The organism is Streptomyces sp. NPDC096046, from assembly GCF_040303285.1.
Lineage (GTDB): Bacteria > Actinomycetota > Actinomycetes > Streptomycetales > Streptomycetaceae > Streptomyces.
This window is the reverse complement of the sequence record NZ_JBEOSZ010000028.1, coordinates 6,334-64,004: the sequence shown is the minus strand read 5'-3', so window position 1 is coordinate 64,004 and position 57,671 is coordinate 6,334. Positions and strand designations below refer to the sequence as shown.

Here is a 57,671-nt window from a genome sequence, read left to right as displayed (position 1 = left end):
AGCACGCCGGCGAGCTGCTGCGGGCCCATGACGGCGGACTTGGCGCTGGGCCAGGCGAACAGGAAGCGGGGGTCGTAGGCCCTGCCGCACATGCCGTAGTGCCCGGCGCCGTAGGAGGCGCCCAGGAGGACCGAGAGGTGGGGGACGCGGCTGTTGCTCACCGCGTTGATCATCATCGCGCCGTGTTTGATGATGCCGCCCTGCTCGTACTCCTTGCCGACCATGTAGCCGGTGGTGTTGTGCAGGAACAGCAGCGGGATGTCGCGCTGGTTGGCGAGCTGGATGAACTGGGCGGCCTTCTGCGACTCCTCGCTGAACAGCACCCCCCGGGCGTTCGCGAGGATGCCGACCGGATAGCCGTGCAGGGCGGCCCAGCCGGTGGTCAGGCTCGTCCCGTACAGCGGCTTGAACTCGTCGAAGTCGGAGGCGTCGACGATCCGGGCGATGACCTCTCGCGGGTCGAAGGGGCTCTTCAGGTCGCCCGGGACGATGCCCAGCAGCTCCTCCGCGTCGTACTTCGGCGGCTCGGCGGGCCCTGGATCCTGGTACGCCTTGCGGTGGTTGAGGCGGGCGACCACGCACCGGGCCTGCCGCAGCGCGTCCGGCTCGTCGACGGCGAAGTAGTCTGCGAGGCCCGACACCCGCGCGTGCATCCCGGCGCCGCCCAGCGACTCGTCGTCGCTCTCCTCCCCGGTCGCCATCTTCACCAGCGGCGGACCGCCGAGGAATACCTTCGCCCGCTCCTTGACCATGATCACGTGGTCGGACATGCCGGGGATGTAGGCGCCGCCCGCGGTGGAGTTGCCGAAGACGACCGCGACGGTCGGGATCCCGGCGGCGGACAGCCGGGTGAGGTCCCGGAAGATGGCGCCGCCGGGGATGAAGATCTCCTTCTGGGACGGCAGATCGGCGCCGCCGGACTCCACCAGGCTGATGCAGGGCAGCCGGTTGGCCAGCGCGATGTCGTTGGCGCGCAGGGCCTTCTTCAGCGACCAGGGGTTGCTCGCTCCGCCGCGCACGGTCGGGTCGTTGGCGGTGATCAGGCACTCCACGCCCTCGACGACACCGATGCCGGTGACGAGGGACGCGCCGACGGTGTGGTCGCTGCCCCAGGCGGCCAGCGGCGACAGTTCCAGGAACGGCGTGTCGGGGTCGAGGAGCAGCTCGACGCGCTCGCGGGCGAGGAGCTTGCCGCGCCCCCGGTGCCGGGCGACGTACTTCTCGCCCCCGCCCGCGAGAGCCTTGGCGTGTTCGGTGCCGAGTGCGGCGAGCTTGTCCAGCATCGCCTCGCGGTTGGCCCGGTGTTCGGGGCCGGCGGGGTCGAGCGCGGAGGTCAGGACGGTCACAGCAGGGCCTCCGGTATCTCCAGGTGGCGGGAGCGCAGCCATTCCCCGAGGGCCTTGGCCTGCGGGTCGAAGCGATGCTGGGCGGCGACGCCGGCGCCGAGGATGCCCTCGACGACGAAGTTGAGGGCGCGCAGGTTCGGCAGGGCGTGCCGCACGACGGTCAGTTCGCGGCTCTCGGGGATCAGCTCCCGGAACCGGTCGACGGTCAGCTCGTGCGCGAGCCACCGCCAGGCGTCGTCCGTGCGCACCCACACGCCGACGTTGGCGTCGCCGCCCTTGTCCCCGCTGCGGGCGCCCGCGACCAGACCGAGGGGGGCGCGCCGGGTGGGCCCGGGCGTCGGCGGCTCCGGCGGGGGCGGCTCGGGCACGTCGTCGAGGACGGCCGTGTCGTGCGCCGGTGGCACGGGGATCCGGCGCCCGTCGTGGAGGACCGCCACATGACCGACGGCCTCCCGGGGGACGTACACCGCCTCGAAGACCCCGTAGGGCGAGCCCTTTCCGGGTGGGGCCGGCACATGGAAGCCCGGGTAACTGGCCAGCGCCAGCTCCACGGCCGCCCCGCTCAGCGCCCGCCCCACGGTGCCCTGGTCGGGGTCCCGCACGACGAGCCGCAGCAGCGCGCTCGCCGTCTCCTGGCTCGGGGCGTCGGAGCGGTCGGTGCGGGCCAGCTCCCAGCGCACGTCGGCGGCCTTGCCGAGGGCCGGTTCCATCTGGTCCCGCACCAGGGCGGCCTTGGCCTCCACGTCGAGGCCGGTGAGCACGAAGACGACCTCGTTGCGGAAGCCGCCGAGCTTGCTGAGCCCGACCTTGAGGGTGGGCGGCGGTGCCTCCCCGCGCACGCCCTCGATCCGCACCCGGTCCGTTCCGTCCCGGCTCAGCCGTACGGTGTCCAGCCGGGTGGTGACGTCCGGCCCCGCGTACCGGGCACCGGCCGTCTCGTACAGCAGTTGCGCGGTGACCGTGCCGACGTCGACGAAGCCGCCGGTGCCGGGGTGCTTGGTGATGACGCAGCCGCCGTCCTCGTGCAGTTCGGCGAGCGGAAACCCGGGGCGGCGGACGTCGCCGTCCCGGAAGAAGGCGTAGTTGCCGCCGGTCGCCTGCGTCCCGCACTCCAGGACGTGCCCGGCGACGACGGCCCCCGCGAGCCGGTCGTACTCCGCCGGTGTCCAGCCGAAGTGGGCGGCGGCGGGCCCGGTGACCAGGGCCGCGTCCGTCACGCGCCCGGTGACCACGATGTCGGCGCCCTCGCGCAGACAGGCCGCGATGCCGAAGCCGCCGAGGTAGGCGTGGGCGGCGAGGCTCCCCGGGTGTGCGGCGGTGAGGTCGTCGCCCTCGACATGGGCGACGCGCACGGGGATGCCGAGCCGGGCCGCCAACGCCCGTACGGCGTCGGCGAGTCCGGCCGGGTTGAGTCCGCCGGCGTTGGTGACGATCCGGACGCCCCGTGCGTGCGCGAGACCGAGGCAGTCCTCCAACTGCCGCAGGAACGTGCGGGCGTATCCGGCGGCGGGGTCCTTGAGGCGGTCCCGGCCGAGGATGAGCATGGTCAGCTCGGCGAGGTAGTCGCCGGTGAGGACGTCCAGTTCCCCGCCGGTGAGCATCTCGCGCATCGCGTCGAAGCGGTCGCCGTAGAAGCCGGAGGCGTTGCCGATGCGCAGCGTCGTCACGAGGCCGCCCCCTCGCCGCCGCGCACGGGCATCACACGCCCGGCCCCCTCGACGCCGCGCACGGGCATCACACGCCAGGCCCCCCCGACGCCGGACACGGGCATCACACGCCCGGCCCCCTCGACGCCGGACACGGGCATCACACGCCAGGCCCCCTCGACGCCGCGCACGGGCATCACGCGCCCGGCTCCTTCGGTGGGCGTCCGTTTCCCGGCGGTCCGGCGAAGGCCTGCGCGATGTCCAGCCAGCGATCGGCGTCGGGGCCGTCGGCCCGCAGGGCGAGGTCGGTGCGGTGGGCGCGCTGGGTGACCAGGAGACAGAAGTCGAGGGCGGCTCCGATGACGCGCTGCGGGGCGTCCTCGGGGCCGTAGGTCCACAGGTCGCCGGAGGGGGCGCGGAGTTCGACGCGGAAAGGGCCTGGGGGCGGGGTCAGTCCGTGCACGCCGTAGGCGAAGTCCCGGGTCCGCACCCCGAGCCAGGCGACATGCCGCAACCGGTCCGTGGGCGGGCGCACCGCACCCAGGGCGTCGGCCACGTCCTGCCCATGGGCCCAGGTCTCCATCAGGCGGGCCGTCGCCATAGAGGCGGCCGACATGGGCGGGCCGTACCAGGGGAAGCGCGCCTTGGGCCGGGACGCCCGGAGCGCCGTCTCCAGTGCCGCGCGGCCCTCATGCCACCGCGCGAGCAGTTCGGCGGGCGGGAGCGCGGCGCCCTCCTCGGCCCCCTCGTCGACGAACGAGCCCGGCGCGGCGAGGGCCTTCTCGACCAGCGCGTGGAAGCCGTCGGCATCCGTGACGGCGAGCAGGGCCGAGCGGTCCGTCCAGGCGAGGTGGGCGATCTGGTGGGCCACGGTCCAGCCGGGCGCGGGGGTGGCGAGCGACCAGTGCCGCGGGGGCAACCCGGCGACGAGGCGGTCGAGTTCCTCGCTCTCCTCGCGCAGATCGTCGATCACGGACGTCTGATCGGACACGGGGCGCTCCCCTCGGGGCACGGCGGTGTGCGGGGTGGTGCGGCGTGCTGAGGAGCATGGCAGCGGCCCCGGAAACAATCAAGCGTGCTTGCATGAAATGCTCGCGGCGGCCGCAAGCGTGCTCTGCGCACTCGGGGCCGCGCGCATGCACTCGGGGCCGCGCGCTCGTCCTGTCGGAGCGCCACTGACGGTGACGGTGGTGGGGCTGCGGGCGCACCACGGGATATCGGTGCGCGGGATGCCGGTGCGTCGGCGCCGGCCCCGCCCGCACAGAGTCGCGAAACTGGGGCGTGCGCGGGTGCCGCTATGGGCCGCCGGGCGCGTCGCCGTGGGCTCAGGCGTCCCTGTCCGCTTCGCGCGCCGCCTCCTCCACCCGGTGCCGATGGGCCTCCCACATGGCCCGGCCGCCCGGGGGCAGGTTGTCCTTGCCCGGCGTCAGGCCGACCGACCCGTCGATGAGCTCGCGCACGATGTCGGCGTGCCCGGCGTGACGGCTCGTGTCGGCGATCACGCGCACCAGGATGTGGTGCAGCGTGGTCTCGCGCCGCTCCTCGGGCCACCAGGGGACCCGGCCGACCGCGTCCAGCGGCAGCGCCCCGATGGTGCCGTCCGCGTGCTCCCACGCCCTGCGGTACAGCCCCGCGATGTCCTCGCGCGACTCGTCCGGCGTGGCCCACATGTCGGCGTGGGGATCGGCGTCCCGCGTGTACCACCAGGGTGGCGGGTTCTCGTCGAAGAACGGCCGGCCGAAGGTGTCGCCGAAGTAGCCCAGCTCCACACCGGCGGTGTGCTTGACCAGCCCCAGCAGGTTGGTGCCGGTCGGTGTCAGCGGGCGGCGGATGTCGTACTCCGAGAGCCCGTCGAGCTTCCACAGCAGGGCGTCACGCGCCTCTTGCAGATAGCGCAGGAGGTCGGCTTTCGGATCAGGTGGGGTCATGCGGGGCAGTCTCGCACCCGGCACTGACACCCCGGCCGGGCCGGAACGGCGGCCGCCCGCCTCGCCGGAGACGGACTGCATGGGGGCCGGTCGGTCCGGGGGACGCCCACCGCCGGAGGCCCCACCCCCGGGGACCGGTCAGCCCTCCAGGGCCGTGCCCTCCAGGGCCGCCTTCTTCCCCGCCCCCGGGGACCGGTCAGCCCTCCAGGGCCGTCCCCTCCAGGGCCGCCTTCTTCTTGCGTCCGCGGCTCACCTGGGTGCGCACCGCGCCCATGCTCGCCGCGACGACGAGGGCGATCGCGGCGGCCTGGGCGGCGGTGAGGGCTTGGTGGAGGATGAGGAAACCGGCCGTCGCGGCGATGGCCGGTTCGAGGCTCATCAGGATCGCGAACGTGGAGGCGGGCAGGCGGCGCAGGGCGAGGAGTTCGAGGGTGTAGGGCAGGACCGAGGAGAGCAGCGCGACCGCCGCACCGAGACCCAGCGTCACCGGGTCGAGCAGCTTCGTCCCCGACTCGGCGATGCCCAGCGGCAGGAACAGCACCGCCCCCACCGCCATCGCCAGGGCCAGTCCGTCCGCTTGCGGGAAGCGGCGACCCGTTCGGGCACTGAAGACGATGTAGGCCGCCCACATGGCGCCGGCCCCCAGGGCGAAGGCCGTTCCGGTGGGGTCGAGGCCGTTGAAGCCCCCTCCGCCCAGCAGGAAGACACCGGCGAGGGCGAGCGCCGCCCACACGACGTTGATCGCGCGGCGGGAGGCGAAGACCGAGAGGGCGAGCGGGCCGAGGACCTCCAGGGTGACCGCGGGGCCCAGCGGGATGCGGGCGAGGGCCTGGTAGAAGAGGCCGTTCATGGCGGCCATGGTGATACCGAAGACGACGACCGTGCCCCAGTCGGCGCGCGAGTGGCCGCGCAGCCGGGGGCGGCAGACCAGCAGCAGGACGACCGCCGCGACCAGCAGGCGCAGCGCCACCACTCCGAGGGCACCCGTCCTGGGCATCAGGGTCACCGCCAGCGCGCCGCCGAACTGCACGGAGATGCCGCCCGCGAGCACCAGGCCCACGGGCCCGAGGGAGCCGAGCCGGCCCGGGCCGGTGCCCGGCGCGGTGGCCGCGGTGGTCGCGGACGCGGGGGAGGTGGTGGTGTCCGGCGTGGTCACGGGCCAGTCCTGTGCTCGGGGTCGGTGTCCGGGTGCTGCGCGTGTGCGGTGCGTACACCCGGATGCACTCAACGTACAGCCCGATGCACTGCACGGTCCAGGGTAATGGACTCCGTCAGGTGCGTGAACCCTTTTTGCCTCTGTCTCGAGCTGTGAGATCTCAGCGGCGGGCGAGGTAGAGGTCGAACGCCTTGTAAAGCAGCCGGTTGAGCGGGTAGTCCCACTCGCCGAGGTACTCCACGGCCTCCCCGCCGGTGCCCACCTTGAAGCGGAGCAGGCCCAGCAGGTCGCTGGACTCCTCCAGGGTGTCGGTGATGCCGCGCAGGTCGTAGACGGCGGCGCCGAGTTCGTGCGCGTCGGTCATCATGCGCCACTGCACGGCGCTGCTCGGCTGGACCTCGCGGCGGCGGGCGGTGGAGGCGCCGTAGGAGTACCAGACGTGCTCGCCGACGGTCAGCATGGTGGCGGCGGCGAGCACCTCCCCGTCGTGATAGGCGAGGTAGAGCCGCATCCGGTCGGGGTGTTCGGCGTTCAGGGCGGTCCACATGCGCTGGAAGTACGGCAGCGGGCGCGGGAGGAAACCGTCCCGTTCGGCGGTCTCGCCGTACAGCTCGTGGAAGGCCGGCAGGTCCTCCAGGTCGCCGCGCACGACCTTCACCCCGGCCTTCTCCGCCTTCTTGATGTTGCGGCGCCACTGCTGGTTCAGGCCGCCGTGGATGTCCTCCAGCGACCGGCCGGCGAACGACACCTGGAAGACGTAGCGGGGCTGCCCGGCCGCGAAGCCGTTCTCGCCGGAGGCCTCGGACTGCCGCCAGCCCATCCGGCGCAGGCTGTCCGCGATCCGGCCGGCTCGCGGTTCGTACGACGTCGCCCGCACGTCGCGCAGCCGCCGCGCCGCCGGGTCCGCGATCGCCGCCTTGACCACGTCGGCGCTCCAGCGGCGGACCACGACCGGCGGGCCCATCCGCACCGCGAAGGCGCCCCGCCGTCTGAGGTGGGCGAGCATCGGCTCCAGCAGCCGTTCGAGACCGGGCTCGTGCCAGTCGAGGAGCGGCCCCTCGGGCAGATACGCGAGGTAGCGCGGCAGTCCGGGCACCCGGGGCCCGGGCAGCGGGCGCAGCAGCACCAGTCCCACGCCGACGAGCTGCCCGCCGGCGTCGAACCAGCCGAGGCTCTCCGCGCGCCAGTCGGGCTTCACCTCGCCCCAGGACGGGAGCTGGGTGTGGCTGGCGGAGGGGCGGGCCGTGACGAACCCGAGGTGCTCCTCACGGGTGATCGGCTGGACGCGGACGCTCATGCGGCGGCTCCTTCGAGCGGCGGGCGGTGTCTGGTCCCGCGAGCCTAGGAGCGGCCCCGGCCCTCCCCCGGCTCAGACACTCGAGTCCACCCGTCCGGTGGCCCGAACGCCCCACGCCAGCGCGCCACCGCTCGTCGCAGAGCCCACGCACCGCCGCCCCGCCGCTCGCCGCGGAACACCCCCCACCACCCGCCGCGAAACACCCCACACCCCACCGCGCCACCGCTCGCCGCAGAGCCCACGCACCGCCGCCCCGCCGCTCGCCGCAGAACAACCCCACCGCCGCCACCACCCGCCGCGAAACGCCCCACACCCCACCGCACCACCGCTCGCCGCAACCCACGCACCGCCGCCCCGCCGCTCGCCGCTCGCCGCTCGCCGCAGAACACCACACCGCCCCACCACCCGCCGCGAAACGCCCCACACCCCATCGCCCTGCCGCCCCACCACCCGTCACAGAACGCCTCACGCGCCGTCCCGCCCGCCGTTCTCGTCGAGCGCCTCGGCCAGGACCTCCGCCAGGTGCCTGCCCCGCACGCCCGCCAGCTGCTCCAGCTGCGTGCGGCAGGAGAAGCCGTCCGCCAGGACCACCGTGCCGTCCGGGGCGTCCCGTACGGAGGGCAGGAGCTGTTCCTCCGCGCAGGCGGTGGACACCTCGTAGTGGCCCTTCTCGAAGCCGAAGTTTCCGGCGAGGCCGCAGCAGCCGCCGCTCAGTTCGCCGGAGAGCAGGGCCGCCGCGCGCAGCCGACGGTCGGCGGCGTCGCCGAGCACCGCGTGCTGGTGGCAGTGGGTCTGCCCGGTCACCGGGCGATCCACACGCGGCGGGGCCCAGTCGGGGGCGTGCCGCTCCAGCGCCTCCGCGAAGGTGAGGACCCTCGCGGCGAGACGGGCCGCGCGCGGATCGTCGTGCAGCAGCTCGGGGACGTCCGTGCGCAGGGCCGCGGCGCAGCTCGGCTCCAGGACCACGACCGGGGCGCCGGTCTCCAGCACCGGTTCCATCAGATCGAGCGTGCGGCGCATGACGGCCCGGGCGCGGTCCAGCTGGCCCGTCGACACGTACGTCAGCCCGCAGCAGACCCGGCCCCGGCCGCGCAGCAGGGACAGCGGGTCGAGGGCGACCGTCCTGCCGTCGCCCACCGGCGGCTTCACCAGGTGCAGGGTGGGCGGCAGCGCCACCCGCAGCCCGGCCGCCTCCAGCACCCGTACGGCGGCCCGGCCCACGGACGGGGAGAGGTGCTCGGTGAAGGTGTCGGGCCACAGGACGATCAGATCGCCCCGCGCCGGGGGGCGGTGCGTCCTCCTCCGCTCCCACCAGCCGGTGAACGTCCGCCGCGCCACCCGCGGGATCTCCCGCTCCGGGGCGATGCCGCCCAGCCGTTTCGCCGCCCACGCGAGGGGCCCGATCCGCGACAGCGCGTTGACCAGCCACGCCGTGCGGGTACGGGACACCGCCCGCAGCCACACCGGCAGCCGGCCCATGGCGTGGTGGGCGGCCGGTCGGCGCCGCCCGGCGTAGTGCCGGTGGAGGAACTCGGCCTTGTACGTCGCCATGTCAACGCCCACCGGGCAGTCCGAGCGGCAGCCCTTGCAGGACAGGCACAGGTCGAGCGCGTCGCGGACCTCCCGCGAGCGCCAGCCGTCCGTCACCACCTCACCGGCGAGCATCTCGTGCAGCAGCCGGGCCCGTCCGCGTGTGGAGTGCTCCTCCGCGCCGGTCGCCCGGAAGGACGGGCACATGACCTCCGGGCCGTTCACCGACGTCGTACGGCACTTGGCGACGCCCACGCAGCGCCGCACCGCAGCCGAGAAGTCACCGCCGTCCAGGGGGTAGCCGAAGGCCACGTCGACCGGTTCGCGGGGCAGGACGGAGAAGCGCAGGCCGCTGTCCAGGGGTGCGGGGCGGACGAGCATCCCGGGGTTGAGCAGGTCGTCCGGGTCCCACACGCCCTTCGCCCGTTCGAACAGGGCCACCGTCTCGGCCCCGTACATCCTCGGCAGCAGCTCCGCACGCGCCTGCCCGTCCCCGTGCTCCCCGGACAGCGACCCGCCGTGCGCCACCACCAGCTCCGCGAGTTCCTCCGAGAAGCGGCGGAAACGGGCGACGCCGGCCTCCGTCAGCAGGTCGAAGTCGATCCGGACGTGGATGCAGCCGTCCCCGAAGTGCCCGTACGGCGTGCCGCGCAGCCGATGGGCGGTGAGCAGCCCCCGGAAGTCCCGCAGGTACGCGCCCAGCCGGGCGGGCGGCACCGCGCAGTCCTCCCAGCCCGGCCACGCCTCGGTGCCGTCCGGCATGCGCGTCGCCGTGCCGCTCGCGTCCTCCCGGATCCGCCACAGCGCCCGCTGTGCGGCCGGGTCCGTGACGACACGCGCGTCCACGACGTCGGCGGCCCGCACGATCGCCTCGGCACGCGCGCGTGCCTGCGCCGCCGACTCCCCGCCGGTCTCCACGAACAGCCAGGCCCCGCCCCGCGGCAGTGCGGCCGGGGACGGCACCAGGTCCGCCGCCATGCCCTCCACCGTCAGCGGCCGGAGCGGCAGCAGCCCTGCCGCCGCCTCCGCCGCCGCGCTCTCGTCGGCGTAGCCCAGCAGGGCCAGGGCACGCGCGCGGGGCGCCTCGACCAGGCGTACGACCGCCTCCGTCAGCACGCCGAGGGTGCCCTCGGAGCCGCAGAAGGAGCGGGCCACGTCGGCGCCGCGCTCGGGCAGCAGGGCGTCCAGCGCGTAACCGGAGATGCGGCGGGGCAGGTCCGGGAAGCCGGTGCGCAGACGCGCGCGTTCCCCCTCGGCCAGCTCCCGCAGCCCGTCCGGCGCCCCGGCCCAGTCCCGCCCGAGCCGCAGGCGCTCGCCGCGCGCGGTGACGACGTCCAGCTCCCGCACACTGTCCGCGGTCGTCCCCCACGCCACCGAGTGCGAGCCGCACGCGTTGTTGCCGATCATGCCGCCGAGCGTGCACCGGCTGTGGGTGGAGGGGTCGGGGCCGAACCGCAGGCCGTGCGGGGCGGCGGCCTCCTGGAGCCGGTCGAGCACCAGGCCCGGCTGCACGACGGCGGTGCGCTCCCCGGGATCCAAGGACACGAGCCGGTTCATGTACCGGGTGAAGTCCAGCACCACGCCCGTGCCCGTCGCCTGGCCCGCGATCGACGTACCGCCGCCTCTCGCCACGACCGGCACCCCCCGCTGCCGGCACACCTCCAGCACGGCCGCCACGTCGTCAGCGTCCTGGGGGGCGACCACGCCCAGCGGCACCCGCCGGTAGTTGGACGCGTCCATGGTGACCAGCGCCCGGGAGGTGACGTCGAAACCCACGTCACCCCGCACGACCCGGTTCAGCTCCGCCTCGAGGGCGGCCAGATCCTCGACATCCGTCATGCGTCCAGCATGCTCCCGGCAACTGACGGTGACGGGCCGGGGCGCCGCTCCCCCGGTGGCTCAGCCCTTGGCGGCGGAGCCGGCCACGCCCTCGACGAACCAGCGCTGGACATGGACGGCCACCATCGAGGACGGAGTCCGCCCCGTGGCCATCCGCCCCCTCCGGCTGCCGGACCCGCACCGCGACGACGCCTCGGCCGTCTGGCCCGGCCCGCCGCCGCACTGATCGGTCCACACCGCGTCTCACCCGACGGACGACGTTTCGCCCAGGTTTCTGGAAGCGGCTACGCTCCCCTTCGTGGCTGAGATCCAGATTCCTGCTGACATCAAGCCCGCCGACGGTCGATTCGGCGCGGGCCCCTCCAAGGTGCGGGTGGAGGCGCTGGACGCCCTGGCCGCCACCGGCACGTCCCTGCTCGGCACCTCCCACCGCCAGGCCCCCGTCAAGAACCTGGTCGGCCAGGTGCGCGAGGGCATCAGCGAGCTGTTCCGGCTCCCCGACGGCTACGAGGTGGTCCTCGGCAACGGCGGCTCCACCGCGTTCTGGGACATCGCGACGCACGGCCTGATCGAGAACAAGTCGCAGCACCTCAGCTTCGGCGAGTTCTCCTCCAAGTTCGCCAAGGCCGCGAAGCTCGCCCCGTGGCTGGCCGAGCCGGACGTCATCTCCGCCGACCCGGGCACGCACCCGGAGGCGGTCGCCGCGGCGGGTGTGGACGTCTACGCGTTCACCCACAACGAGACCTCGACCGGTGTCGCCATGCCGATCAAGCGCGTGGCGGGCGCCGACGAGGGCGCCCTGGTCCTGGTGGACGCCACCTCCGGCGCGGGCGGCCTCCCCGTCGACATCGCCGAGACGGACGTCTACTACTTCGCCCCGCAGAAGTCCTTCGCCTCCGACGGCGGCCTGTGGATCGGCGTCTTCTCCCCCGCCGCGATCGAGCGCGCCGAGCGCGTCCACGCGTCCGGCCGCCACGTCCCGGAGTTCTTCTCGCTGCCGACGGCGATCGACAACTCCCGCAAGAACCAGACGTACAACACCCCGGCGCTGGCCACCCTCTTCCTGCTGAACCAGCAGCTGGAGTGGATCAACGGCCAGGGCGGCCTGGACTGGTCGGTCCGGCGCACCGCCGCCTCCGCCCGTACGCTCTACGGCTGGGCCGAGGACATCAAGTACGCCAACCCGTTCGTCACCGACCCGGCCAAGCGCTCGCAGGTCATCGGCACGATCGACTTCACGGACGAGGTCGACGCCGCCGCCGTCGCCAAGGTGCTGCGCGCCAACGGCATCGTCGACACCGAGCCCTACCGCAAGCTCGGCCGCAACCAGCTGCGCGTCGCGATGTTCCCGGCGATCGACCCGGCGGACGTCGAGGCCCTCACCAAGTGCGTCGACTACGTGATCGAGAAGCTCTGACCTTCCCGCGTACGTGACCGAGGGGCGCCCCGCGTGTGCGGGGCGCCCCTCGCTCGTGCCCAGGCGACCGCGCCCAGGCCGAACACCTGTCCTCTCCAGCCGATGCTCAGCCGGTCGAACTCACCGACCGAACCCCAGAATCCCCCGCAGGCTGTCACCGACCGCCGCGACGGCGGGCTGCGGCGTGCTCGGCGCCTTCTGCGTCGCCGGCTGCGGCTTCGGGTCGGGGGTCCTCTTGCACACCGCGTCGGCCACGCCGTTGCCGTGGGGGACCTTGCCGTTGGTCAGGTACGTGGCGAGGTGCTTGTCGAGGCAGGCGTTGCCGCTCAGCGTGATGCCGTGGTTGCCGCCGCCCTGCTCCACCACCAGGCTGGAGCCCTTCAGCAGCCGGTGCATGGTGACACCGCCCTGGTAGGGCGTGGCCGCGTCGTCCGTCGCCTGGAACAGCAGCACCGGCGGGAGCTTGCTGTTGGCGACGTTCACCGGCTTCAGCGTCTTCGTCGGCCAGAACGCGCACGGTGCGTTGTACCAGGCGTTGTTCCAGGCCATGAACGGGGCCTTCTCGTGCACCGCCCAGTTGTCCTTGCGCCACTGCTTCCAGTCGCGCGGCCAGGACGCGTCACGGCACTGCACGGAGGTGTAGACGCTGTAGCCGTTGTCGCCGGAGGCGTCGATCGCCGCGATGTTGTCGTACGCCTTGACCAGCGCGGCCGTGTCATGGTTGTTGACGTAGGCCGCGAACGTCTGGGCGAGCGTGGGCCAGTAGCCGTTGTTGTACCCGCCGGGTATGAAGATGTCCTCCAGCTCGGCGGCGCCCACCTTGCCGCCCGCGGGCTTCTTGGCCAGGGCCGCCCGCATGGCGTACCACTTGGCCTCGATCTTCTTCGGGTCCCTGCCGAGCTTGTACGTGGAGTCGTACGTGGCTATCCACGCCATGAACGCCTTGTGACGCTTGTCGAAGGCGTAGTCCTGCTGGATGTTGTCGTCGTACCAGACGCCCGTCGGGTCGACGACCGAGTCCAGCACCAGGCGCCGCACGCGCTCGGGGTACAGCTTGGCGTAGACCGCGCCCAGGTAGGTGCCGTACGAGTAGCCGAAGTAGTTGATCTTCGGCGCGCCGAGGGCCTTGCGGATCGAGTCCATGTCCTTCACGGCGCTGACCGTGTCGATGTGCGGCAGGACGTCCTTGTACTTCGTGCCGCAGGCCCGGGCGAAGGACTTGGCGCGCGCGAGGTTGGCCTTCTCGATCGCCGGTGTGCTGGGTACGGAGTCGGGGCGGACCGGGTCGAAGTGGCCCGGCTTGCAGTCCAGGGTGGGCTGGCTCTCGCCCACTCCGCGCGGGTCGAAGCCGATGACGTCGTACTGGGCCGCGACCTCCTTGGGCAGGGACGACGCGACGAACGGGGCCAGCGACAGGCCGCTGCCACCGGGGCCGCCGGGGTTGACGAGCAACGGGCCCTGTGACTTCGGCGCGGTGTGCGGCACGCGGGACAGCGCCAGCGTGATCTGCCTCCCCCGCGGCTTCGCGTGGTCGAGCGGCACCTTCAACGACGCGCACTGGAGCGTCGGGGCGTCGTCCGTACCGCACTTCTTCCATGCGATCTTCGCCGCGGCGGTCGTCAGGGCCGCGGTGTTCGCGGGGTGGGACGCGCCGGCGTTGGCGGGGGCGGCGGCGAGCGTCCCGGCCAGGACGACCGTGACGCCGCACAGTACGGCTGCGCTTCTTCTCATGGAGTTCTCTCGCAACGGTGAGGGGGGTCGGGCCCGTGAGTGACACGGGCCGTGCCGCATCGTTTCGGAAGAGCGCGCCACACGTAGGGATTCGACCAAGACTTGACTGAATCGAGTCATAGTCTGCTCTCAGACTCCCCTCAGAAAAGGGGAGTTCCGGCAATCCGGACACGCCGCCCGGCATGGGTGCGCCCGGCGAGCACCGGGCGCCCCACTCACCCCGCGATCACGTCGCCGTGCAACTCACACCCGTCGCACCTCCGCCCCCGGGTGCACCGCCCAGGCCGAAGCTCGCCGAACCTCCCACCGGCACACTCCCGTTGTGCGCGGCGTTGACCGCGGCGACGGTCGCCCCGTTCTGGGTGTGCGACGCGTTCCACATGCTCGTGACCTTCTGCGAGCCGCTCCATGTCCACGTCACCTTCCAGGACTTCAGCGGCAGCGTGCCCGTGTTGGTCACCTTCACCTCGGAGTTGAAGCCGCCGCCCCAGTCGCTGCCGACCGTGTACGCGGCGGAGCACGTGGCGTTGCCGCCTCCGGGGTCGCCGGGACCGCCCGGGCCTGGGCCGGGACCGGGGTCGAAGCCCGGGGCCTTGATGGACGCCAGGTACCCGTCCTTCACCGTGTCGACCGTCTGCCAGTCGTCCTTGAGGATGCCGCCCGTGTCGCCGGAGTTGGGGTTCCAGGACCAGAACGTCCAGTGGAAGCCGTCGGCGCCGTACGCCGACGTCGAGCGCAGGTACTTCACCAGCTCGGACAGCCACACCCGGTCCACCGCCGGCTGGAGCGTCGTACCGAACTCGCCCAGCCACACCGGGGCGATGTTCTGCTTGAAGACGTAGCCCCAGTACTTGTCCCAGATCCCCGGCATGTTGGCCGGGAAGGACGGGTCGGAGAACCAGGGCTGCTGCGCCACCGACGTCGCGTAGTCGTGCGCCGAGTACACCAGCCGGTTCGGGACGTCCAGCCGGACCGGGTGCTCGGCCACGCCCATGAGGTTGCCGCCCCACCAGCCGTTCACGCCGTTGTACGACTGCACGCCCTCGACCATGATCAGCAGCTCGGGGTTGACCGACAGCACCGCGTTGCCCGCGCGCTGGGCGGCCAGGCGCCAGTCGCGGGAGGTGTCGCCGCAGCCCCAGCAGGCCGGGTCGCGGGGCTCGTTGTGCAGGTCGATGCCGACCACGGTGGAGTTGCCCTTGTAGCGCGCCGCCAGGGCCTTGAGATTGGCGATCCAGGTCGACTCGGGGACCGCCGAGGTGTACCAGAGGGCCGACTGGCCCGCCGCGTCCGGGCGGTGCCGGTCCAGGACGATCTTGAGGCCGGACTGGCCCGCGTAGGTCACGATCCTGTCCAGGACCTGGAGGGACGTCAGGCCGCGCAGGTCGGTGTTCTTGCCGTCGTGACTGATGCTGTCCGGCATGGTGCCGGGCTTGAGGATGTCGTCGCTGTAGGGCATGCGGAGGGTGTTGTAGCCCAGCGACTTCATCTGGTCGATCATGCTTTTGTAATCTCGGGCCCACAGGCCGTGGACGACGTGGTTGGCGGTCTCGAAGCCGAACCAGTTGACGCCGGCGATACGGACGGGCTGTCCGGCCGCGTCCAGGATCTGCCGGCCGCTGGTGTGCCAGTAGCCGGCGCCTGCCTGCGCGTCGACATCGGCGAATGCCGACGTCTGCGTACCGGCCAGGGGTAACAGGAGCGCCGCGGCGACGCACAGCGCTCTTCGCAGAGTGCGGAACATGGCTGCTTCCTCTCAGGGAGGCGCGGACCCGGAACGGTTGGGAGCGCTCCCATCCATGCCGCGCACTTCCCAGGAAACTGATACACCATGAGCACGTCAAGGAGGGTGGGTTCACTCATCGCGCCGCTCGGGCCTCCGCGGGGTGCGGACGCCGTCGACAAAGCCGCGGTCCGCTACCGCCACGTCCCGGACTCGGCCCGGCTCGCAGCCGACGAAGACGCATGCCGTCCGGTCCGCACGAGCGCGGTGATCCGCTCCACGGCCTCCTCGATCTGAACCAGGCACTCGCGCACTTGTGGCGGGGGCGCACCAAGAGGGTCTTTCACGTCCACGTCGCCCATGCGCGTCGACACGACACCACGGCGAGCGGCCGCGCCCTGTACGAGGGCAGCGAACCGTGCGGCCGGATCCGCCACGCCTGCGGCGTCCTCCGACCGCACCAGCCGGGCGAACTCCCGGAAGGTGAATGCACGGGACAACGCACGCACAGGGGACAGCCGCACAGCGGCCTCACGATGCTCCGTCGCAGCACCCAGCACCAAGTCCGCGTTTTCGACCATCTCCTCGGTCAGCCGGCGGGAACCCACCCCGCAGGGCCGCAGGCCGCGTCCGGCGAGGAAGGAGGTGACAGCAGCCGCCGCAGGCACACCCGCGACGGCCCGGGTGCCGGCACTGCTCACGTGGATCACTTGCCGATGCTCGACCAGTCGGTGCCTGAGCAGGCACTCGGCGAGCGGAGAGCGATAGATGTTGCCGGTGCACACCACAAGTACGCGGAACGGGGGCACACACCCTCCAGGAAGGGAAGAAGCGGAGACCAAGACGTGCGGCGCGATGTCAGTATTCATTGACACCGGCTCCATCCGGAAAGGCGCCACGTCGGCCGAGTGCGGCCTGTCGCACTCCAGCGCCTCTGAAGGGGCGACACGTGTCGCCCCTTCAGAGGCGGGCGACACGTGTCGGAACGCCGTGTTCGCCACTACACCGCCGGCCAGGGCGGTCACCACAGGACGACCAACCGAGTGGCACATATCAGGCGCTACGCCCCTCGCGTCCAGGGGACTGACGGCCGGTCCGGTGAACCGCATACGCCATAAGGCGCCTTATCTCCCGAAAATGCTTAACAGGCGCCATTCAGCGCTATCCATGTACATACCGTACTCGCGGGCCGGACCATGCCGTCGCCCGATTCCATTGTGAGGAGCGTGAATGCGATGACGGCCTCATCGAAGTGTCGTGCCGCCTTCGCGACCGCGGCAGCCGCTGCTGTCCTGGCCGCAGCCCCAGTCGTAGGGGCGCAAACTGCCCACGCCCAGCCGTATCCACCCGACCCCCCGAGCCTCACTCTCAGCGCCACCACCGTAGATGCAGGAGACGAGCTCAGCTTCACAGGAACCGGGTTCGATCCGAACGAGGGTGTGGTCGCGCTCCTGCTCTCGAAACCGATCAAGCTGGGCCGCTTCACCGCCGACGACAACGGCACGGTGGAGGGGACCGTCACCATCCCCAAGTGGACCGACCCGGGCCGGCACACCTTCCTTCTCAAGGGAAAGGAATCGAAGCTGACCCTCTCAGCCAAGATCACCGTACGCCCGAACAAGCCTCACCTCGCCGACACAGGTGAGGACCGCTCGCCCCTTCTGCTGGGCGGAGCCGCAGGGCTGCTGGCGCTCGGAGCCGGCACGATGACGGCCGTCCGGCGACGGAAGCACAACTGACCACCCTGCCCCCTCGGGCAGTTGCCCAGCCTCGGCCATACCGGCGGCCGACAGCGGAACATCCGACGCGTGACCTCACCTCGCCGTCGGGGCACCCGCCGTCGGCCGCTGCCGCCCTACCCGCCTGAAGCAAGCCCCTCCGGGAAGGCGGTCGAAACCCAGACGGCCGGACCGCGAGCGCCCTTCCGCTGATGGCGCCGCGGGGGGATTCGCCTGCGGCCCCCAACCCGGCCGCCGTGGAGTCAGTCAGTGCCGCAGCGTGCCGGACTCGAGGTTCTCCACGTACCAGGCGTACGTCCGGGCGATCCCTTCCCGCAGGCCGATACGAGGAGCCCAGCCGAGCGTGGTGAGCCGGGATACGTCAAGGAGCTTGCGCGGAGTACCGTCCGGCTGCTTCGCGTCCCACTCGACGCTTCCCCGGTACCCTGCGACGTCCGCGACGAGCTCCGCCAGCTCCCGGACGGTCAGGTCCGTGCCGGTGCCGACGTTGACCGGGGCGTCCGCGTCGTAGTGCTCGATCAGGTGCAGACACGCCCGTGCCAGATCGTCCGCATGGAGGAACTCCCGACGCGGTGTGCCGCTGCCCCAGTTCACCACCCGTCGCGCACCCGACTTCTTCGCCTCGTGGAAGCGCCGGATCAGGGACGGCAGCACATGGGAGTGCTCGGGGTGGAAGTTGTCGCCCGGCCCGTACAGGTTGGTCGGCATGGCGGAGATCCAGGGCAGCCCGTACTGGCGCCGTACCGCCTGCACGTGCAGAATGCCGGCGATCTTGGCGATGGCGTAGGCGTCGTTGGTCGGCTCCAAAGGCCCCGTCAGCAGCGCCTCCTCGCGGATCGGCTGCTCGGCGAACTTCGGGTAGATGCAACTGGACCCCAGGAACAGCAGCCGCTCCACCCCGTGCTCCAGAGCCGCGTCCAGCACGTTCACCTGGATGCGCAGGTTGTCGGAGAGGAACTCGGCGGGCCGGGTGGCGTTCGCCTTGATCCCGCCCACCCTCGCCGCGGCCAGCACCACCACGTCCGGGCGCCTGGCCGCGAACCAGTCGAACACCGCCCGCCGCTCCCTCAGGTCCAGCTCCGCCGAGCCGGGCGCGACCACGTCGGTGAAACCCTCGTGGCGGAGTTCCCTGCACACCGCCGAACCGGCCAGCCCGGAGCCTCCGGCCACGAACACGCGCGTCGAGCGGTCGAGAGGGCGGTGCACCTTCCGGGCTGATGCCGCGCCACACGCATGCGCCGCCGAGGCAGCGGCGGCCGGGGATGTGAGACCGGTATTCGCAGAATCAGCCATGAGCTTCGCCCTCCTTCTTCGCTTCCGCAGTGGTCCGATGGGCGACGCCACGCCGGAGACGTGGTCGATGCCGAACCTGCGGCTCAAACGCGTGTCCCGAGACCGGACCGAGCAGGGCCTGGTCGGCGGTCCTCGCCGGCGGAACGCGGCCGCGGGCTGTCAGGGCGCGCAGCTTCGGCGTCATACCCCGGAAGGCTAAGACCTCGCAGCTGCCGTCGTTCGGTTACGCGCCCACCATCGGACGCGTATTCACCCATCGCGACTGTGCCGAAGTACGCCGATTACTGAAGCCGAGTGATCCCCGGGAGACACACGCGGCGAGGGGAAATCGGAGCGGCCGGGCATGCGACATTGGGATCGTGATGCTCCATTCTGAGGATACGGGGTGGTAAACATGGGTCGACCCCTAATCCGGGATCAGCGCAAGTTGATCGTCGTCGGTCAGGGATACGTGGGTCTCCCGCTGGCCATGCGCGCGGTGGAAGCGGGCTTCTGTGTCGTCGGCGTGGACACGGACGAATTGCGGGTCAAGCGTCTGGCCTCCGGCGATTCGTACATCGAGGGAATCGGCGATGCGCGTTTGATCAGCGCTCTGGACAGTGGTCGCTACAAGGTGACCACCGACTACGACGGCATCTCCGACTTCGACGTCTGCACGATCACCGTGCCGACGCCGCTGCGCGAGGGCGTGCCGGATCTGAATTACGTGGAATGCGCTGCCCGGAGTATCGCCCCTCACATCACCAGTGGCGCCACGGTGATTCTGGAGTCGACCACATATCCCGGCACCACGGAGAGTCTGCTGCAGCCACTGCTGGAGGACGGCAGCGGGCTGAAGGCCGGCGTGGACTTCCACCTCGGGTACAGCCCCGAGCGTATCGACCCAGGAAACCCACAGTGGCAGCTGGAGAACACCCCGAAAGTGATCTCGGGGATCGACCCGGCGTCGCTGCACGACATCGAGCGTTTCTACGCACGCATCGTCGAGCGCACCGTGCCGGTGTCCTCCTGCCGTACCGCAGAGCTGACCAAGCTGCTGGAGAACACGTTCCGTCACGTCAACATCGCCCTGGTCAACGAGATGGCGACGTTCGCCAGGGGGCTGGGGGCCGACATCTGGGAAGCCGTCGACGCGGCCGACACGAAACCGTTCGGCTTCATGGCGTTCAGGCCCGGCCCAGGTGTCGGCGGGCACTGTCTGCCAGTGGACCCGTCCTACTTGTCGTGGCAGGTCAAGCGGCTGCTCAGGCAGAATGTCCGGTTCATCGCGCTGGCGAACGAGATCAACGATCACATGCCGGACCACGTCGTCTGGCGGATCAGCCGGGGCCTGAACGAACGCGGCAAGTCGGTCAATGGCTGTCGGGTCCTGCAACTTGGCCTGGCCTACAAGAAGAACACCGGCGACATCCGCGAGTCACCGTCCATCACGCTCGCCCGGTCACTGCAGAACCTTGGTGCCCATGTCGTCGCGGTGGAGCCGCACACCGACTCCCATCTCCGTCCCACGGACATCATGTGTGTGGAACTGACCGAAGCAGAGATCCGCGCGGCCGACGTGGTCGTCGTGGCAACCGACCACGACGATTTCGACTATGCGCTCGTCGAGCGGGCCGGCGCGTACATTTTCGACACCCGAAACCGCTGCCGGGGGGGCCACCTCGAGGTCCTGTGATCCCGCCTTCCTCCGGTGATCGACCAATAGCCGAACCCGGGTGAACCGCACGACAAATGCCGAGCGTGGAGTGGCAGTTCCGATCAGAGTCCGGCCTGGCTGAGTCTTCGTGGGCGATGCGGCCGGTAATGAAGAGGAATGCCAGCTGAGGAGTTTCACGTGCCACCAGTCCGCATCGCCGTGCTGATGACCAGTCACAATCGCCGCGAAAAAACGCTCGCCGCGCTCGCCGCGCTCGCCGCGCAGCGCGGGCTGCCGCAGGACACCACCGTACGCACCTACCTGGTCGACGCCGGCAGCACCGACGGCACACCCGAGGCCGTCCGCGCGGCCCACCCCGAGGTCGAGGTCACCACGGTCGGCACCGACATCTACTGGAGTCACGGCATGCGGATCGCGAGCCGCAGAAGCCGGCGATCCTGCGAACCGGCCTGGGACTACCAACTCTGGCTCAACGACGATGTGGCCTTGGAGGGAGATGCCCTCGCCGTACTGCTCGACACCGCCCGCTCGGTCGGACCCGGCACGGTCGTGGTCGGCGCCGTACGGGCCTCGGCCGACGACCGCACCACGTACTCCGGGCGCCGCGGCCGTGCGCTCACTCTGGTGGAGCCCACCGGACGACCCGAGCCCTGCGACACGTACAACGGCAACGTGGTGCTGTTGCCCAGAACGGTGTGCGAACGGGTCGGCGACATCGACGAGATCTTCCAGCACGGCATGGGCGACTACGACCACGGATTCCGCGTCCGCCGGGCCGGCATCGCCGCCTATGTGACGCCCTGCCACGTCGGCATCTGCGACCGCAACCCACCGCGAACCGGGTCCCGGGAACCGGGCATCGGCGTACGCGAGGCCCTGCGCCGGCTCACCTCGCAGCGCGAACTTCCGCCCCGTCAGTGGTGGGTCTACTGCCTGCGGCACTGTTGGCCGGCGGCTCCGCTGCTGATGGTCTCGCCCTATGTGAAGACCGCGGTGCGATGCTCCGTCCGTCGCTCTCCCGCGAGGGGATGAACCCTTGCTGCTCGATCCGACGACACTGCTGCTCGGCTGCGCCGCGCTCATCGTCTGCGCGGCGCTCGTCGCGAGCTTCGTCCGCTGGCCCGTTTGGGCCATCGGCCTGTATGTCGCCGCCCAGCTCTGGCAGACGCGGCAGGACATGCGTCAGTCACTCCCGGGCGCGGGTCTGGCACTGCTGCCCACCGATGTGCTGACCGTGTGTCTGCTGGTCGCTGCCCTCATCATGCTCACGGGGACTCGGGGGCGCCGGGCCCCGGCCCTGCTCCTCGCCCTGTTGGTTCTGACCGCCTATTCGCTGATCCGCGGGTTCGGACTCTTCGGCGTCCAGGCGGCCGGCAACGAAGCCCGCAATTTCATCCAGCTTCTCTGTGTCGCCCTCTTCGTCGCCGTCGTCTCGCCCGGCCGGAACCTGGTGCGCGCGTTCACGCTCATCTGGGTGCCGGCCGCCTGTGCCCTGTCCTGCCTAGCCCTTCTGGGGTGGTTGAACGTCGGGTTTGGCTCCAACGCCGACCGCGTCATGGTCGACGGAGTACTCACCGGCACACGCCCGGTCAGCGCCTCCGAGGCGATGATCATCGCCCAGGCGGCCACGATGCTGCTGTGCGGTCGCGGCCCTGGGCGGGCGAGAGCGCTGGCGTGGGTGCTCCTGGTGGTCGTCGTCCTGACCCAGCACCGCACCGTCTGGCTGGCCTCCGGCGTCATGATCACGGGCTGGATGCTGTCTCGCCACCGGCGGACCGGATCCCGTGCCGCAGCCCTGGGCGTCCTGGGCTCCCTCAGCACGCTCTACTTCCTGGCCGCTTCCTGGGGAACCGCCGACGAGGTCACCTCGAGCCTCGCCGCCTCCAGCGAAGACGACCGGACGCTGGTATGGCGGGTGGAGGGCTGGCAGGCTCTGCTGCCGCGACTCGAACAAGTGCCGGACTGGCTGCTGGGTCTGCCCTTCGGTTCGGGATACGACCGCGTGATCAACGGGACCTTCACCGCCGTCTCACCTCACAACTACTACCTGGAGGTCTTGCTGCGCCTCGGCCTCCTCGGCGTCGCGGTACTCCTCCTGGTGTATGCCACGGCATGGCGCGCAGCGGGAGCGGACAGCGAACACAAACTGGTGCTCCGGCTGCTCGTCTGCAGCCAGTTGGTCTACATGTTCACCTACTCCCTGACCCCGGAACAGGCCGTGATCCTCGGCCTGCTGGCGGCCTGTGCACAGCCGCGCAGCGCACGTCGTCCCCCCACCCTCCAGGAGTCGCCGTGTCCGACAAAACCGCGCTCATCACCGGCATCACCGGCCAGGACGGTTCGTATCTAGCCGAACTCCTGCTCTCCAAGGGCTATGTGGTGCACGGCCTCATCCGTCGCTCCTCCACCTTCACCACCCAGCGGATCGACCACCTCTACCAGGACCCGCACGAGCCCGACGCCCGGCTCCGGCTGCACTACGGAGATCTGGCCGACGGCTCCCGCATCGCCGCCGTGCTGGAGGCCATCCAGCCCGACGAGGTCTACCACCTGGCCGCCCAGTCGCACGTCCGGGTCTCCTTCGACGAACCCGAGTTCACCGGGACCACCACCGGCCTGGGCACCACCCGCCTCCTGGAGGCCATCCGGATGACCGGGCTGCCGTGCCGCTTCTACCAGGCCTCCAGCTCGGAGATGTTCGGGACGACCGCGCCCCCGCAGTCGGAGTTGTCGCCGTTCCACCCGTGCTCGCCGTACGCGGCCGCCAAGGTCTACGCGTACTGGATCACCCGCAACTACCGTGAGGCGTACGGCGTCCACGCCGTCAACGGCATCCTCTTCAACCACGAGTCCCCACGCCGCGGCGAGACCTTCGTGACCCGCAAGATCGCCCGTGCCGCCGCCCGCATCGCCCGCGGCGAGCAGGACGTCCTCCATCTCGGCAACCTGGAGGCCCGCCGCGACTGGGGCTACGCGCCCGAGTACGTCGAGGCGATGTGGCGCATGCTCCAGCAGGACGAGCCCGCCGACTACGTGGTCGCCACCGGCACCAGCTACAGCGTCCGCGACTTCCTGCGCTTCTGCTTCGAGCACGCGGGTCTCGACTGGGAGAGACACGTCCGCTTCGACGAGCGCTATCTGCGCCCTTCCGAGGTTCCCGACCTGGTCGGTGACGCCTCGAAGGCCGAGCGCGAACTGGGCTGGCGGGCCGCCGTGCACGCGCCGGAACTCGCCAGGATCATGGTCGACGCCGAAATGGCCGCGGTCCCCACTCCGGCCCGCGAACGTTCGCTGACGGGAGCCTGAGATGACCATCACCGCCGTCCCGCAGCGGAGCCATGTCAAGCCCGTGCTGCGGGGCACGCGTGACCTGCTGATGCGATCGCGAACCTTTCAGCGGGCGGTCCGGGCCGGAACCGTACGCGGTCACGTACCGCTCCGCGTCTGGAAGCATCTGCACCCGACCGGCGTCTGGCGGCTGCACGCACCGGACGGCAGCACATTCCGCTACTACTGCGGCCCGGACGACGTACTCGCCGGGCCGGTGGTCTGGACGGATCTGCGGTTGTGGGAGGAGGCGACCCATCCGCTCTTCTACCGGCTCGCCCGCACCGCACGCGGTTTCCTCGACGCCGGAGCCTACGCCGGCCTCTACACCCTGCTCGCCTGCCAGGCCAACCCGCGGCTGCACGCCGTCGCGGCCGAGCCCAACCCGGTCGCGGTGGGGATGCTGCGCCGCAACCTCGACGTCAACCACTTCGGGCCCAGGGTGCACGTCGTCGCCAAGGCACTCTCGCAGGCGCCGGGCCGGGCACGTCTCACCGTGCCCGAGCGCATCACCACGGCCACCCTGCGCCAGGGCGCCGACACCCCCGGGCGCAGCACCGTCGACGTCGAGGTGACCACGGCGGACCTCGCCGTCGGGGACCGGCCCGTCGACCTGGTGAAGATCGATGTCGAAGGCTTCGAACCGGATGTGCTGCGCGGCATGTCCCGCATTCTGGCCGCCCACCGTCCCGTCGTGATCGCCGAGTGCCTCGACCGGTCCGCCCTGGAGCGGCTGCGCTCCACGGCCGCGGAGTTCGGCTACCACCACGTCCAGCACATCGCTCCGCCCGCTCCTGTCGCCGTACCGCCCGGCTTCGCCCCTCCCGCCCGCCACCAGAACTTCCTTCTGACCACCACTCCCTTCACCCCCTCATGACGGTTGGCCCGAGATCCGCAGGTCGCGTCCTCTCCGCGGTGAGCTGGGGTTACGGCAGCGCCGCCGTGTCGGTCGTCCTCCAGCTCGGCTACACCGCCTGGACCGCGCGAGTGGCGCCGCACAGCGCCTTCGGTGCCTATGCGATCGCCCTCACGGTGACCCAGCTGCCCGGGCTGATCGCCACGGGAGGACTGGCGACCTGCGTCCTGCGCGCCGAGCAGCTCAGCCGCTCCCTCTTCCGCGCCGCGCTCCGGCTCTCGCTGGTGACCGGCGTCACCTGCTGGGCGGTCTTCGAGGTCGCCGCCCCGTGGTGCGCGGCCCTGTGGGGGATGCCGGAACTGACGCTGATCCTGAGACTGCTGGGCTGCCAGTTGCTGGTGGCGCCGACTGGCTGCGTGCTGCTGGCCGCGCTGCGCCGGGTCGGGCTGCCGGGTCACGCCGCGGTCGCCGAGCTCACCGGGCAGGTGGCCGGCTGCGTGGTCGCGGCCGTCGTTCTCGCCCGTACCGGTTCCCCTGCCGCCCTCGCACTGGCCCTCCCGGTCGCGGCGTTCGCCACCTTCGGTATCTCCGCGAGCGCGTCGGTGGCGAAGCTCGCTCTGTCGCGCGACTCGGGCGCTCCGTCCGGTTCCCTGCTGCGGTTGTCCGGGTTCCTCACCGTCTTCGCCCTGCTGCGCACGCTCGGGGCCAGTGCCCCGCTGTGGATGGCGGGCCGACTGCTCGGTCCCGGCATGGCCGGGCTCTGGTCGCGCGCCCAGTTGCTGTCCGACGTACCGGTGAACGTCCTGATCAAGGGGCTGAACCAGGCAGCCGTACCGTTGCTCGCCGACCGCCGCGGCCAGGGACTGCCCCTGACCCGGCCCGCTCGGTATCTGCTGTACGCCGCCTCCGCCGGCTTCGTCGCCTTCGGTGCCCTGGCCGGCGCCGGTCCCCCTGCGCTCGCCCTGCTGCTCGGCCCCGGCTGGGAGGGGGCCGTGGCGCTGGTGCCCGCGTTCGCCGCGAGCGCCGCGCTGCAGGTTGTCTACGCAGCCGGGTGTGCGCTGGACCTCGCCCGCGGGGCCCGGCGCGCTCTCGTGCGCACCCAGCTGGTTCTGCTCGCCGTCACCTCTCTGGGGCTCGTCGCCGCCGTCGGCGGGCACGAGCCGTTGCCGTTCATCGCGGCCGGAGCGGCCGGGTTGGCCGTCGGCCACGCCGTTCAGCTGATCCGCTGGCAGGGGACGGACACACTCCCCGCCGGCGCGGTGGTCCGCGCACACCTCACGCACCTTGTGGCGGGGATCTGTCTGGCCGCGGCCGGCAGCTGGGGCACCTCAGCGTGGGGCGGCCTGCCCGGGGCGGTGCTCGCCATGTCTCCGGTGCTGGTGGGGTGTCTGCTGCTGCGTGATCGGTTCCCGGCCTACCGGGCGGCCGCCGAGATCGGACTGCTGCGCCGCCCCGGTCGGAAAGAGAAGCAAGCCGCGGCCGTCCCCGCTTCCCGGCTGTGAAGGAGCCTTGGAGGAATCCCCATGCACATCGGCCTCACCGGACCGGTCGACCTCAGCCCTCTGCTGCCCTCGCTGGACCACCCGCTTCCCGCCGTCCCGAGAGGGCCCTCCACCGGCTGGCTGGCCCGCACCTGGCTCGACCAGGGCCACCGGGTCACCGTCTTCGCGATGAGTCACGAAGTGACCTCACGCGCGGTGTTCGGCTCGGGGTGCCTGCAACTCGTCGTCACGCCGATGCGTCCCTCCAAACAGGTGCGTGATCTCTTCAGGTACGAGCGACGGCAGTTGGCGGCCGCACTGCGTGAACACCCCACCGACGTGGTCAGCGCCCACTGGACATACGAATACGCACGCGCAGCCATCGCCAGCGGCCGCCCCGCCTTCGTCACCGCCAGGGACACGCCGCTGCGCTGCGCCTGGGAAATGCGCGACGTCTACCGCTGGTTGCGACACACCCAGGCCCTGCCCGCCGTCCATCGTGCCACCGCGCTCAGTGCCAACAGTCCGTACACCGCACGACACCTGAGGCGCTGTCTGGGCGTGCGCCGACCGATCGAGGTGATCCCCAACGGAGTGCGGACCGACGCTCTGCCCACCCTCTGCGCACCGCCACCCGGCGACGACCCCGTGTTCGCCGCGGCTCTGCAGGGCTGGGGGCCGCTGAAGAACACCAAGGCACTGCTACGGGCCTTCGCCCTGGTCCGTAGAGGGTTTCCGAAAGCCCGGCTGCTCATTCTGGGCTCGGACCACGGTCCCGGCGGCCCGGCGCAGGCTTGGGCGAGGGACCGGGACGTCACCGCAGGGGTCGAGTTCGCCGGGCAACTGCCGCATGCCGCAATGATGAACCGCCTCGCCACCGAGGCGCATGTACTCGTCCACCCGTCCCGTCTCGAGTCCTTTTCCATGATCTGTGCCGAGGCCATGGGCATGGGCCTGCCGGTCGTTGCCGGGCGGCGCAGCGGCGCCGTGCCCTGGGTGGTCGGCCCGGCGGGCCTGCTCGTCGACATCGACCGGCCCGACCGGATCGCGAAGGCGATGACCACGCTGGCCCGGGACGACGAGCAGCGGACGGCTCTCGGGGCAGCGGGAATGGCCCGGGTCCGCGGGCACTTCTCGCTGGACGACATCGCGCGGCACTACGTCAACTGGTTCACGACGACCGATCCGCATGCGCGCTGACGTGCCGCACGCCCCCAGCCGTGCCGGACCCCGCCGTGGCGAGGACCCTCACGCGTCACCCCGGACGAGGGCCTCCAGGCCGGGGACGAACCTGGCGGCCATGTCCTCGACCGTGTACCGCGTCGCGTCCGCACGACAGGCCTGTCTCAGCCGGGCCAACCGCTCTGGCCGCAGGAAGAGTCCCGCCACGGCGGCCGCATAGCGGTCGGTGTCTCCGTCGACCACCAAGGCGTTGCGCCCATTCTGCAGATAGTCGAACTCGGGGCCGTGGAAGGGCCAGACACAGGTCACCAGAGGGGTCGCCAGTGCGAAGGAGTCCACCACGCACAACCCGACCGCCCCCGGTGCCAGCATGACGTCCGCGGCGGCGCCGAGCAGCGCCTTGTCCCTTCCGTGGGCGGGTCCGACAGCGATGACCGCGCCCCCCGCGCCCGCCACCAGTCGCCGCTCGGCGCCGTCGCCCGCGACCACCAGCCGGAACCCGGCGACGCGGCGCGCGATCTCCTTCGCCGCGGTGAGCAGGTAGGGGATTCGCTTGTGGCGGTCGAGCCCTCCGATGTAGAGCCCGGTGAGTCCGGGAGTCAACCCGTATCGCTCGCGCACCTCGGTCAGTTCGTCCTCCGTGACCGCGTTCGATGCAGCGGCCAGCGCCGTGGTGTCGAGTGCGTTGCGCACCACCGTGACCCGCTCCGGCGGCACGCCGGCCCGTACCGCGTACTCACCGCCCGCGTCGGTGTATGCGAAGAACCAGTCGGCCCTGCGGGTCAGCGCGGCCTTGGCCCACCGCGCCGCTGCGCCGTGCCGCACGCAATGCGTCCGCCCATGGCCCCACAGCGCGACCGGCGTACCGCGCCTGCGGCGGGCGAGCAGCGGATAGGCGTCGAGCTGGTTCAGAGCTTGAGGGAGCACCAGAGCGTCACAGGAGCGCGCCAGTTCAGCGAGCGGGCGCCAGACGATCCGGCTGCCGCCGAGCCGCCAGTCGCGCTGGGGCAACTCGACCGCTCCGGGCAGTACGACATTGTCGCGGCGGGCCACCCAGTCACCGGTCGGCGCACCATGGGCGACGGTCAACTCAATTCCCCGGCAGGCGAGTTCATCGGCGAGTCGGGCAAAGAAGGGCAGTCGGTACGCCGTCAGGTACGGCTGCACGAAGGTGACGCGAGCCTTCGCCGTGCCGGTCATGCCCGCTCCAGCGCCTTCGGCGCATCACAGAGTTCACGGTAGAGCCGGACCATACGCGTGGTCCAGACCTGCTCGCTGTATGCCTCCTCGTACACGCGCCGGCAATGGTCGCGCAGCCCCGGGAAACGGCCCGCTGCCTCGCGCAGCACCTGCTCCAGTGGGTCGTCCCAGGCGGTGACGGTGCCGGTGCCCTCGTCCCGTACCGCGCCGGGTGCGGCCGACCCCTCGAAGGCGAGCACCGGGAGACCGGCGGCGAGCGCCTCGATGTAGACGAGGGGGACAGCGCCCTCGTAGCAACGGCTCGGAAAGACGAGACCGCGGTACCCCGGCAGCCGGCGACGCACTTCGGTGCGCTCGAACGCGCCGTGGAACCGCACCGAGCGGGGTGCGGCCGCCCGGCAGGCGTCTGCCAGCGGACCGTTTCCGATGACGTCCAGCAGCTCGCCGGACGGCCAGCGGCGCAGCAGTTCCAGGATGCCCTTCTCCGCGGAGAGCCTGCCCACGTACACCCAGCGTTCTCCCGGCTCGGCGGTCGCACCGCTCACGCCGGGCACGAAGCCGGGGACGAGCGCCAGGCGCCGCTCGTCCACCCCGGCGGCGGCGTAGGTGGCACGGCTGAGCTCGGAGAGGACCACCACCCGGTCGGCTCGGCGCAGCAGCGGGTCGGCAGTGGGGCCGCGGCGTCCCGCCCAGGCCAGCGGCAGCGTGGCGAGCCGCGACCCGCGGTAGCAGCCCGCGCGCAGCCCGGCCCAGCGGTCGCCGTCCGGGCAGCGGGTGCAGACCGCGCCGTCACGGTAGAGCGTCGCTGCCGCGCACAGTGGGCGGAAGTTGTGCAGGGTCGCCACGAGCGGACCGTGCCAATCGGTCACCCAGGCCCGGCCGAAGTTGGGGAAGAGGTTGTGCACGTGCACGACGTCCGGGGCGAAGGCCCGCAGCTCGGACAGCGGCGAAGGGCCGCGCCCGCCCGCCACGCTGACCGCGCGGCGCATCGCGTACAGCGGCCGGCGCTGCAGTTCGTCGGTGTGTGCGGCGACCGTCCGAACCTCGTGTCCGGCCCTGCGCAGCGCCTCCGCCTGGTCGACAGTGGCTTCGTTCTCGCCGCCGGGGGCGGAGGAACGGTAGAAGCTGTGGACGAGTGCGATCCGCAGCGGCCTCACGCGTGCGCCGCCTGTCGTTCGCTGAAGAGCACCACATCGCATTGCAGCATCTGGCCCGACTCCGGATCGGCGAAGCCTGGGACGACGGACATCAGAGTGAGGCCGAGCTCGGTCTGGAGAAGGGCCAGTGCCTCGTTGAACAGCAGCCCACCCTCGTACAGCGGGACGAGGGACGTCTCGGTCTGGACACCGACGCATTCTGCCGTGCGCTTCCCCGCACCACGCAGCACGTGTCCTTCGTAGCCCTGGACGTCCATCTTCAGGAAGACGCGCTCGCCCGGAGCGACGAGCTGCTCCCACAACTCGTCGAGCCGACGGACCTCGGCGGTCTGCTCACCGGTGTAGGCGGCGTAGGGGGCGGCCCGTGAGTGGCGCTCCAGCATGGGCAGGACGGAGCTGCTGGCGCCCGAGTTGCCCGCGACGTGCATCACCGTGGTGCCGCTTCGGTCGCCGAGCGCGAACGGCAGCACGGTCCAGGACGGGTCCGACGACGCCCGGCGGCGCAGTTCGGTGCCCGGCCCGTCGAGCGGCTCGAAGGAGACGATACGGCCTCGGTAACCGCCGTGGCGGAGCATCGTCGCGTAACCGCCGCAGTGTGCGCCCACGTCGAGGACCACGCTGATGTCGAACTTCCGCAGCAGCTGGACGAGTCGCCGGCCCGACGAGTCCGCCGGGTGACGGGTGATGTCGATACCGAGCCGCTGCACTGATCTGCGCGCGCGGTGGAGGAGGGTCACGTACTGCTCCTTGCCTGCTGTCCAGAGGTACGGGGACACTCGCGCAGTCCTTGCCGACGCATCCGGCACCGGTGCACTGGGGCGGGGTTCGCGGCGCTGCAGGAGCGGGTCTTCATTCCGCATGTGCTCCAGAGCCGTGCACACCTTAGTGCGCTTTTCTCACATGCCCGGTAAGTGGCACGACCGGCCCTTCGCGCCTTAAGCGTTCAAGGGTTCCGCCGTGAGGCCGAGTGGCAGTGCCGAACGCGTGAATTCCGCCGGGTCCGATCTTATCGCGTTCACCGGGACGGATACGGCATGCATAGCGTGTCGTGCGTGACGACCACTTCAACCGGCCCCTCCATGGGGCAATTGCAGGAACAGGGACACGGCGACGGGCACGACTACGCGAAGGGCTCGCCGCACATCCGCCACCACAGCGTCCGCGAACGCGTGATCGCAGAACTGCACTCCCTGGTGGGGGAGGTCATCGACCTGAACGGGGAATGCCGGGTGCTGGAACTCGGCGCCGGGCACGGCACCTTCACCGATCACCTGCTGGCGGCCGGCGCCGATGTCGAGGTGACGGAGATGAGCGGGCCCAGCGCGGCCGTTCTGGGTCACCGCTTCCGGCACAACCCGAGGGTCGAGGTGATCCATGACCCCGACGGCCGGGCGGCCTGTGACGGTGGTGCCCCCCTCGGCGCTGTCGTGTGCATCTCTGTGCTGCACCACATTCCGGACTACCTCGGCACCGTCCAGCGGCTCGTCGAGCGCATCGTGCCCGGCGGTGGTTTCCTCAGCATCCAGGACCCGCTCTGGTATCCCCGACGGTCCGCAATTTCGATGGGCAAGGACCGCGGCGCCTATCTGCTCTGGCGGCTGGGGCAGGGAGAATTCCGCCGAGGTCTCGCCACCCGGATGCGCCGATTGCGCGGAGTGTACGACGAGACAAATGAAGCCGACATGGTCGAGTACCACGTCGTGCGCAACGGTGTGGACGAGGATGCCCTGCGCGGGCTGCTTGCTCCGGCCTTCGAGAAGACGGAGCTGCGGCGCTACTGGTCCACGCAGTCCGGAATGCTGCAACGCGTCGGTGAACGGATCGGGCCACCCAACATGTTCGGAGTCGCGGCCCGGAATCGTCGCTGAGCTCGCCTGCGCTGACAGGCCTGTCGGCCGGAATCCGTTCCGCCGCCCGCCCCTGCGGCGGCGGACGTCTTCCGGGCTTGCCGAAGAATTTCCGTGTGTCTGTTCTTCAGACCTGTCCTGCTCTGCTCACCGCCACGAGTGACTTCGGGAGTCCGGCAATACGTTCGGACCAGATCTCGGAGTGAGGGAAGTACCGGCGCATCCCGGTGAAGTCCAGCAGCTCCACCCACGCCGCGTCGTCGACGGCGGCTTTGAGGCCGGTGGACCTGGTGTGGCCGAAGGGCCAGCGGATCGAGACCTCGGCGCGTGCCCTGAGGGGGAGGAACTGGAATGCAGGGAAGAGCCAGTGCGGTTCGACAGGGAAGTACCGGTACGGGGTCTGAATCCAGTGCCGGTCCGACATCGCGTGTACCGTCTCGGCCAGGCGCAGCCGGTTGGCGTGACCGCCGACATGCTCCACGAGGGAGTTCGAGTACACGAGGTCGAATCGCTCCCTGACCAGCAGGTCGGGGAGTGCGCAAGCGTCACCGACCACGGCCGTGACACCCGGCTCGTCGGCCGACAGGGTCTTCGGATCCAGGTTGACGGTGACCACTCGGGCCGGTCTCACGGGGACGAGTCGCCACGCCTCGGGCACTCCACCGAGGTCGAGCACGCGCATGTCGCTCAGTGCCGGGAACCGTCGCAGCAGTTCTGCCCATCGCTTGGTACGGGCCCGGTGGGAGAGGGAGCCCGGCCTGCCGGGATCGCTGACCACGTTCCGGATCGATGTGCGTGCCAAGGCCGTCGCCGCTCTCATGCGTGAGCCGGCGGAAGGGGATGCGGCGCCGGACGCCCGCGCCCGGCCTGTCGCATCTGTCGCGTCTGTTGCACGCGTGGTCACGTCAGGCCTCCTGGGAGGGGCGCAAGGGCCGTTGCCGTTCCTGGTGCGGCGATTGGCTGATCACGTCGGGGGGCGGGGGCTGCCGCCCGAAGGCCGACACCCCTCGGGAACAGCGCGGCCGGTCGGACGGGACGCCCGGTGCGGCTACCTGCACCAGGTCATGGGGCTGAGAGACCCGAACACCGGGACCGGTGGGGCGTTTGGCGGCAAGGAGCCGCGTTCCCCGTACCGCGCGTGGGTTCGCGGTGCTCCCGCCGACCGCAGCCTGCCGAGTCACCCCCCACAGGAACCGCGCGTTGCCGAACACGTACCGCCGCCACAGGCGGCGCGGCTCGCAACCGAGACGGAACAGCCATTCCAACCCGTTGTGCTGCATCCAGAGCGGCGCCTGGCGCTTGGTGCCGGCGATGAAGTCGAAGGCCGCACCCACGGCCACGGCGACCACGGGCAGTTCGGCGCACAGGTCGGCGGCCCAGCGGTCCTGCTTGGGGGTGCCGAGGCCCACCCAGACGATGTCCGCCTCCGCTGCGCGGATGTCCTTCGCCTGCTGCCGCAGTTCTTGGGTGGTCAACGGGCGGAAGGGCGGAGAGCAGGTGCCGGTGATCCGGGCCTGGGGGAAGCGCCGGCGCAGTTCGCGGTGGAGTGCCCCCAGTACGTCGGGCGTGGACCCGAGGAGGTAATGGCGCAGGTCGGTGTGCTGGCTCAGGGCGAATACGTCCAGAAAGAGGTCGGGGCCGTAGACGCGTGTGCCCGGGAGGGTGTCGTCGCGGTGCAGAAGCTGGCTCGCCCAGGCGACTGACTGCCCGTCGGGCAGGTTCAGGGAGGCCGAGCGGAGGATGGCGCGCAGTTCGGGGTCCCGGTCGGCCACGGCGAGCGTGTAGGCGTTGGACAGGTGTACGTCACTGCCGCGCCGGCCGGTACGGCCGGTTCCTTCGGCGAGACCCTGCCGTGCCTCGCGCATCCGGCCGGCCAGGTGCACCACATGGCGGGCCGCACTGTCTCGGGTGTGCGCGGTGATGGGCACACCGAGGCACTCCACCACGGGGGCTGCCTTCAGCGGTGTCGCCCGACTGCTCGGAGGGGCGGTCATGAGCGGGCTCCGGAGCTCGGCGTGGATCCGGCGGGCCGTGGGCCGCTCCCGGCGTGTTCCTCGAGGGACAGACGTCGGCGGAAGTACGTGACGGTGTCGCACAGGCCGCGCTCCACGGGAGTCATGGGTTCCCAGTTCAGCAACTCGCGGGCCAGGGCGATGTCCGGGCGCCGCCGCTCGGGGTCGTCCTGGGGACGGGGGATGAGCGTGATCTCGGAGCGGGACCGGGTGAGCTTGCCGATCCACTGCGCCAGCTCCAGCATCGAGACCTCGTGGGGGTTGCCCAGGTTGACCGGTCCGCAGTGGTCGCAGGCAAGCATGCGCAGCAGGCCTTCGACCACATCGTCGACGTAGCACAGGGACCTGGTCTGGTTGCCGTCGCCGGTGACCGTGATCGGCTCCCCGCTCAGCGCCTGGCGGATGAAGGTGGGGATCGCCCGCCCGTCGTCCGGGCGCATCCGCGGCCCGAAGGTGTTGAAGATGCGCACGATCTTGGCGTCCACCCCGCGGCTCCTGCGGTACGCCATCGTCAGTGCCTCACCGAAGCGCTTCGCCTCGTCGTACACCGAACGCGGGCCCACCGGGTTCACATGACCCCAGTAGCTCTCCGGCTGAGGATGGATCAGCGGGTCGCCGTACGACTCGGAGGTGGAGGCCAGCAGGAAGCGGGCGCCCTTGGCGGCGGCCAGATCCAGGGCGTGCCAGGTGCCGGCCGAGCCCACTCGAAGTGTCTCCAGGGGCAGTCTCAGGTAGTCCGCGGGCGAGGCTGGTGAAGCCATGTGAAAGACGGCGTCCACCGGCCCCGGCTCGTCCAGGCCCTCGGTGATGTCCCGGTGGCGGAACTGGAAGCGCCGGTCGCCCGTGAGGTGCTCGATGTTCTCGGGACTGGATGTCAGGAAGTTGTCCACGCAGACGACTTCGTGGTCCGCCTGAAGCAGCCGTTCACACAAATGGGAGCCGAGGAACCCGGCCCCACCCGTCACTACCGCACGCATGCAGGTCCTCTCGGCCGCCCCGCCCAGGCTGGTGGCGAGGGCGAGCTTCGGTGTCATTGCCGAAACGTAGATCAATGTCGTGTTTCTATTTCTTAGTCAGGAATAGTCTGATTGAGACGTTCTGCGGGCCACAATGCGCCCGGACAAGGGCACGTTTCACCCGTTCTGCCGCAGAAGACGAAGGGATGCGCGATGCCGGTAACCGCTGCGAAGACGGCTTCTCACCGGCCGGTCCCCTGGGGGCGGGCACACGGGGGAGTCCGGGCCGGCAAGCGGCTCATCGACTGCGCGGGGGCCGCCGTCCTGCTCCTGTTCGTGGCGCCGGTGCTGATCGCCGCCGCCGTCGCGGTGAAGCTCGACAGTCCGGGCCCGCTGCTGTTCCGTCAGCGCCGCACCGGTTGGCGGGGCGAGGAGTTCCACGTCCTGAAGTTGAGGACCATGCACGTCGGTTCGGAGCGGTTGCGCGTCGCCATGGAGGAGTCCAACGAGGCCGGCGGGCATCTCTTCAAGATCCGCGAGGACCCGCGGGTGACCAGGGCCGGGCGCTGGTTGCGGCGTTACTCCCTGGACGAGTTGCCGCAGCTGGTCAATGTGCTGCGGGGGCAGATGTCCCTGGTCGGACCCCGTCCGCTCCCGGTCGTGGACTCGGCGTTCACCGGGGAGGCCCGGCGCCGCCTGCTGGTCCGCCCCGGGATCACCGGACTGTGGCAGGTGAGCGGACGGTCCGACCTCGCCTGGGAGGACGCCCTTCGTCTGGACCTTGAGTACGTCGACACCTGGTCGATCAGGCTGGACCTGGCGATCCTCTGCCGGACCCTCCCCGCGGTGCTGCGCGGTGACGGCGCCTACTGAGCCGGCTCCCGCGCGACGCGCGGAGGGTTCACCTCCACACCCCGCGCCCCACAGGGCGTCGCGGGAGCCTCACGGGCCCCAGCGAACGAGATCAGCCAGGGAGTGACATCAGATGTCCGATACTCGCCGTGGTGCGTCACGGGGGCAGGAACCCCCGCCCGGTGCGGAGCGGGCCCGATGGAATCCGCGCCGGTGCAAGGACTGGGCCCTGCCCGCCGTCATCGTCCGCCGGCTGCGCGACCGTCGCGTCAGGATGCCGCTGTACGCCGCGGCCGGACTGGTCCTGGCCGGTGCCGCCTGGATCGCGGTCACCGGAGTACTCGCCCGAAGCGAACTGCTGGCCGCCCAGCGGAGCCTGGAGACGCTGCGGCGGCTGCATCCCGCAGCGGCCCCGGCCACCGCCGCCGGCCCGCCCGCGGCGCAGGCCGCAACAGTGCAGGACGCGGTGCGCGACGCCACCGGCCACGCCGCCCGGGCTCATCGGCTCACGACCGGCCCCGCCTGGTTCCCGGCGGCTCATCTGCCGGTTCTCGGCGGCCCCTTCCGCACGGTGCGCGGCATCGCGGAGGCCTCCGACCGGCTGACCCACGACGTGCTCCCTCCCCTGGCGCGCACCGTCGCGGAGCTCGATTCCACCGGGACGGACGACGGCCGGCACCTGGACCTCTCCGCGCTGCGCCGGGTGGCTCCCCTTCTCGAACAGGCCTCGCGCAGCGCATCGAGGGTGCGTGCCGATATCGACGGCCTCCCGCACAGCACCTGGCTGCCGGCCACCGACCGGGCGCGCACCGAACTCGCCCGGCAGCTCGACCGGATCACCCCTCTCGCCCACGATGCCGCCGCGGCGGCCCGGTTGATGCCCCCGATGCTCGGAGCCGACGGACCGCGGCGGTATCTGGCGGTGTTCGAGAACACCGCCGAGGCTCGTGGAACGGGCGGGCTGCCCGGAGCCTTCGCGGTGCTCAGGGCGGAGCGGGGCCGGCTGAGCTTCGAGCACTTCGGCAACGACACCGAACTGAGCGAGGCTTATGCGGACGTCGACCTGGGAGCGGAGTTCGACGGGCTCTACGGTCCCAGCGCCCCGACCCGGACCTGGGTCAACTCCAACATGAGCCCGCACTTTCCGTACGCCGCGCGGATCTGGGCCGCGGCGTGGCAGCGGCACAGCGGCCAGAGGGTGGACGGCGCCTTCGGCCTGGACCCCGGTGCGATCTCCGGGCTCCTCACCGCCTCCGGCCCCGCCCGGCTGCCCGACGGGAGCGCCGTCACCGCCCACAACGTCGTGGATCTCAGCGAGCGCGCCAGCTACGCGCTCCACCCGGACATCAAGCGGCGCAAGGCGTACTTCCTCGACGTGGCGCGCGCGGTGGCCATCCGGCTGCTCGGCGCGTCGACGGACCCCACACGCCGGACCGCACTGTTCTCGGCACTGCACCGGCAGTTGGGAGAAGGGCGGATCAAGGTGTGGAGCGGGCACGCGGCGGAGCAGCGCGAGCTCCTGGCGCGGTCGTTCGGCGGAGCCCTGCCCGCAGGATCGGCTCCGCTGGCCGGACTGGTCGTCAACAACGCGGCGGGTACGAAGCTCGACTACTACCTCGACCGCCGACTCGTATGGGCACCGGGCCGGTGCGTCGACGGCCGGCGGGAGGTCACCGTGACCGTGCGCCTCGCCAACCGGGCTCCTGTCTCGGGACTCCCGCCGTACGTCGTCCAGCGGGTGGACGACCCGCCCTACGACACCCGGCCGGGTGACAACCGCCTCCTGGTGTCCTATTACGCCAGTGCCGGCGCCACCCTGTCCGGTGCCACCCTGGACGGACGCTCAGCTCAGCTCAGCCACGGCGCCGAGCGGGGCCACCCGGTCTTCACCCTCGACGTCGAGTTGCCCGCGGGCGCCGTGCGCACCCTCGTACTCCACTTGCTGGAGCGTCCGGCGGACCGTTCCGTCCACGTGCTGCGTCAGCCCCTGGTGCACCCCCTGCGGGCCAAGGCGCTCCCGAGCGGTCCGTGCACCGGCTGATCCGCCCGCTCAGCGGTAGGGGATCCGGTTCCGGGGCGGCAGTACCGGAACGCACGCCTCGCCGACGCCGATGGCGGCTTCGACCGACTCGGCCGTAGATGTCACGCTTTGGCGGTGTATCACGGATACGATCACGGAGCTCCCGAATAACAATATCGGCACCGTTCTGCACACCTGGGGTGGATACCTTGAATCTGTCCGACTACCTTCGGTTCCTGGTCAGGCGCTGGCGCATCATCGCGGCGCTGGGCCTGCTGGGAACAGCGGTCGGCGTGTTCGTCACCCACACCACCACACCGCAGTACCAGGCCACCTCGACCCTCTTCGTGTCGCTCCAGGACTGGGACGACACGGTCAAGCTCAATCAGGGCAACAGCTTCGCCCAGGCTCGCGTCCGCTCCTACGCGGAAGTGGTCACCAGCCCGTACGTGACCGAACCGGTCGCCGAGTTTCTGCGCCTGGACATGACGTCCTCACAGCTGGCCCGGAAGATCACCACAGAGGTGCCTCTCGAAACGGTACTTCTCAAGATCACCGTCACCGACACCGAACCGTCCCGGGCGGCCCGGATCAGCAACGCGGTCGCCCACCGCTTCGCCGAGGTCATCGCCAAGATCGAACGACCGGAGGGCGCCCGGCTCTCGCCCGTCCGGCTGAGCATCACCGAGCACGCCACCAGGCCCAAGACGCCGACCTCCCCGAACCTAATGCTCAACCTCGCACTCGGGCTCGTGGCCGGCCTGGGGCTCGGTACCGGCCTGGCGGTCGCGCGGGAGTCGCTGGACACCTCGGTGCGCAGCCGCAACGACCTCACCCGGTGTCTCGCCGACACCGGCGGACCGGCCGTACTCGGCAGCGTCGTCCTCGACCAGAGTGCCTCCCGGCACACGGTGGCGGCGGACGACGACGCGTTCGGCCGGCGGGCGGAGGACTTCAGACGGCTGCGCACCAACCTCCGGTTCGTCGACGTCGACGCTCCGCCCAAGGTCATCGCGGTCACCAGCGCGGTGCCCGCCGAGGGGAAGACGAGCATCTCGATCAACCTGGCGTCCTCCCTGGCCGAGTTCGGTTCCTCGGTCTGCCTGGTCGACGCCGACCTGCGGCGGCCCAGCGTGGCCTCCGCGCTCGGCCTGGTACAGGACGCCGGACTGACCACCGTGATGATCGGCCAGGCGAACGCCGAGGACGTGATGCAGTCGGCGGGCTCATTCTCGGTGCTGGCCAGCGGGGTGCTGCCGCCGAACCCCGCGGAGATGCTGGGCTCGGAGCAGTTCCGCGCCGTGGTGCGCTCGCTCGCCGGCAGGTTCGACCATGTGGTCATCGACACCGCGCCGGTCCTCCCGGTCGCGGACACACCGGCGATGGCCTCGGCGGTCGACGGCTACCTGCTGGCCGCCCGGTACGCGAAGAGCTCCCGGGGCCAGGTCACCGACGCCGTGCGCGCCCTGCAGGACGTCGGCGCCACTGTGCTCGGCAGCGTCCTCAACATGGTGCCCGCCAAGCGCGACAGCGAGCAGTACGGCTACGGGTACCGTCCCAAGACCTCGGGACGCCGGGAGCGGCTCCGGCTCCTGGCACGGCTCCCGCTCAGGCCCCAGCTGCGCCGCCGCGGCAGGCCGGCGACGATCGGCGCCTTCCCCGCGCCGGCCGCACCGACGGGACAGGACACCACGCCGGTGGCCGCCCAGGACGGCGGAGACCATCACTGACCGCGGGGAGGACGCCGCGGCCGGCCCGGGCCGCGCCCGGCGGGTGCCGCGCCGCCGGCCAGGCGGTCGTCGGCGCAGGAGACCCGGCAGGGCGGTTCGCGGCTCCCGGCCGATGGGCCGGTGCGGGCGGATGCGGGTACTGCCGGCTCTCGCGGCCACGCTCCTGGGCAGCTCGGCACTGCTCATCTCCTGTACGGCTGACCCACCGGTGCGCACACAGGCCGCCGCCGGGTCCGCCGCGGGGCCGGTCGAGCAACTGAGGGCCAGGGTCCTCGACGTCCTGCCCCACGACCCGAAGGCCTACACGCAGGGCCTGGAGATGGCCGGGCGAACGCTCTACGAGGGGACGGGCCTGGCGGGTGAGTCGTCGATCCGCCGGGGCCCGCCCGGCCGGCCTCCCGCCGTCCGCGCCGACCTGCCGGCGCCGCTGTTCGGGGAGGGGGTCACCGTCCTCGGACGGACGCTCTGGCAGTTGACCTTCCGGGACCACATCGCCATCGAACGGGACGCCGGAACCCTGGCCGAGCTGCGTCGTCTCCCCTACCCGGCGGAGGGCTGGGGCGTATGCCACCAGCCGGGGCGCGGGCGGCTGGTCACCAGTGACGGTTCCGCCCGGCTCACCCTGCGGGATCCGCGCACGCTGGCCCCGACGGGTGAACTGCTCGTCACTCTTCGAGGCCGTCCGGTGCCGCGGCTCAACGAGCTGGAATGCGTGGGCGACCGGGTGTATGCCAACGTCTGGCCCTCCGACCGGATCGTGCGCGTCGACACGGGCACCGGCGCGGTCACCGCTCAGATCGATGCCTCGGGGCTGCTGCCCTCGAAGGAGCGGCGGCCCGCCGAGGTACTGAACGGCATCGCCGCCATCCCGGGCACCGACGAGTTCCTGCTCACCGGCAAGCGGTGGCCGAAGATGTTCCGGGTGGTTTTCGTCGCCGGGTGATCCGGCCCCGGTCCGGCCGGCCCGGCCGCGCGGTGGCTACGTCCTCGGAGCCGCGCCGCACGCACTCCACCATCGGGAAGCGGAGCTCTGGCAGGTGCCGGTGCTGGAGAAGGTCCGGGCGTCGGGTTGCTCTCCGGCGATGGCGTCGCCCTCGGAGGAGACGTTCGGGCCCCGGCTCCGACCACTTCGGGTTCTCGACTCCGGTGGATCGTGGACGCGTCGGAGAACGCCTTCCGGCTTCTACTTCCGTCGCCGCAGCCCGCGCAGACCGAGCAGGGCGGCGCACGCCACGGCCACGGCGATGGCGCCGGTCCGGAGGTTGCCGCCGAGGTTGTCGCCGGCGGCGCCGTCGTCCCGTGCGGCCGAACCGCCGCTGCCCGACGAGGCGCTGGATCCACCGGGGGCGTCCTGTCCCTCCACCGGGCTGTCCGCCCCTTCGGCGCCGTACATCAGCCTCTTGCCGTCCGCGGTGTAGGTGACGGACTCCCCCTGGCCGAGGAACGGCACGCCGAGCCGCTCCTTCCGTTCGATCTTCCCGCCGTTCCAGTCGTACGCGATCGCTCCGAAGTAGCTGCGGACGACGAGGTGTTCGCCGTCCGGGGAGAGCGTGGCGTCGGTGGCCTCCAGGTCGGGGACGGCCGCGACGGGCCGGAACGTGTTCGCCCCGGAGGGGGAGAGCCGGGCCGGGCCCTCGTACAGGTGCCCGCCCTTCTCGTTCTTGTCGACGATGTAGACGCGGCCGGTCTTCGGGTGCACGACGAGGGACTCGGCGTCCCGAGCGCCGTCGGAGTACTTCACGACGTACTGCGTGGCCTTGATCGTCCGGTCGCGCAGGTCCTTGGGCTCGGGCAGCCGGTAGATCCAGACGTACGGCCAGGTGCCGCCGAGGTTGTCGCCGATGTCGCCGACGTAGATCTGGTTGTCCGGCCCGATGGAGACGGCCTCGACGTCGCGCGGGCTGCCCACGCCGGACAGGGTGATCGTGGCGACCGTCTCGCCGGTCGAGCCGTCGACGGCGTAGAGGTAGGCCCCGTCGTCGCTGTCGTTGTGGGTCCAGTAGATGCCGGGGTGCTGCCGCGAGGCCGCCAGGCCGCTGGACTCGGTGATGCGCGGGTCCTTGATCGTGAACTTCTCATCGCCGTCGGCGGCTGAGGCGGGCACGGCGAGAGCGCCCGTGAGAAGGGCCGCGGCGAGAAGGGCGAACGGTCTGCGCATGCCCCAAGCCTGCCATCCCGCCCGACCGTTCAGTGGGGCGTGGCCCGACTCACACTCCGCCGGAGGGCCTGATCGTCCATGATGAGCGGATGCTCAGGTTCATGCCCGTCGGTGACTCCATGACGATCGGAAGCACGGGCGAACACACATGGCGCTACCGGCTGTGGCAGCACCTGTGCCGTTCCTACGGCGGTCCCTTCGCCCTCGTCGGCCCGCGCGAGACGGTCTACGACCAGGCAGCCGGGGCCCCGGTGTCGTACGCCTACGCCGATCCGGACTTCCCGCGGGCCCACCTGGCCGGCTGGGGCGAGGGCTGGCAGCACATGGCGCCGCTGATCGGCGACGCGGTGCACTCATGCCGCGCGGACGTGCTCCTGGTCTCGCTCGGCCTCATCGACCTGGGCTTCTACACGAACGCCGAGCAGACCGCCGAGAACGTCCGGGCCTTCGTGGCCGAGGCACGAGCGGCGAACCGGCGGGTGGGCATGGTGTGGCTGCCGGTCACCCCGAACGTGCGCGCCCGGTCGGACGCGGCCTTCGCCACCGAGGTCGCCCGCTTCAACGAACTCCTCGCCAAGACGGCCGCGGACCTCGACGAGCCCGGCTCCCCCGTCCTGCTGGCCTCACCTCCGCCGTCGTACGACGTCGACACCGACACCTATGACGGCACCCACCCCAACGCGAACGGCGAACACAAGATCGCGGCGGCCTTCGCCGAGGCGATGCACCAGGGCTGGGCCCTGGCCGGTCCTTACGAGCCGTAACGCGCTCGCCTCCGAGCCCCGGTCACCGCCACGAGCATCGGGCCTCGCCCTCGGACGACGGCACCCTGAAGACGCGCGCGGCGCGGTGCGCTGAGGCCGGCCCCCTTCCCGGGCCGGTGCCCGGCCCCCACCGGGCCGCAGACGTACCCGAGTTCGCCCCGGCGAACGGCCCGGAGACGACGAACAGGTGCGGTGCGTAGGGGAAGCGTGGAGGAAAGCACGCTTCCCCGAGTACGTGCTTGCTTGGAGCGCACTTCAAGACGTTGGCTGGGACACCATGAAGTACACGCAGCTCGGACGCACGGGACTCAAGGTCAGCCGGCTCGTCCTCGGCACCATGAACTTCGGCCCGCAGACCGACGAGGCCGACAGCCACGCCATCATGGACGCGGCGCTGGACGCCGGCATCAACTTCTTCGACACCGCCAATGTCTACGGCTGGGGCGAGAACAAGGGCCGCACCGAAAGCATCATCGGCAACTGGTTCGCCCAGGGCGAGGGACGGCGCGACAAGGTCGTCCTCGCCACGAAGGTGTACGGCAACATGGGCGCCGACGGCCCGGCCTGGCCCAACCACGACAAGCTGTCCGCGGTCAACATCCGGCGGGCCGTGGACGCCAGCCTCAAGCGGCTCCAGACCGACCACATCGACGTCTACCAGTTCCACCACATCGACCGGGACACCCCCTTCGACGAGATCTGGCAGGCGATCGACGTCCTGATCCAGCAGGGCAAGATCCTCTACGTCGGGTCGTCGAACTTCCCCGGCTACAAGATCGCCCAGGCCAACGAGATCGCCGCCCGGCGCGGCGGGACCATCGGCCTGGTCAGCGAGCAGTGCCTGTACAACCTGGCCGAGCGGCGCGCCGAGATGGAGGTCGTCCCGGCGGCGCAGGAGTACGGCCTCGGCGTCATCCCGTGGTCCCCGCTGCACGGCGGGCTGCTGGGCGGTGTCCTCAAGAAGGAGGTCGAGGGCAAGCGCCGCGCCTCCGGCCGCGCGGCCGACGCGCTCGCCGACGCCGGCACCCGCGCGCGGATCCAGTCCTACGAGGACCTGCTCGACAAGCACGGCATCGAGCCCGGCGAGGCCGCCCTGGCCTGGCTGCTCACCCGCCCCGGCGTGACCGGCCCGATCGTCGGCCCGCGCACCGCCGAGCAGCTGGCCTCAGCGGTCCGCGCGTCCGAGCTGGAACTGTCCGAGGAGCTCCTGACGGGCTTGGACGAGATCTTCCCGGGTCCGGGCCCGAGCCCGGAGGCCTTCGCCTGGTGAACGCCCCGTGAGGGGCGGGGCTGGTCGGCGCGGCTCCGCCGCGCGGGCGCGACCAGCCCTCACCGGCCCGCGGCGGGGAAACGGCCGTCCGCGGTTCCCCGCCGCCCTACCTGCCCAGCACGGAAGCCAGGGCGACGGCGAGGAACATCAGCACGAGCACACCGGCCATGATCCGGTTGCGGGTTTTCGGGTCCACGGTACCGAGCCTAACCGGCGCCCCCGAGCGGCCAGCGCCCGACCGCCTCGTACCGGGGCTGCTCCCCGGCGACCCCGGACGTCGGAAGATTGCTGCGCACCAGGCACAGCTCGCGCACGGTCCAGGTCCGTCCGGTGAATCCCGCGAGGACGTCCAGCAAGGCCCGCACGTCCCCCGCCGCCCGGTTCCGCGCCACGGTCAGATGGGCCTTGTACCGCCGGTGCTCCCCCATCGGCACCCCCGCTTTGCGCGCCGCCGCCTCGGCCCGCTCGGCCAGCAGCCGGAGGGTCGCCAGGTCCCCTTCGGCCCCGGCCCACAGCGCCTTCCCGTGCCCGAACTGTCCCCCGCCCCGCACGGCCAGCGAGAACGGCTCGGTACGGCGCGCGGCACGCTCCAGCCGCTCCGACAGCTCCGGGACGAGGCCGTCGTCGACCTCTCCGTAGAAGGCGAGGGTGAAGTGCCAGCCGGGTCGGCCGGTCCAGCGCATGCCGTCGGCGCCGGGCAGGGCGCGCAACTCGTCCACCACCGTGCCGAGTTCACGGCACACCTCGTCCGGGGGCAGCACGGCCGCGAAGAGTCTCATGGGTCCAGCCTGGCACCATGAGGCCATGCGGATCACCATCCGGGACGGCGGGCCCGACGACATTCCCTCGATACTCGCGATGCTCGACGGCTGCGTGGAGTGGCTGGTCTCCCAAGGGCGCACGGGACAGTGGGGGACGCGGCCTCTGTCTCAGCGCCCGAAGACGGTGGAGTCCGTCGGCCGGTACATGGCGGAGGGCAGCGTGTACATGGCCGACGTGGACGGCGTCCCCGCCGGCACCCTGACGCTCACCGGCTCGGCGGGCGCCCACCTGTCCCATCTCCCGCAGCCCGGCGAACCCGAGCGCTACATCCACTGGCTGGCCTCCGACCGCCGCTTCAAGGGCCGCGGCGTGGGCAGTGCCCTCCTGGCCCACGCCGCCGAGGAGACCCGCCGCGCCGGGGTCTCCCTGCTCCGCGTCGACTGCTACGCCGGGGACGACGGCAAGCTCGTCCGCTACTACGAGGCCTACGGCTTCACCCGCACCGAGGCCTTCACGGTCGGCGAGAACGACTGGCCCGGCCAGCTGCTGGCCCGGCGGGTGTAGGCGGCCTCCGGACCCGGGCGTGTCCAGGTCACCGTGCGTATCGTTGTACCGCGCGGCCGAGTCCGTCCACGGGGCACGGCCGGGGAGGAGCGCCACGATGACCGTCCTTGCAGACAGGATCGAGATGGCCGACAGCAGCGGCGAACTCACCCTCGACATGATGTTCGAGTGGGTGGAGACGATGCCCGTCCCCGAGGGTTACAAGGTCGAGATCGTCGGGGGGAACATCTTCATGGCGCCTCAGCGGGACACCCACTGGGACATCATCCTGGACATCGTCGAGCAGCTGCGCGGCAAGTATCCGCGCAAGCGCGTGAAGTCCGACGTCCGTGTCGACTACCCGGGCCACCTCAACGGCTTCGCCTCCGACATCACCGTGATGGCGGAGGGCGCGGCGAAGAACGCCAAGGGGCTGTGGCGCTACCAGGACGTCGAGTTCGTCGCCGAGGTGATCTCCAAGAAGACCGGCGCCAACGACTACGGCCCCAAGAAGGACGCGTATGCCGTCGCCGGTGTGCCGGTGTACCTGATCGTGGATCCGTACACCGGCCGCTGGCATCTGCACACCAAACCGAAGGACGGCGAGTACCGGGGCGAGCTCAGCCTGGACTTCGGGGACGAGATCGACCTGACGGGCACCGTGGTCGGCCTCGTCCTCACGACCGGCGAATTCCCCCGGGACTGACCGGGCCCGATCGGGCCCTACGCCGCCGGGACCAGCTGATCCTGCTCGCGGGGCACGAACCGCACCCGGGGGTGGCCGCCGTACCAGCCGACCGAGAGGCGCAGGTTGCCGACGCGGGCCAGGATCAGGCCGATGACGGCCGCCGCGATCGCCGCCACCGCGCCGCCGGCCGCGAGGCCGACCCGGGCGCCGTACGTGTCGGTGACCCAGCCGACGACGGGGGCGCCGACCGGGGAGCCGCCGAGGAAGACCATCATGTAGAGGGCCATGACGCGGCCGCGCATGGCCGGGTCCGTGGACATCTGGATGCTGGTGTTCGTCGTGACGTTGACCGTCATGCCGAACAGGCCCAGCGGGACCATGAGCAGCGCGAACATCCACAGCGCGGGGGTCGTCGCCGCGAGGATCTCCAGTGCGCCGAAGGCCATGGCCGCCACGATCAGCAGGCGCAGCCGGGCCGTGCCCCGCCGGGCGGCGAGCAGGGCGCCCGCGACCGAGCCGACCGCCATCAGCGTGTTGAACATGCTGTACGCGCCGGCTCCCGCGTGGAACACGTCGTCCGCGAAGGCCGACAGGTAGACGGGGAAGTTGAAGGCGAACGTGCCGACGAAGCCGACCAGGACGATCGGCCAGATCAGTTCGGGGCGGCCGGTGACGTAGCGCACGCCCTCCCGCAGCTGTCCCTTGCCCCGCGGTGCGCGCTCGACGGTGTGCAGTTCGCGGGCGCGCATCAGCAGGAGGCCGGTGAGCGGCGCGATGAAGGACAGGCCGTTGAAGAGGAACGCGTAGCCGGTGCCGACGCCGGTGATGAGCAGGCCCGCGACGGCGGGGCCGACCAGGCGGGCCGACTGGAAGTTCGCCGAGTTCAGGCTGACCGCGTTCTGCAGCTGGCCGGGGCCGACCAGCTCGGAGACGAAGGACTGCCGGGCCGGGTTGTCGACGACGGTCGCGAGACCGACCGCGAACGCGGCGACGTACACGTGCCACACCTGGACGTGCCCGGTGAGCGTGAGCAAGGCCAGGGCGATCGCGGTGAGGGCCATCGCCGACTGTGTCACGAGCAGCGCGGGCCGCTTGCGCAGCCGGTCGACGAGGACACCGCCGTACAGGCCGAAGAGCAGCATCGGCAGGAACTGCAGCGCTGTCGTGATGCCGACGGCGGTGGAGGAGCCGGTGAGGCTGAGCACCAGCCAGTCCTGGGCGATGCGCTGCATCCAGGTGCCGATGTTGGAGACGACCTGTCCCATGAAGAACAGGCGGTAGTTCCGCACCTTCAGGGAGGAGAACATCGAGGACGTGCGGGCGGTCCGGGCGGCGGGTGTGCCGGGGGTGGGCGGGGAGTCGTGGGGGTCAGGTGCGGGGGCGGAAGCTGCTCCGGGTCCCGAACTCAAAGGGTTCGCCTCCTTGCTGCATACGGTTTACAGGTGCGCGAGCTTCTCCAGCACGGGGGCGGCGGCGCGGAGTTTCGCCCACTCGTCGTCGTCGAGGTTTGCCACCAGCGTGGCCAGGAACGCGTTCCGCTTGGCGCGGCTCTCCTGAAGCATGGCCTCGGCCTGCTCCGTGCGTGTGACGACCTTCTGGCGGCGGTCCTCGGGGTGCGGCTCCAGCCGGACCAGTCCCTTGGCCTCCAGCAGCGCCACGATGCGGGTCATCGACGGGGGCTGGACGTGTTCCTTGCGGGCGAGCTCGCCCGGTGTGGCCTTGCCGCACAGGGACAGGGTGCCCAGCACCGACATCTCGGTGGGGCTGAGCGACTCGTCGACCCGCTGGTGCTTGAGCCGACGGGACAGGCGCATCACGGCGGATCGGAGGGAGTTCACGGCGGCTACGTCGTCGCCATGGGTGAGGTCCGGCATGTTCTTTAGCGTAACTCATTACTCTAACTAAAGACCAGTGGTCACGCGCAGACCGGCCGTGACCCCCGCCACTGAAGCGTGACATCACTCATATGGGTGATAGAGCTGCGGAACGCCCCTCACCGTACCGAACGGTGCCGCGACCCTCTTGGTCATGGGGACCAGTGTGCTCAGCCTGCGAATAGACCGCGACCTGCTCGAACGGCTCCGGCACCAGGCCGCGAAACGGGGAATGAGCGTCCAGGACCATGTGGTCCGGACGCTCATTCGCGATGACTTCGACCAGCGGTTCCAGGCCGCCGTCGAGGAGACGGAGCGGTTCTACGGATCATCCGACCCCGGTGACGGGGATCAGGTCAGACCCAGCGCCGGCATCAGGTAGTAGAACGCGAACACCGCCGACACGACGTACATCGCCACCGGCACCTCCCGGCCCCGCCCGGCCGCCAGCCGCAGCACCACGAAGGTGATGAAGCCCATGCCGATGCCGTTGGTGATCGAGTAGGTGAACGGCATCATCAGCATCGTCACGAAGGCCGGGACGGCGATGGTGTAGTCCGCCCAGTCGATCTCCTTGGCCGAACCGGCCATGATCAGGAAGCCGACCGCGACCAGCGCGGGCGTGGCCGCCTGGGACGGCACCATCGTGGCGACCGGTGTCAGGAAGAGGGCGGCGGCGAAGAGGCCGCCGGTGACGACGTTCGCGAGACCGGTCCGGGCCCCCTCGCCGACGCCCGCCGTGGACTCGACGAAGGCGGTCGTCGCGGAGGAGGAACTGGCGCCGCCGGCGGCGACCGCGAGGCCGTCGACGAACAGCACCTTGTTGATGCCGGGCATCTGCCCCTCGCCGTCGGTCAGCTTCGCCTCGTCGGAGACGCCCATGATCGTGCCCATCGCGTCGAAGAAGCACGACAGCAGCACCGTGAAGACGAAGAGCACGCCGGTGAGCATGCCGACCTTGCCGAAGCCGCCGAACAGGCTGACCTGCCCGATCAGCCCGAAGTCGGGGCTCGCGACCGGGTTGCCGGGCCAGTTCGGCGTGGTCAGGCCCCAGCTCGGCACCTTCGCCACCGCGTTGATGACGACCGCGAGGACCGTCATGGCGGCGATCGAGATCAGGATCGCGCCGGAGACCTTGCGCACGATGAGCGCGAGGGTCAGCAGGGCGCCCAGGACGAAGACGAGCACCGGCCAGCCGTTGAGGTGCCCGTCGCCGCCGAGCTGGAGCGGGACGGTGGTCTGGGCGGCGTCCGGCATGCGGGAGACGAAGCCCGCGTCGACGAGCCCGATCAGCATGATGAACAGGCCGATGCCGATGGAGATGGCCTTGCGCAGCCCGTAGGGCACGGCGTTCATGACACGTTCGCGCAGTCCCGTGGCGACCAGCAGCATGACCACGAACCCGGCGAGGACGACCATGCCCATCGCGTCCGGCCAGGACATGCGCGGGGCGAGCTGGAGGGCGACGACGGAGTTCACGCCGAGGCCGGCGGCCAGCGCGATCGGGACGTTGCCGATGACGCCCATGAGGAGGGTGGTGAGCGCGGCGGTGAGGGCCGTCGCGGTGACCAGCTGACCGTTGTCGAGCTGGTGACCGTACATGTCCTTCGCGCTGCCGAGGATGATCGGGTTCAGCACGATGATGTAGGCCATCGCGAAGAAGGTGGCGAGACCGCCCCGGACCTCGCGGGACAGGGTGCTGCCCCGCTCGGAGATCCGGAAGAAGCGGTCGAGTGAGCCGTACGTGGGCCCGGCTCCCGGCTGTTCAGGGGCGGGGACCTTGGCGGGAGCCGAGGAGGACATGTGTTTGGTGTTTCCTACGAAGAGAAGTGGACAGACACAAACCGTTTCAGTATGAACGTATAAGACCGCGATCGGCCATCTCCGCGCGTAGATCTGATCGCCTCGTAAGCTGTCCCCATGGCGAAATGGACCCCCCGACACGAGGCGCCGGAGCCCCTGGAGGGCCCCGTGGTCGCCACCGTCACCGGCGGCACGATCCTGTGGTTCGTTCTCTTCCTCGTCCAGCTCCCCTTCTACGGCTGGTTCGACGACCACGGCCACACCTGGTGGGTGTGGACCTGCCTGGCCGGCGCCGGGCTGGGACTGATCGGCATCTGGTACGTCCGCAGGCGTGAAGCCGCGATCAAGCGGGCGGCGTCCGACGAGCACCTGACGGCGACGCCCGAAGCGCCCTAGGGGGCTTCTGATGGATCTACGTGGAAGAAGGAGCGGCGTTCGGTGCGTGCGATCGGCGTGCGCCGTGAACGGTCATGTGGCGGAGCCACCTGTCCGTTCACGGCGTGCGGCGAGCGTGCGTGCCGGGCGTCGTGACGCCGCGGAGATCCATCAGAAGCCCCCTAGCCCGCTCTTCGCCGAGACACGCCTCCGCCCCCTCCCTACGCTCGTACAAGGCGGCGAAACGCTCGAGAACCGTCGGCGCGAAACCGCCGCCCGACCGGTGAGGAGTGCGGCGATGACGATGCGAGACAGCGCGGCCGAGGCCGACCGTGCCCTGAAGTCCAAGCACCGGGCGATGTGGGCCCAGGGCGATTACCCGTCCCTGGCCGCCGAGGTCATCCCCGAACTGGGAACGATCCTGGTCGAGGCGTGCGGGGTGGGCCCCGGCCGGCGGGTGCTGGACGTGGGCGCCGGTTCCGGCAACGCCGCGATCCCGGCGGCCCTCGCCGGCGCGGACGTGGTGGCCGCCGACCTGACCCCGGAGCTCTTCGAAGCGGGCCGCCGGGAGGCCGGGAAGCGGGGCGCGGACCTCACCTGGCGGGAGGCCGACGCCGAGGCCCTGCCCTTCGGCGACGCGGAGTTCGACACCGTGCTGTCCTGCGTGGGCGTCATGTTCGCCCCACACCACCAGCGGGCCGCCGACGAATGCGTCCGGGTCTGCCGTCCGGGCGGCACCGTCGGGCTGCTCAGCTGGACGCCGCAGGGCTTCATCGGCCGGATGTTCGCCGCGATGAAGCCGTACGCGCCACCGCCCCCGCCGGGTGCCCTGCCGCCCCCGCTGTGGGGGGACGAGGACCATGTGCGCGCCCTCCTCGGTGACCGGGTCACGGACGTCAGGGCCGAGCGCCGCACGGTGCGGGTCGACCGCTTCGAGACGCCCGAGATGTTCCGCGACTACTTCAAGGAGCGTTACGGCCCGGCCATCAGTGTCTACAAGAACATCGCCGGTGAGCCCGAACGCGCCGCCGCCCTGGACGGCGCCCTGGTGGACCTCGCCCGCGACGGCGACCTCGGCACAGGCTCCGACGGGACGGTCCTGGAGTGGGAGTACCTGCTGTTCACCGCACGCCGGGCGGGCTGACCCCGGGACGTGGCACCGGGGTCCTACGGCGTACAACTCCCGTACGACCACGGCACGAAGTCCGTCGGCCTGAGGTCGGATCTTCGCCGCATTCAGCGGGTGAAGCGGCAAAACCGCACGTACCGTCGAATGCATGACGCATCTCGACACGGGTGCCCGGACCGACTCCGCGCGGCCGGCGACGGTTACCTCCCGTGAGACCGGCCTGACCGGTGCGCAGGTCATCGAGCGGGTGGAACGCGGCCAGGTCAACGACGTGCCGGTGCGCAGCAGCCGGTCCACCGTCGACATCGTCCGTGCGAACGTCTTCACCCGCTTCAACGCGATCATCGGCGTGCTGTGGGTGATCATGCTGGTGGTGGCGCCGATCCAGGACAGCCTGTTCGGGTTCGTGATCCTCGCCAACACCGGCATCGGGATCGTCCAGGAGTGGCGGGCGAAGAAGACGCTGGACTCGCTCGCGCTGATCGGCGAGGTGCGGCCGACCGTACGCCGGGACGGGACCGCCGCGCAGGTCAGCACCTCCGAGATCGTGCTGGACGACCTGCTCGAGATCGGGCCCGGCGACAAGATCGTCGTCGACGGCGTCTGTGTCGAGGCCGACGGGCTGGAGATCGACGAGTCGCTGCTCACCGGCGAGGCCGACCCGGTCGTCAAGCATCCGGGCGACCAGGTCATGTCGGGCAGCTTCGTGGTCGCGGGCGGCGGGGCCTTCCAGGCGACGAAGGTCGGCCGGGAGGCCTACGCCGCCCAGCTCGCCGAGGAGGCCTCGCGCTTCACCCTCGTCCAGTCCGAGCTGCGCTCGGGCATCTCCACGATCCTCAAGTACGTCACGTGGATGATGGTCCCGACCGCGATCGGCCTGGTCATCAGCCAGCTGGTCGTCAAGGAGAACGCCTTCGACGACTCGGTCGCCCGCACGGTCGGCGGCATCGTCCCGATGGTCCCCGAGGGCCTGGTCCTGCTCACCTCGGTCGCCTTCGCCATCGGCGTGATCCGCCTCGGCCGCAAGCAGTGCCTGGTGCAGGAGCTGCCCGCGATCGAGGGGCTGGCCCGGGTCGACACCGTCTGTCTCGACAAGACCGGCACCCTCACCGAGGGCGGCATGGACGTCACCGGGCTGCGGCCGCTGCAGGGCGCCGACGAGACGTACGTACGCAAGGTGCTCGGCGCGCTCGGCGCGTCGGACCCGCGGCCGAACGCCTCCCTGAAGGCGATCATCGACACCTACCCGGCGGTCGAGGACTGGCGCTGCACCGAGGCCCTGCCGTTCTCCTCGGCCCGCAAGTACAGCGGGGCCGCGCTCAGCGAGGGCGACGGGCGGTCGAGCCGATGGCTGCTGGGCGCGCCCGACGTGCTGCTGGCGGAGGACGATCCGGCCCTCGCCGAGACCGGGCGGCTGAACGAGCAGGGCCTCAGGGTGCTGCTGCTCGCCCGGGTCGCGCGGGATCTGGGCGATTCCGAGGTGACGACGGGGGCGCGGCCCACCGCCCTGGTCGTGCTGGAGCAGCGGCTGCGGCCGGACGCCGCCGACACCCTGCGCTACTTCGCCGACCAGGACGTCCGGGCCAAGGTCATCTCCGGTGACAACGCGGTGTCGGTGGGAGCGGTCGCCGCCAAGCTCGGGCTGTCCGGCACCACCGTCGACGCGCGCCGGCTGCCCGCCGAGCAGGACGGGATGGCCGACGCCCTCGACGACGGCACGGTGTTCGGGCGGGTCACCCCGCAACAGAAGCGGAACATGGTGGGGGCGCTCCAGTCCCGCGGGCACACGGTCGCGATGACCGGTGACGGGGTGAACGACGTGCTCGCCCTGAAGGACGCCGACATCGGCGTGGCGATGGGCTCCGGCTCGGAGGCGACCCGGGCGGTCGCGCAGATCGTGCTGCTGAACAACAGCTTCGCGACGCTGCCGTCGGTGGTGGCCGAGGGGCGCCGGGTCATCGGCAACATCACCCGCGTGGCGACCCTGTTCCTGGTCAAGACGGTCTACTCGGTGCTGCTCGCCGTGCTGGTGGTGTGCTCGCAGGTGGAGTACCCGTTCCTGCCGCGCCACCTGACCCTGCTCTCCACGCTGACCATCGGCATCCCGGCGTTCTTCCTGGCGCTCGCGCCCAACAAGGAACGCGCGAAGCCGAACTTCGTACGGCGGGTCATGCGGTACGCGATCCCGGGCGGGGTCGTGGCGGCGGTGGCGACCTTCGCGACGTATCTGATCGCCCGGGAGCACTACACGGGTGCGGGGGCGCTGGACGCGGAGACGAGTGTGGCGACGCTGACGCTCTTCCTGATCTCCATGTGGGTGCTGGCGATCATCGCCCGGCCCTACACCTGGTGGCGTGTCGCCCTCGTCGCGTCCATGGCCGGGGCGTTCCTGCTGGTGCTGATCGTGCCGTGGTTGCAGCACTTCTTCGCGCTGAAGCTGGTCGGGGTGACGATGCCGTGGACCGCCGTCGGCGTCGCGGCGGTGGCGGCGGCCACCCTGGAACTCCTGTGGAGGTGGGTGGACCGCCGCTTTCCCGCTTAGGGGTCCTTGCACTATGCCCGTCCGGGTCGCGCGGCCTGGCACCGCACCTCGCCGCGTTGCCGAAACGCCCTAGTAGCTCCGCTACGAGGGCTTCCCGGCGCCTTGCGATGCACGGCACCAGACCAGGTGCCCTGATCGGACGCTCATAGTGAAAGGACCCCTTAGGCCCCTTGCGCTCGGCTCGGGCCGTGAGGCTTTCCGCCGGGTTCCGTCCGCGACCCGTACGGGGCTGATCGCGCGGTCGCCCGCTCCCCTCGCGGGGCGCTGCTACTTCACGTCGTCGCGCGAACGGTGTTACCGCACGTCGACGAAGTCACCCGTGGCGTTGACCGCCGGGGTGGTCGTGGTGCCCGCGAAGGAGTAGCGGAAGTAACCGTCCGTGGCGGCCTTGACCGTGGTCTTCAGACCGCCCGTGGAGTTGGACTTGATGGTCTTCACGGTGGTGTAGGTGTTGGAGTTCTTCTTGCGGAACTGCAGCTTCACCGACTGGTTGGTGTAGCCGTGGTACTTGTTGTCGTCCCAGTTGGCGCGGGACAGCTTGCCGGTGACCGTGATGGTCTGGCCCTTCTTCACCGGCTCCGGCGAGGCGTTGACCGTCAGCTTGGAGTACCGCTGGACCTTGGCCGTCTTGTAGGCCTCGCGGATCACGTAGTCGCCGTCGTTACCGGCGGCAGCGGCCCACACCTTCCAGGTACCGGCCAGGATGTTGCTGTAGACGTTGTCGTTCGGGTCGGCGATCAGCGTGACCTTGCACGTGGCGGTGGTCGCGCTGGAGTTGGTGCACTTTCCGACCTGCTCGTCGTCCAGGCTCTCCGGCACGATCGCGCCGTCGGCGCTTTCGACGTCGGGGCCGTGCCACAGCATCGCGAAGGCGTCCTGGATGCCTTCCGGGTCGGTGGCCGTCACGGAGACGGTGAAGGACTTCTTGGCCGTCGTGCCGACCACGATGTTCTTGCCGCCGTTGACGGTCACACCCGTGATCTTGGTGTCGCCCAGGGACTCGTCCGCCGGAGCGGCGGCGGTGAACGGCGTGGCCTTCGAGGTGGACGGGACCAGCGACGCCAGGTCCGGCGTCGGGTTGTCCGCCTGCGCGGCCGGCACGGCGAGGGCGGAGAGGGCCAGGGCGCCGGTGACGGCGGCCACGGTGGCTCGGATACGCATGCGTTCTCCAGTTGGAGAGGGGCCCCGGTGCTCGTCGTCGGCTCTCGGGGCCCAAGTGATCGTGGAGTCTGTTGACTCGCATGATCAGATAGTTCAGCAGTGCGCTTGGTTGTACGGCAGGTGAAAAATACGTGCGCCAGTTTTCACCAACAGCCCCAACTCTCCACTGAATCGGTCGATTCCGGTCAGTCGAACCACCGGTCCCGCGCCAGCTCCTCCGTGCGGGACGGGTCCTCCAGCAGCGCCCCCACCTCGAACCGCCGCGGCCACTGCCCCGCCGCCCAGGCGAGCCCCGCGGCGACACCCTCCAGCGTGGCCGCGTGCAGCACACCGTCGTCGGTGAGCCGCCAGTCGATCTCCACGCCGTCGACGACGAGTTCCTCGTGCTCCACGTAGGTGGAGAGGGTCCGCCGGCCCAGCAGCACCCGCACCGGCTCCGGTACGTCGTGCTCGGTGCCCTCGGAGGTGACCTCACCGGTGACGGACTCGCTCAGCCGCCGCACCTGGAACAGTTCGGCCAGTCCGGCGGCGCGTGACGGCCGTACGGGGAGCAGCGGAACGCCCTCGGTGAACGGCAGCAGGTCGGGTGAGTCGCACACCACGGCGTCGGCCGCGTCCACGACCTCCACCCGGCCGTCGGTGACGGCCCGCAGGTCGTCCGGCAGGGTCACCTGCTCGGGGTCCAGATCGGCCAGCGCCCCGTACAGGGCGTGCAGCTGAGCGCCCGTCACCTCCCGTGCGGGGTCGGCGAGCCGGTCGAGCAGCTCGGCGGCACCGCCCGGCTCGTCCAGCAGCGCGGCGACGGAGGTGCGCACCCCCAGGGCCCGCAGCACCTGCTCGTCCTCGAACCCGGTCGCGTCGGCCTCGTCGTACAGCCCGCGCAGCAGCGGGTCGCCGCCGGCGGCCCGCAGTCCGGCCGGGCGGCGGCCGTCGAGCACCGGGTTGCCGCGCAGCCACCAGGCGGTGTACGGCCGGACGGCCTCGTGGGTCCCGTCCGGCAGCAGGATCCGCACGGGCTGCACGATCGCGTCCCTGAGCGGCGGCCGGGACAGCAGCGCGAGCGCCTGCGCCCACTTGTCCTCGTCGACCAGGTCCAGGTCCCGTACGGCGAGGATCTCGGTGGCGACCGGCGGCACCGGGCTGTCCGGGAAGCGGTCGAGGATGTCCTCGCACCACACGTCGACGGCGTCCAGCAGGCCCGCGTCGTCGGGTTCGGCGAAGTCGCCCTCGCGGGGCTCCAGTTCGTCGGGGTCGAGGACGACGTCGGTGGCGCGGACGACCGCGAAGTCCACCAGGACACCGCAGGCGGCCAGCGGCTGCTCGCCCCACTTGGCGGCCAGTTCGGCGTCCACGCAGGCGAGTTCGCCCTCGCGCATGACCTGGGCGAAGGGACCGCCGGGGTAGACCAGTTCGCAGGCCGGGGCCGGTTCGCCGTCCTCGTCGGGCAGGGCGAGCGCGCCGAGCCAGGGCTCGTCACCGGGCTGGAGGCCGGCGTCCCGCACCAGCGCGAGCACGGTGTCGGCCAGTTCGTCGGCGTCGAGGACGTCCTCTTCCCAGTTCACACCCCCCTCGTCGTCCAGGGACGCGGCGACGGCGGTCCGGACCTGCGGGGTGGTGAGGACGGCCCGGGGGGTCGCGGGCAGGGCGCCGAGCTTCTCCAGGATCGGATGGGCGGCATCCGGGTGGGCGACCTTCAGACCGAGCCGGGCCAGCACCTCGGGGTCGATTCGGGCGGCCTCCGCGCCGGGCAGGAGCACCTGCCGGGGCCCGATGGTCGTCCTGCCGTCCGCCAGCGGGACCGGCAGCCCCGACAGCCGCTCCGGGTCGGTCCCGGCCAGGCTGTCGTAGAGCCGCCGCCACCAGCCGGGTTCCTTCTCCAGTCCGGCCAGCCGGTCGATCGCGTCGGTCAGCGGGACCCGGGCGACGCCCAGGGTCCGCAGCTCGGCGCGCCGCTCCAGCCCGGCGGGCAGCAGGGTGGGCAGCACCTCGGCGAGCACCCGCACGGTGTCCGCGCCCGCGCCCTCGACGACCTCGGCGTCCCGGGGCCGCAGGGAATCCGGCAGGTCGTCGTCCTCGCGGGGCGGGAGGGCGGGCGGGAGGAACGCGGTCCGCGGCAGCCGCTCCAGGATCGCCCGGCGCAGGGCACCGTCCAGTTCGCCCTTGCCGAGCGGCCCGGGCACGAGGTCGATGATCCCGGAGGTCACCGGCCGCCAGTGGCCGAGGAGTTCGGCGTAGGCGTCGGCCGCGCGCCGGACCAGGAAGTCGGTCAGCGGGCCGGGGGCGGCGTGCCGGCGGGTGGAGTCCAGCGGGAACGAGGCGATGAGCAGGGCCGGGACGCCGAGCGGCTCGTCGCTCGGGGTGGGGGCGTGCACGACCGCGCTGGTGCGGGGCCGGGCCGGGCTGCCGTCGCTGTCCACGGGCACGGCCCAGGTGACGGACCAGTGGGGCCGTAGCCGCTCCTCGACGGGCCGGTCGGCGAGCAGGTCGGGGGTGAGGGGGCCGTGGGCGGCGGCGCTGCGCCAGTGGGTGACGCCGTGGGCGGAGTCGTCGACGACGGTGAAGGGCCCGTCGGTCCGGCGGGTGAGGGTCCGCGGCTTCTCGCCGTTGATCTCGACGACCAGCTCGTGCAGCCCGGGCAGGGTGAGCAGCAGGGCGTCGTCGACGGCCTTCAGGAGCCGCTCGGCGAGGTCGGCGGCGGCCGCGTCCCGCAGGGGCAGGATGACGGCCGTGTCGTACGGGTCGGGGGCGGTGCCCTCGGCGGCGTAGGGCAGCCGCAGCAGGGGGACGTGCCCGTCCCGCCGCCGGACCTCGTCCCCGAGGCCGGGGCTGTGCCGGGCGGTCTCGGCGGCCAGGGCCCTGGCCTCGGCCAGCGACCACCGCACGCCGCCGTGCCGGCCGACGACGGCGGGCTCGTCGGTGACGGAGAGGACGGCGGCGAAGCCGACGCCGAACCGCCCCACGGAGGACGTGTCCCCCGAGTTCCTCTTGGCCGACGCCCGCAGGGTGGACAGCGACTCGACCCCGGCCGCGTCCAGCGGTGCTCCGGTGTTGGCGGCGACGAGCACCCCGTCCCGCAGGGTGAGCCGCAGCCGGCCCGGCACCGCGGCCCGGGCCGCCGCGTCGGCCGCGTTCTGGGCGAGTTCCACGACGAGCCGGTCCCGGTAGCCGCCGAGAACCAGGTCCTCCTCGGCATTGGCGTCCTCGCGGAACCGGGCGGGGCTGGTGGCCCAGGCGTCGAGGACACCGCGACGCAGACGGGCGGTACCGAACGGATCGGCCCCCTCGGCGGCGGGCCGCACGAACTTGCTGCTCACGTTCCGTTCCTTCTCCTCGTGGACGTGAGGACGAAGGTACCGCCTGGGGAGCACCCGCCGTGCCCCCGTCCGGCGCGGACGGCCGGGGGCGGAGCGGCCCCGGAGCCGGGCGGGCCGCGGGCGGCTACGAGTGACCCAGCTCCTCCGTGTCGGCGTCCGCGGCCGGTGACACCGACCCCGAATCCGAGGACGGGCGCAGCGGGAAGGGGTCGACCCGGGTCTCGTCGATGACCGGGGCGGCGGGCTGGGGCGGACGGCCGGGGGGGTGCGGCCCCGGAGCCGGGCGGGCCGCGGGCGGCTACGAGTGACCCAGCTCCTCCGTGTCGGCGTCCGCGGCCGGTGACACCGACCCCGAATCCGAGGACG

General features: G+C 71.4%; 46 protein-coding genes and 1 pseudogene (1 of these 47 running past the window's edge). 22 read left to right on the top strand and 25 right to left on the bottom strand.

The genetic code is table 11. The features are described 5' to 3' along the window. The 7 genes from ABTX62_RS23745 to ABTX62_RS23715 all read right to left on the bottom strand — a co-directional run. On the bottom strand, positions 1 to 1,346 hold the 5' portion of the coding sequence (locus ABTX62_RS23745; RefSeq protein ID WP_352118078.1) for an acyl-CoA carboxylase subunit beta. It extends 253 nt beyond the left edge of the window; the window shows 1,346 of its 1,599 coding nt (coding positions 1–1,346); it begins with the start codon at positions 1,344 to 1,346; the stop codon falls past the left edge of the window. Beyond that, entirely contained in the window at positions 1,343 to 3,013 is a 1,671-nt protein-coding gene (locus ABTX62_RS23740) for an acyclic terpene utilization AtuA family protein (RefSeq protein WP_352118077.1), read from the bottom strand. Before ABTX62_RS23740 ends, ABTX62_RS23745 begins: the two co-directional genes overlap by 4 nt. Before the next feature lie 175 nt (positions 3,014 to 3,188). After that, positions 3,189 to 3,983: a TIGR03084 family metal-binding protein gene (locus ABTX62_RS23735; RefSeq protein ID WP_352118076.1), complete on the bottom strand. Its 795-nt coding sequence runs from the start codon at positions 3,981 to 3,983 to the stop codon at positions 3,189 to 3,191. 334 nt (positions 3,984 to 4,317) lie between these two features. Beyond that, positions 4,318 to 4,920 carry a DinB family protein gene (locus ABTX62_RS23730; protein ID WP_352118075.1) on the bottom strand — a complete coding sequence of 201 codons (603 nt, stop codon included), beginning with the start codon at positions 4,918 to 4,920 and terminating at the stop codon, positions 4,318 to 4,320. Positions 4,921 to 5,116: 196 nt separating this feature from the next. Continuing rightward, on the bottom strand, positions 5,117 to 6,076 hold the full coding sequence (locus ABTX62_RS23725) for an EamA family transporter (protein WP_352118074.1): 960 nt from the start codon (positions 6,074 to 6,076) through the stop codon (positions 5,117 to 5,119). A gap of 160 nt (positions 6,077 to 6,236) precedes the next feature. After that, entirely contained in the window at positions 6,237 to 7,373 is a 1,137-nt protein-coding gene (locus ABTX62_RS23720) for a lipid II:glycine glycyltransferase FemX (protein WP_352118073.1), read from the bottom strand. A 465-nt stretch (positions 7,374 to 7,838) separates the two neighbouring features. After that, a complete protein-coding gene (locus tag ABTX62_RS23715) occupies positions 7,839 to 10,742 on the bottom strand; it encodes an FAD-binding and (Fe-S)-binding domain-containing protein (RefSeq protein WP_352118072.1) in 2,904 nt (967 codons plus the stop codon). A gap of 298 nt (positions 10,743 to 11,040) precedes the next feature. Between ABTX62_RS23715 and serC the strand changes: the two genes are divergently transcribed. Then, on the top strand, positions 11,041 to 12,159 hold the full coding sequence (serC, locus tag ABTX62_RS23710) for a phosphoserine transaminase (RefSeq protein WP_352118071.1): 1,119 nt from the start codon (positions 11,041 to 11,043) through the stop codon (positions 12,157 to 12,159). 120 nt (positions 12,160 to 12,279) lie between these two features. On the opposite strand, the gene ABTX62_RS23705 is transcribed toward serC, so the two are convergent. The 3 genes from ABTX62_RS23705 to ABTX62_RS23695 all read right to left on the bottom strand — a co-directional run bounded on the left by ABTX62_RS23705 (position 12,280) and on the right by ABTX62_RS23695 (position 16,482). Further along, entirely contained in the window at positions 12,280 to 13,890 is a 1,611-nt protein-coding gene (locus tag ABTX62_RS23705; protein WP_352118070.1) for an alpha/beta hydrolase, read from the bottom strand. 226 nt (positions 13,891 to 14,116) lie between these two features. Continuing rightward, positions 14,117 to 15,634: a cellulase family glycosylhydrolase gene (locus tag ABTX62_RS23700; protein ID WP_352118069.1), complete on the bottom strand. Its 1,518-nt coding sequence runs from the start codon at positions 15,632 to 15,634 to the stop codon at positions 14,117 to 14,119. 173 nt (positions 15,635 to 15,807) lie between these two features. Then, positions 15,808 to 16,482: an arsenate reductase/protein-tyrosine-phosphatase family protein gene (locus ABTX62_RS23695; RefSeq protein ID WP_352118068.1), complete on the bottom strand. Its 675-nt coding sequence runs from the start codon at positions 16,480 to 16,482 to the stop codon at positions 15,808 to 15,810. A gap of 570 nt (positions 16,483 to 17,052) precedes the next feature. Between ABTX62_RS23695 and ABTX62_RS23690 the strand changes: the two genes are divergently transcribed. Next, positions 17,053 to 17,352 carry an LPXTG cell wall anchor domain-containing protein gene (locus ABTX62_RS23690; protein ID WP_352118067.1) on the top strand — a complete coding sequence of 100 codons (300 nt, stop codon included), beginning with the start codon at positions 17,053 to 17,055 and terminating at the stop codon, positions 17,350 to 17,352. 246 nt (positions 17,353 to 17,598) lie between these two features. Here the strand turns inward: ABTX62_RS23690 and ABTX62_RS23685 are convergent, their stop codons facing one another. Next, positions 17,599 to 18,558, bottom strand: coding sequence for a GDP-L-fucose synthase family protein (locus ABTX62_RS23685; protein ID WP_352118066.1), 960 nt, complete (start codon positions 18,556 to 18,558; stop codon positions 17,599 to 17,601). 481 nt (positions 18,559 to 19,039) lie between these two features. On the opposite strand from ABTX62_RS23685, the gene ABTX62_RS23680 reads away from it, so the two are divergent. The 7 genes from ABTX62_RS23680 (at position 19,040) to ABTX62_RS23650 (ending at position 27,166) form a co-directional block, all read left to right on the top strand. Then, positions 19,040 to 20,320 carry a nucleotide sugar dehydrogenase gene (locus ABTX62_RS23680; RefSeq protein WP_352118065.1) on the top strand — a complete coding sequence of 427 codons (1,281 nt, stop codon included), beginning with the start codon at positions 19,040 to 19,042 and terminating at the stop codon, positions 20,318 to 20,320. A gap of 159 nt (positions 20,321 to 20,479) precedes the next feature. Then, positions 20,480 to 21,334 (top strand): glycosyltransferase family 2 protein, encoded by an 855-nt coding sequence (locus ABTX62_RS23675; protein ID WP_352118064.1) that lies wholly within the window; start codon positions 20,480 to 20,482, stop codon positions 21,332 to 21,334. A gap of 4 nt (positions 21,335 to 21,338) precedes the next feature. Next, a complete protein-coding gene (locus tag ABTX62_RS23670; protein WP_352118063.1) occupies positions 21,339 to 22,652 on the top strand; it encodes an O-antigen ligase family protein in 1,314 nt (437 codons plus the stop codon). Then, positions 22,595 to 23,608, top strand: coding sequence for a GDP-mannose 4,6-dehydratase (gene gmd / locus ABTX62_RS23665; RefSeq protein WP_352118062.1), 1,014 nt, complete (start codon positions 22,595 to 22,597; stop codon positions 23,606 to 23,608). The genes ABTX62_RS23670 and gmd overlap by 58 nt, the downstream gene beginning before the upstream one ends. 1 nt (position 23,609) lies before the next feature. Beyond that, positions 23,610 to 24,506 (top strand): FkbM family methyltransferase, encoded by an 897-nt coding sequence (locus ABTX62_RS23660; protein ID WP_352118061.1) that lies wholly within the window; start codon positions 23,610 to 23,612, stop codon positions 24,504 to 24,506. Between the two features lie 38 nt (positions 24,507 to 24,544). After that, positions 24,545 to 25,987, top strand: a complete 1,443-nt coding sequence (locus tag ABTX62_RS23655; RefSeq protein WP_352118060.1) for an oligosaccharide flippase family protein — start codon at positions 24,545 to 24,547, stop codon at positions 25,985 to 25,987. 21 nt (positions 25,988 to 26,008) lie between these two features. Further along, positions 26,009 to 27,166, top strand: a complete 1,158-nt coding sequence (locus tag ABTX62_RS23650; RefSeq protein ID WP_352118059.1) for a glycosyltransferase family 4 protein — start codon at positions 26,009 to 26,011, stop codon at positions 27,164 to 27,166. A gap of 48 nt (positions 27,167 to 27,214) precedes the next feature. Here the strand turns inward: ABTX62_RS23650 and ABTX62_RS23645 are convergent, their stop codons facing one another. From ABTX62_RS23645 to ABTX62_RS23635, 3 genes are read right to left on the bottom strand one after another with little or no spacing between them, the layout of a single operon-like run. Beyond that, the gene (locus tag ABTX62_RS23645; RefSeq protein ID WP_352118058.1) at positions 27,215 to 28,348 is read right to left on the bottom strand and encodes a glycosyltransferase family 4 protein; all 1,134 of its coding nucleotides are present in this window, start codon (positions 28,346 to 28,348) and stop codon (positions 27,215 to 27,217) included. Next, positions 28,345 to 29,505 carry a glycosyltransferase gene (locus tag ABTX62_RS23640; protein WP_352118057.1) on the bottom strand — a complete coding sequence of 387 codons (1,161 nt, stop codon included), beginning with the start codon at positions 29,503 to 29,505 and terminating at the stop codon, positions 28,345 to 28,347. The genes ABTX62_RS23645 and ABTX62_RS23640 overlap by 4 nt, the downstream gene beginning before the upstream one ends. Then, positions 29,502 to 30,242 (bottom strand): FkbM family methyltransferase, encoded by a 741-nt coding sequence (locus tag ABTX62_RS23635; protein ID WP_352118056.1) that lies wholly within the window; start codon positions 30,240 to 30,242, stop codon positions 29,502 to 29,504. Before ABTX62_RS23635 ends, ABTX62_RS23640 begins: the two co-directional genes overlap by 4 nt. Before the next feature lie 315 nt (positions 30,243 to 30,557). Here ABTX62_RS23635 and ABTX62_RS23630 point away from each other — a divergent pair, with 315 nt between their 5' ends. After that, on the top strand, positions 30,558 to 31,373 hold the full coding sequence (locus ABTX62_RS23630) for a class I SAM-dependent methyltransferase (RefSeq protein ID WP_352118055.1): 816 nt from the start codon (positions 30,558 to 30,560) through the stop codon (positions 31,371 to 31,373). A 106-nt stretch (positions 31,374 to 31,479) separates the two neighbouring features. Here the strand turns inward: ABTX62_RS23630 and ABTX62_RS23625 are convergent, their stop codons facing one another. From ABTX62_RS23625 to ABTX62_RS23615, 3 genes are all read right to left on the bottom strand, one after another. Next, positions 31,480 to 32,130, bottom strand: coding sequence for a class I SAM-dependent methyltransferase (locus ABTX62_RS23625; protein WP_352118054.1), 651 nt, complete (start codon positions 32,128 to 32,130; stop codon positions 31,480 to 31,482). Between the two features lie 127 nt (positions 32,131 to 32,257). Then, on the bottom strand, positions 32,258 to 33,346 hold the full coding sequence (locus ABTX62_RS23620; protein ID WP_352118053.1) for a WecB/TagA/CpsF family glycosyltransferase: 1,089 nt from the start codon (positions 33,344 to 33,346) through the stop codon (positions 32,258 to 32,260). Continuing rightward, positions 33,343 to 34,341 (bottom strand): UDP-glucuronic acid decarboxylase family protein, encoded by a 999-nt coding sequence (locus ABTX62_RS23615; protein ID WP_352118103.1) that lies wholly within the window; start codon positions 34,339 to 34,341, stop codon positions 33,343 to 33,345. Before ABTX62_RS23615 ends, ABTX62_RS23620 begins: the two co-directional genes overlap by 4 nt. Positions 34,342 to 34,533: 192 nt before the next feature. Between ABTX62_RS23615 and ABTX62_RS23610 the strand changes: the two genes are divergently transcribed. The 4 genes from ABTX62_RS23610 to ABTX62_RS23595 all read left to right on the top strand — a co-directional run bounded on the left by ABTX62_RS23610 (position 34,534) and on the right by ABTX62_RS23595 (position 39,865). Further along, positions 34,534 to 35,193 carry a sugar transferase gene (locus ABTX62_RS23610; RefSeq protein WP_352118052.1) on the top strand — a complete coding sequence of 220 codons (660 nt, stop codon included), beginning with the start codon at positions 34,534 to 34,536 and terminating at the stop codon, positions 35,191 to 35,193. A gap of 112 nt (positions 35,194 to 35,305) precedes the next feature. Then, positions 35,306 to 37,213: a DUF4012 domain-containing protein gene (locus ABTX62_RS23605; protein WP_352118051.1), complete on the top strand. Its 1,908-nt coding sequence runs from the start codon at positions 35,306 to 35,308 to the stop codon at positions 37,211 to 37,213. 179 nt (positions 37,214 to 37,392) lie between these two features. Further along, positions 37,393 to 38,922, top strand: coding sequence for a tyrosine-protein kinase domain-containing protein (locus ABTX62_RS23600; protein WP_352118050.1), 1,530 nt, complete (start codon positions 37,393 to 37,395; stop codon positions 38,920 to 38,922). Positions 38,923 to 39,052: 130 nt separating this feature from the next. Beyond that, a complete protein-coding gene (locus ABTX62_RS23595) occupies positions 39,053 to 39,865 on the top strand; it encodes a glutaminyl-peptide cyclotransferase (RefSeq protein ID WP_352118049.1) in 813 nt (270 codons plus the stop codon). Positions 39,866 to 40,105: 240 nt separating this feature from the next. Here ABTX62_RS23595 and ABTX62_RS23590 read toward each other — a convergent pair whose 3' ends face one another. Continuing rightward, positions 40,106 to 41,080, bottom strand: coding sequence for a WD40 repeat domain-containing protein (locus tag ABTX62_RS23590; RefSeq protein WP_352118048.1), 975 nt, complete (start codon positions 41,078 to 41,080; stop codon positions 40,106 to 40,108). Between the two features lie 89 nt (positions 41,081 to 41,169). Here ABTX62_RS23590 and ABTX62_RS23585 point away from each other — a divergent pair, with 89 nt between their 5' ends. Together ABTX62_RS23585 and ABTX62_RS23580 are read left to right on the top strand one after the other, a co-directional pair. After that, positions 41,170 to 41,844: an SGNH/GDSL hydrolase family protein gene (locus ABTX62_RS23585; RefSeq protein WP_352118047.1), complete on the top strand. Its 675-nt coding sequence runs from the start codon at positions 41,170 to 41,172 to the stop codon at positions 41,842 to 41,844. A 277-nt stretch (positions 41,845 to 42,121) separates the two neighbouring features. After that, the gene (locus ABTX62_RS23580) at positions 42,122 to 43,114 is read left to right on the top strand and encodes an aldo/keto reductase (protein ID WP_352118046.1); all 993 of its coding nucleotides are present in this window, start codon (positions 42,122 to 42,124) and stop codon (positions 43,112 to 43,114) included. 206 nt (positions 43,115 to 43,320) lie between these two features. Here ABTX62_RS23580 and thpR read toward each other — a convergent pair whose 3' ends face one another. Further along, a complete protein-coding gene (gene thpR, locus ABTX62_RS23575) occupies positions 43,321 to 43,893 on the bottom strand; it encodes an RNA 2',3'-cyclic phosphodiesterase (protein ID WP_352118045.1) in 573 nt (190 codons plus the stop codon). Between the two features lie 25 nt (positions 43,894 to 43,918). On the opposite strand from thpR, the gene ABTX62_RS23570 reads away from it, so the two are divergent. Then, positions 43,919 to 44,440: a GNAT family N-acetyltransferase gene (locus ABTX62_RS23570; RefSeq protein ID WP_352118044.1), complete on the top strand. Its 522-nt coding sequence runs from the start codon at positions 43,919 to 43,921 to the stop codon at positions 44,438 to 44,440. 97 nt (positions 44,441 to 44,537) lie between these two features. Further along, positions 44,538 to 45,125, top strand: coding sequence for a Uma2 family endonuclease (locus tag ABTX62_RS23565; RefSeq protein WP_352118043.1), 588 nt, complete (start codon positions 44,538 to 44,540; stop codon positions 45,123 to 45,125). Between the two features lie 17 nt (positions 45,126 to 45,142). Here the strand turns inward: ABTX62_RS23565 and ABTX62_RS23560 are convergent, their stop codons facing one another. Both ABTX62_RS23560 and ABTX62_RS23555 read right to left on the bottom strand, forming a co-directional pair. Beyond that, entirely contained in the window at positions 45,143 to 46,516 is a 1,374-nt protein-coding gene (locus ABTX62_RS23560; protein WP_352118042.1) for an MFS transporter, read from the bottom strand. A 27-nt stretch (positions 46,517 to 46,543) separates the two neighbouring features. Further along, complete coding sequence (locus ABTX62_RS23555; RefSeq protein ID WP_352118041.1) at positions 46,544 to 46,981, bottom strand: MarR family winged helix-turn-helix transcriptional regulator; 438 nt, start codon at positions 46,979 to 46,981, stop codon at positions 46,544 to 46,546. Between the two features lie 154 nt (positions 46,982 to 47,135). Here ABTX62_RS23555 and ABTX62_RS23550 point away from each other — a divergent pair, with 154 nt between their 5' ends. Continuing rightward, on the top strand, positions 47,136 to 47,363 hold the full coding sequence (locus ABTX62_RS23550) for a ribbon-helix-helix protein, CopG family (RefSeq protein ID WP_352118040.1): 228 nt from the start codon (positions 47,136 to 47,138) through the stop codon (positions 47,361 to 47,363). On the opposite strand, the gene ABTX62_RS23545 is transcribed toward ABTX62_RS23550, so the two are convergent. Beyond that, the gene (locus ABTX62_RS23545) at positions 47,333 to 48,784 is read right to left on the bottom strand and encodes an NCS2 family permease (protein WP_352118039.1); all 1,452 of its coding nucleotides are present in this window, start codon (positions 48,782 to 48,784) and stop codon (positions 47,333 to 47,335) included. The two genes, ABTX62_RS23550 and ABTX62_RS23545, sit on opposite strands and share 31 nt — an antisense overlap. 117 nt (positions 48,785 to 48,901) lie before the next feature. Between ABTX62_RS23545 and ABTX62_RS23540 the strand changes: the two genes are divergently transcribed. From ABTX62_RS23540 to ABTX62_RS23530, 3 genes are all read left to right on the top strand, one after another. After that, positions 48,902 to 49,180: a DUF2530 domain-containing protein gene (locus ABTX62_RS23540; protein WP_283971873.1), complete on the top strand. Its 279-nt coding sequence runs from the start codon at positions 48,902 to 48,904 to the stop codon at positions 49,178 to 49,180. A gap of 277 nt (positions 49,181 to 49,457) precedes the next feature. Next, a complete protein-coding gene (locus ABTX62_RS23535; protein ID WP_352118038.1) occupies positions 49,458 to 50,303 on the top strand; it encodes a class I SAM-dependent methyltransferase in 846 nt (281 codons plus the stop codon). Positions 50,304 to 50,436: 133 nt separating this feature from the next. Further along, the gene (locus tag ABTX62_RS23530) at positions 50,437 to 52,830 is read left to right on the top strand and encodes an HAD-IC family P-type ATPase (RefSeq protein WP_352118037.1); all 2,394 of its coding nucleotides are present in this window, start codon (positions 50,437 to 50,439) and stop codon (positions 52,828 to 52,830) included. Positions 52,831 to 53,124: 294 nt separating this feature from the next. On the opposite strand, the gene ABTX62_RS23525 is transcribed toward ABTX62_RS23530, so the two are convergent. The 3 genes and pseudogenes from ABTX62_RS23525 to ABTX62_RS23515 all read right to left on the bottom strand — a co-directional run. Further along, complete coding sequence (locus tag ABTX62_RS23525) at positions 53,125 to 53,991, bottom strand: DUF5707 domain-containing protein (RefSeq protein ID WP_352118036.1); 867 nt, start codon at positions 53,989 to 53,991, stop codon at positions 53,125 to 53,127. A 185-nt stretch (positions 53,992 to 54,176) separates the two neighbouring features. After that, positions 54,177 to 57,305, bottom strand: coding sequence for a sacsin N-terminal ATP-binding-like domain-containing protein (locus tag ABTX62_RS23520; RefSeq protein ID WP_352118035.1), 3,129 nt, complete (start codon positions 57,303 to 57,305; stop codon positions 54,177 to 54,179). Between the two features lie 124 nt (positions 57,306 to 57,429). Beyond that, positions 57,430 to 57,561: pseudogene (locus tag ABTX62_RS23515) on the bottom strand (DUF3027 domain-containing protein); the annotation flags it as partial. Between the last annotated feature and the right edge of the window lie 110 nt (positions 57,562 to 57,671).

Coding starts and splice junctions, on each gene's coding strand:
- ABTX62_RS23550 (WP_352118040.1), top strand. CDS start 47,136: ATGGGGACCAGTGTGCTCAGCCTGCGAATAGACCGCGACCTGCTCGAA.
- ABTX62_RS23555 (WP_352118041.1), bottom strand. CDS start 46,981: ATGCCGGACCTCACCCATGGCGACGACGTAGCCGCCGTGAACTCCCTC.
- ABTX62_RS23715 (WP_352118072.1), bottom strand. CDS start 10,742: ATGACGGATGTCGAGGATCTGGCCGCCCTCGAGGCGGAGCTGAACCGG.
- ABTX62_RS23570 (WP_352118044.1), top strand. CDS start 43,919: ATGCGGATCACCATCCGGGACGGCGGGCCCGACGACATTCCCTCGATA.
- ABTX62_RS23660 (WP_352118061.1), top strand. CDS start 23,610: ATGACCATCACCGCCGTCCCGCAGCGGAGCCATGTCAAGCCCGTGCTG.
- ABTX62_RS23595 (WP_352118049.1), top strand. CDS start 39,053: ATGCGGGTACTGCCGGCTCTCGCGGCCACGCTCCTGGGCAGCTCGGCA.
- thpR (WP_352118045.1), bottom strand. CDS start 43,893: ATGAGACTCTTCGCGGCCGTGCTGCCCCCGGACGAGGTGTGCCGTGAA.
- ABTX62_RS23545 (WP_352118039.1), bottom strand. CDS start 48,784: ATGTCCTCCTCGGCTCCCGCCAAGGTCCCCGCCCCTGAACAGCCGGGA.
- ABTX62_RS23610 (WP_352118052.1), top strand. CDS start 34,534: ATGCCGGTAACCGCTGCGAAGACGGCTTCTCACCGGCCGGTCCCCTGG.
- ABTX62_RS23540 (WP_283971873.1), top strand. CDS start 48,902: ATGGCGAAATGGACCCCCCGACACGAGGCGCCGGAGCCCCTGGAGGGC.
- ABTX62_RS23680 (WP_352118065.1), top strand. CDS start 19,040: ATGGGTCGACCCCTAATCCGGGATCAGCGCAAGTTGATCGTCGTCGGT.
- ABTX62_RS23730 (WP_352118075.1), bottom strand. CDS start 4,920: ATGACCCCACCTGATCCGAAAGCCGACCTCCTGCGCTATCTGCAAGAG.
- ABTX62_RS23565 (WP_352118043.1), top strand. CDS start 44,538: ATGACCGTCCTTGCAGACAGGATCGAGATGGCCGACAGCAGCGGCGAA.
- ABTX62_RS23700 (WP_352118069.1), bottom strand. CDS start 15,634: ATGTTCCGCACTCTGCGAAGAGCGCTGTGCGTCGCCGCGGCGCTCCTG.
- ABTX62_RS23650 (WP_352118059.1), top strand. CDS start 26,009: ATGCACATCGGCCTCACCGGACCGGTCGACCTCAGCCCTCTGCTGCCC.
- ABTX62_RS23530 (WP_352118037.1), top strand. CDS start 50,437: ATGACGCATCTCGACACGGGTGCCCGGACCGACTCCGCGCGGCCGGCG.
- ABTX62_RS23525 (WP_352118036.1), bottom strand. CDS start 53,991: ATGCGTATCCGAGCCACCGTGGCCGCCGTCACCGGCGCCCTGGCCCTC.
- ABTX62_RS23705 (WP_352118070.1), bottom strand. CDS start 13,890: ATGAGAAGAAGCGCAGCCGTACTGTGCGGCGTCACGGTCGTCCTGGCC.
- ABTX62_RS23585 (WP_352118047.1), top strand. CDS start 41,170: ATGCTCAGGTTCATGCCCGTCGGTGACTCCATGACGATCGGAAGCACG.
- ABTX62_RS23695 (WP_352118068.1), bottom strand. CDS start 16,482: ATGAATACTGACATCGCGCCGCACGTCTTGGTCTCCGCTTCTTCCCTT.
- ABTX62_RS23615 (WP_352118103.1), bottom strand. CDS start 34,341: ATGCGTGCGGTAGTGACGGGTGGGGCCGGGTTCCTCGGCTCCCATTTG.
- ABTX62_RS23645 (WP_352118058.1), bottom strand. CDS start 28,348: ATGACCGGCACGGCGAAGGCTCGCGTCACCTTCGTGCAGCCGTACCTG.
- ABTX62_RS23620 (WP_352118053.1), bottom strand. CDS start 33,346: ATGACCGCCCCTCCGAGCAGTCGGGCGACACCGCTGAAGGCAGCCCCC.
- ABTX62_RS23590 (WP_352118048.1), bottom strand. CDS start 41,080: ATGCGCAGACCGTTCGCCCTTCTCGCCGCGGCCCTTCTCACGGGCGCT.
- ABTX62_RS23720 (WP_352118073.1), bottom strand. CDS start 7,373: ATGAGCGTCCGCGTCCAGCCGATCACCCGTGAGGAGCACCTCGGGTTC.
- ABTX62_RS23535 (WP_352118038.1), top strand. CDS start 49,458: ATGACGATGCGAGACAGCGCGGCCGAGGCCGACCGTGCCCTGAAGTCC.
- ABTX62_RS23605 (WP_352118051.1), top strand. CDS start 35,306: ATGTCCGATACTCGCCGTGGTGCGTCACGGGGGCAGGAACCCCCGCCC.
- ABTX62_RS23580 (WP_352118046.1), top strand. CDS start 42,122: ATGAAGTACACGCAGCTCGGACGCACGGGACTCAAGGTCAGCCGGCTC.